Consider the following 57,671-nt stretch of genomic DNA (forward strand, 5'->3'; position numbering starts at 1 on the left):
CGGTCCTGCTGCGCATAGCCCCACAGACAGCGCTGCAGCCAGTCGGTGTTGTTGTAGGTGCTGATGATCAGGCTGGCGGCAGGCGTCGTCATGCCGGTGATTCTAAGCGAGCGCCTGCGCGGCAGCGGTGCTCAGCGCCCGCGGCGCAGCCGCGCGTAGAAGAAGCCGTCCATGCCGTCCTCGCCCGGCAGGCGCTGGTGGCCGGCACCGGTATCGCGGCCGAAGCCCGCGTCCAGCGGCTGCACCGCGAAGTCCGGATGCCGGGCCAGGAACGCCTCGACCTGCGCGGCATTCTCGCGCCGCAGGATCGAGCAGGTCGCGTACAGCAGCACGCCGCCGGGCGCGACCGTCGGTGCCAGTGCGTCGAGCAGGCGCGCCTGCAGCGCGACCAGCGCCTGGAGATCGGACGCGCGCCGGTGCAGCAGCACGTCGGGCTGGCGACGCACGACGCCGGTCGCCGAGCACGGCGCATCGAGTAGCACCGCATCGAACGGCGTGCCGTCCCACCAACGCCCCACCTCGAGCGCGTCGACCGTGCGCAGCGCGGCCTGCTCGCCCACGCCGAGCCGGGCAAAGGTCGCGGCGATCCGCGCCACGCGTGGTGCGGCGACATCGAGCGCGGTCAGCCGCAGCGCCGGATCGCGCTCCAGCAAGTGGGCACTCTTGCCGCCGGGCGCGGCGCAGGCGTCGAGCACGCGCGCCCCCGGGGCCGGCGCCAGCGCGGCGGCGACCTGCTGGGCCGAGCCGTCCTGCACTGAAAACAGCCCGTCGGTGAAGCCGGGCAATGCAGCCACGGCGAACGGCGCATCGACCCGCAGCGCATCCGGCAACCCCGGATACGCGACCGCCTCGACACCCGCCTCGGCGAGCACGGCAATGCAGGCCGCGGGCGTGCTGCGTCGGCGGTTGACCCGCAGCCAGGTCGGCGCCTGTGACGCACTGGCCGCAAGGATCGCCTCCCAGGCATCGGGCCAATCCTCGCGGACCTGCGTCAGCAGCCAGGCCGGCCAGCCATCGCCTGGCGCTGGCGGCGGAAGGCCATCGCGCTGGGCCCGGCGCAGTAGTGCATTGACGAGCCCGGCCTGGTGGCTGCGGCCCATCGCGCGCGCGGCCTCGACCGTCGCCGACAGCGCGGCGTGCGCCGGCAGGCCGAGCGGGTCGAGCTGAGCGAAGCCGACATGCAGCAGCGCGCGCAGCGACGCATCGCGACGCGGCAGCGGACGCGGGATCCACGCCGCCAGCGCACGGTCGTAGCGGGCGGCGCCGCGTAGCGCGCCGAAGCAGATCGCCTCGAGCAATGCGCGGTCACGCGGATCGGCGAGCGTCGGTAGCGCAGTGGCCAGCGCGGCCTTGAGCGAGGTGCCGTGGTGCGCGACCGCATCGAGCACCTGTGCGGCCTGCACGCGGACCGCGGCGCCGGGCACGCCCATTTCAGCCCTGCCCCGCCGGGGCGGCGACCAGCGCCTTGAGGTCCTGGCGGGCGTTGAGATAGTCGGCCGCGGCGACGACCTTGCCGCCAGCGCGCTGCAGCCGCAGCACGCGCAGCGCGCCGTCGCCGCAGGCGATGTCGAGCCCGTCGCGACCGGCCGCGAGCAAGGTGCCCGGCGCGCGGTCGTGGGCGAGCGGCAACGCCTGCGCCGCATGCACGCGCACGCGCTCACCGGCGAGTTCGGCCTCGGCGATCGGCCAGGGCTCGAACGCACGCACGGTGTCGGCCAGTGCGCGCGCCGGGCGCGTCCAGTCGAGTCGGGCCTCGGCCTTGTCGAGCTTGTGGGCGTAGGTCACCCCGGCCTCGGCCTGCACCTCGGGCACCGGACGGATGCCGGCCCGCAGCAGGCCAAGGCCGTCGGCGAGCACCTGCGCGCCGAGCTCGGCCAGACGGTCGTGCAAGCGGCCGCCGGTGTCGTCGGGCGCGATCGGCGTCGATTGCCGCAGCAGCACCGGTCCGGTGTCCAGCCCCTTGTCCATCTGCATCAGGCAGACGCCGGTCTGGGCGTCGCCGGCCTGGATCGCGCGCTGGATCGGCGCCGCGCCACGCCAGCGCGGCAGCAGCGAGGCGTGGACGTTCCAGCAGCCCAGGCGCGGGATGTCGAGCACCCCCTGCGGCAACAACAGTCCGTAGGCGACGACCACCATCAGGTCGGGTTCGAGCGCGCGCAGCGCATCGAGCACCTCGGCGCCGCGCAAGCGCTCGGGCTGGCGCACGATCAGCCCGCGGTCGAGGGCGGCCTGCTTGACCGGCGAGGCCGTCAGCGTGCGGCCGCGTCCGGCCGGCCGGTCGGGCTGGGTGTAGACGGCCACGACCTCGCGCCGCGCATCGGCAGCGAGCAGCGAGGGCACGGCGAAGTCCGGGGTGCCGGCGAAAACGATTCTCATGGGACGGATGGAGATCCGGAAAACGTGGAGTCGGGAGTCGGGAATCGCGGGGCCAAACCGGCGGGTTCGGAGGCACGGGCGACGGGTTCGGCGCTGCGCCTCCCCGTCCCGGCCACCTAGTCCCGGCCCTTGCGCAGCTTCTCGAGCTTCTTGAGCGCGCGGTCGCGCTTGAGCGGCGACAGGTAGTCGATAAACAGCTTGCCGTCGAGGTGGTCGATCTCGTGCTGCACACAGGTCGCCAGCAGGCCGTCCACGGTCAGCTCGAACGCCTTGCCGTGACGGTCGAAGGCCTCGACGACGATGCCGTCGGCGCGGGTCACATCGGCGAACACGCCCGGAATCGACAGACAACCCTCGGTATGCACGCGCAGGTCGGCCGACCGGTCGCGGATCGTCGGATTGACGAACACCAGCGGCTGGTCGTGCGTTTCGGTGACGTCGATGACCATGAAACGCTCGTAGGTGTCGACCTGGGTCGAGGCCAGCCCGATGCCCGGTGCCTCGTACATGGTCTGGAACATGTCATCGAGCAGGCGCTGGAACGCCGGGTCGGCGAAGCGCTCGGCGGGCACCGGCGCGGCGACCTTGCGCAGGCCGGTGTCGGGGTATTCGAGGATCGGGAGCAGGGCCATGGAGTGGACGGCGTAAGCGGCAGCGCGCAGGCGGAAGCCGGGCATTGTAACGCGGCGCGCAGTTGCTTCCGTTTCGTGATTTCAGGCTATATTGCGTCGCTGCAAGGGGAGAAACCCAAAGGGGAGCTGTAGATGGCCGGCACGCTCGAACGCCTTTCCCGAACGCTCCGCACGGTGTGTGCCGTCGCGCTGCTGACCGTGACCACGTATGCTGCGGCCCAGCAACTGCGCGGCGACCATCCCGACACCTACGTCGTGGTGCGTGGCGACACGCTGTGGGATATCGCGGGCCGCTTCCTCGACCGTCCTTGGCTGTGGCCGGAGATCTGGCAGGCCAATCCGCAGATCGCCAACCCGCATCTGATCTACCCGGGCGACGTCATCAGCCTGGCGTACCTCGACCGGGTCACCGCGACCGTGCGCCCGGGTCCGCGCACGACCGCGCAGGCGCCGATCGATGCGGTCTCGCTGTCGGACATCGAGCCGTTCCTGAAGAACCGCAGCATCGTCTTCAAGTTCGACCACCTGCCCTACGTGCTCGGCAGCGAAGGCACCCGGCTGCGCGGCAGCATCGACCGCGACATCTACGTCAAGGGCCTGGCGAACGCGCTGCCGGGCCAGCGCTACGCGGTGCAGCGACCGGCGACCGAGTTCTACGGCGCGCGGCGCGCGCGCGACCTCAACTACCGCGGCAAGCGCGTCGCCGGCGAAAGCCACCTGTGGCGGCAGACGCTGCCGCGCCTGCGCGGCCAGGATGCCTTCCTGGGCGTGGAGATGGTCCAACTGGGCGTGGGCACCGTGGTCTCCGGCCCCACCGAGGACACCGACACCACCACGATCGCGCTCGACGGCGGCGGCTTCGAGGCCCGCCCGGGCGACCGCGTGGTGCCGGTCGACCCGCAGCCCTACGACCTGCAGTTCTTCCCGCACGCGCCGGCCGCCGATGCGATCGCCGCCGACGTGCAGGTGCTCGCGGTCGCCGACACGCTGATCACCGGCGGCCCACGCGACGTGATCGCGATTTCGGCCGGCCGCGCATCGGGCATCGACAACGGCACGGTGTTCTCGATCTGGAACAGCGGCGACTACGTCGTCGACCGCGTGCGCCACCCCAACACCTCGCGCATCGACGCCGCCCCCGACCGGGGCTCGCGCCGCGACCGGCTGCCCGACGAGTACGCCGCACACGCGATGGTGTTCCGGACGTTCGACCATGTCAGCTACGCGCTGGTCATGGAAGGCACCAAGCCGGTCCAGATCGGCGACCGTCTCAAGCACCCCGACGCGACCCACTGACCCGCACTGCGGGGCCACGCGCCCCGCACCGTCGCGTGCGGGCATTTCCGACCCGCACGCGCGGGTTGCGCCGACGGCCGGCGCGCCCGGGCGGGCCTAGCCTGGGCGCATGCCCGACACTGCCCACACCGATGCCGACGCGCTGCTGCAGCTGATCCACGCGAGCGGCCCGCTGTCGCCCCGCCGCGCCCTGCTCGACCGCCACGGCGGGCCTGCCGCCGCACTCGCCGCCGGCGCCGACGCCTGGTGCGAAGCCGGCCTCACCCCGGCGCAATGCCGTGCGCTGCGCACGCCCGAGCCGGCATGGCGCCGCTCGCGCGCCTGGCTGCAAGCCGCCCCCAGGCGCCAGCTCGTGGGCTGGCACGACCCCGACTACCCGGCCCTGCTGCGGCGCGCGCCCGGTCCGCCACTGGCGCTGTTCGTCGACGGCGATCCCGCGCTGCTCTGGCATCCGGGTGTCGCCGTGGTCGGCAGCCGCGCGCCGACTGCGGCCGGCTTGGACACCGTCGCCGCGTTCGCCCGGCGGTTTGCCGCGCAGGGGCTGGCGGTGGTCAGCGGCCTGGCCGGCGGCATCGACGCCGCAGCCCACCTGGCCACGCTTGAGGCCGGTGGCGTCACGGTGGCGGTGCTCGGCAGCGGCATCGACGTGCCCTACCCGCGTTGTAACGCCGGCCTGCATGCGCGGATCGCCGCCGAAGGCGCGGTGGTCAGCGAGTACCCGCCCGGCACTCCGGCGCGCCGCGCCCAGTTCCCCAGCCGCAACCGCATTGTCGCCGGCCTCGCGCTTGGCACCCTGGTCGTCGAGGCGGCGTATCGCTCCGGCGCCCTGATCACCGCGCGCCTCGCTGGCGAGGCAGGCCGCGAGGTGTTCGCGATCCCCGGTTCGATCCGCAACCCCAAGGCCCGCGGCTGTCACCGCCTGCTGCGCGACGGGGCCATGCTGGTCGAATCGCCAGACGAGGTGGGCGCCGCGCTCGGCCCGGTCGCCGCAGATCTCGCCGCTGCCTTGCGCGGGCGCCTGGCCGCCCCCACCCAAGAGGCGACGGCGACACCTGCGCCCGCCGTCCCGAGCACCGACCCCGACTACAACCGCTTGTGGCAGGCCCTGGGGCACGACCCAAGCGGTATGGATGAACTGATCGCCCGCACCGGATTGACGGTCGCCCGTGCGTCGGCCATGCTCCTGGCCATGGAGCTGGATGGACGCCTCGACGTCGCGCACGGTCGCTATTGCCGAAAGTCCTGAATGACGCGCCCTTGGGCGCAGGCCGGGGAATATGAAAGAAAGCATCCTGGATGTCCTGCTCTATCTGTTCGAGCACTACTTCACCGAGGACGCGGACCTGGTCCGTGACCGCGACTCGCTGCAGAGCGGTCTGCTGCAGGCCGGATTCAGCCCGGCGGAGACCAGCAAGGCCTTCGACTGGCTCGACGCCCTGGCCGAGCAGCGCCCGGCCGTGTCGGAGGTCCGCGCGAACGGGCCCACCCGCGTGTACTCGGCGCCCGAGATCGACCGGCTGGACGTCGAAGGCCGCGGCTTTCTGATGTTTCTCGAGCAGCACGGCGTGCTCGACGCCGACCAGCGCGAGCTGGTGCTCGACCGCGTGATGGCGCTCGATCAGGACGAGCTCGACCTCGACGACCTGAAGTGGGTCGTGCTGATGGTGCTGTTCAATCAGCCCGGCAGCGAGGCGGCCTACGCCTGGATGGAAACCCAGATGTTCATCGACGAGCCCGAGCCGGTGCACTGACCCGGCTGGATGCCTGACGCCCCGCGATGACCCGATCCCGTTCCGCCGCCGCGCAACGGGGACGAATCGCGCTGCACGGGTTAGCATGCCGCCCACGACGCCCGCACGGCCGGCCGGCCAGGCCAACGGCCATCGCATTGCAGGGGGCTGGCTGTCCGCCGGGCCGAGCCACACCGGGTCCATGGGTGCCGGACATCCGGTGCACACCGCGCGTGTGCCGATGCCTCGCCTCCCGCAACGCGGTGTCGCCAATGGCCTGACGGCGACATGCTGCCGCCAGGCCGCCCGCGTGCGGGGCGGCAACGTCGTGCCCCTTCGTCCTGCCGCAGCTGCGGCATTGCTCCCAGCACAGGATCCGCCCCGATGACCGACTGGTTCTACGCCGACGCCACGCACGCCCGACGGGGGCCGGTCCCGGCCACCGAGCTGCTGCGCCTGTACCAGGCTCGCCAGATCCACGACAGGACCCTGGTCTGGCGCGACGGCCTGGCCGAATGGGTGCCCTTGGACGCGGTGCGCGGCGAGTTCGCCAGCGCGGCCTCCCCGTCTCCGGCGGCGTCGGAATGGACCCTCGAGGCGCTGGCGCCGACGCAAGCCGACGTCGACGGCGCGCCGGCGCCCGGCGATGCCTGGCGGCCGGTCACCGAAAGCGCCCATGCAGCCGCGATGCCACCGGCCGGCGCCTCTCCATACGCGCCGCCGACCGCCCCGGTGGCCCACACCGCTGCGGTCGTGCGCGGTGGCGCCGTGGTCTACATCGGCTTCTGGAAGCGGGTCGCGGCCTATCTGATCGACGGCCTGATCGTGGGCGTCATCGGCATGGTGATCAGTGTGATCGCCCTCGCCGTGCTCGGCGGCATCCTCGCGGTCGGCGGCTCGGACCCGGCCGGGAACATGGGCATCGTGCTGCTCCAGCTCCTGTCCAACCTGCTGCAGATCGCCCTCAGCGCGCTCTACTACGCCTGGTTCCACGCGTCGAGCATGATGGCCACACCCGGCAAGATGGCCGTGGGCATCAAGGTGGTCCGCCCCAACGGCGAGCGCATCTCGTTGCTGCGCGGCATCGGCCGCTATTTTTCGACCATCCTCAGCGCACTGATTCTGATGATCGGCTTTCTGATGATCGTCTTCACCGAGCGCAGGCAGGCGTTGCACGACCTCATCTGCGACACGGTGGTGGTCGACAAATGGGCCTTCACCGACCAGCCCGAGCTGCAGACCGATGGACTGGGAACGGTGGCGATCGTCGTGCTGGCGATCTTCGGCGCCCTGTTCGGACTGGGCGTGGTCGCGATCGTGGCCGCCCTCTTGTTCGCTTCGATGTGAACCCCGGCAGGGCTCATGCTTGACAGCCCTGCCCGCCCGTGATTCCACTATAAAAGCAACCGACCGCCCGGGGCCCTTCCCCGGGCGGCGGCGTCTTCACACCTTTCGGGGCGCCGGGCCAACGGCGCACCCACGGATGTCGCCCCCATGGCCAAACACCTCCTCATCGTCGAGTCGCCTGCCAAGGCCAAGACGATCAACAAGTACCTCGGCAACGACTTCCAGGTCCTGGCGTCCTATGGCCATGTGCGTGATCTGATTCCCAAAGAGGGCGCGGTCGACCCCGACCACGGCTTTGCGATGCGCTACGACCTGATCGAGAAGAACGAAAAGCACGTCGAGGCGATCGCCAAGGCCGCGCGCGGCGCACAGGACATCTTTCTGGCGACCGACCCGGACCGCGAGGGCGAGGCGATCAGTTGGCACATCGCCGAGATCCTCAAAGAGCGCGGGCTGCTCGAGGACCGGTCGCTGCAGCGCGTGGTGTTCACCGAGATCACGCCGCGGGCGATCAAGGAGGCCATGCAGAATCCGCGCTCGATCGCCGGTGACCTCGTCGATGCGCAGCAGGCGCGTCGCGCGCTCGACTATCTGGTCGGCTTCAACCTCTCACCGGTGCTGTGGCGCAAGGTGCAGCGCGGGCTGTCGGCCGGCCGCGTGCAGTCGCCGGCGCTGCGGCTGATCGTCGAGCGCGAGGAGGAGATCGAAGCCTTCATCGCACGCGAGTACTGGTCGATCGAGGCCGCATGCGCGCATCCCTCGCAGAGCTTCACCGCGCGGCTGGCCAAGCTCGACGGGCAGAAGTTCGAACAGTTCACGATCACCGACGGCGACACCGCCGAGGCTGCGCGCGCGCGCATCCAGGCCGCCGCGCAGGGCGCACTGCACGTCACCGACGTCGGCGCCAAGGAACGCAAACGCCGCCCGGCGCCGCCATTCACGACCTCGACGCTGCAACAGGAAGCCTCGCGCAAGCTCGGCTTCACCACGCGCAAGACCATGCAGATCGCGCAGAAGCTCTACGAGGGCGTGACGCTCGGCGACGAAGGCACGATCGGCCTGATCACCTACATGCGTACCGACTCGGTGAACCTGTCGCAGGACGCACTGGTCGACATCCGCGATGTGATCGCACGCGACTACGGCACCGCCTCCCTACCCGACCAGCCCAATACCTACCAGACCAAGTCCAAGAACGCACAGGAGGCCCACGAGGCGGTGCGCCCGACCTCGGCGCTGCGCACGCCCTCCCAGGTCGCGCGCTACCTGACCGACGACGAGCGCCGGCTCTACGAGCTGATCTGGAAGCGCGCCGTGGCCTCGCAGATGATTCCGGCCACGCTTAACACCGTGTCGGTCGACCTGGCCGCCGGCAGCGAGCACAGCTTCCGCGCCTCGGGTACGACGGTCGTGGTGCCAGGCTTTCTGGCGGTCTACGAAGAAGGCAAGGACACCAAGGGCAAGGACGATGACGACGAGGGCCGCAAGCTGCCGCAGATGAAGCCGGGCGACCGCGTGCCGCTCGACCGCATCCTCGCCGAGCAACACTTCACCCAGCCGCCGCCGCGCTTCACCGAAGCGGCGCTGGTCAAGGCGCTCGAGGAGTACGGCATCGGCCGGCCGTCGACCTACACCTCGATCATCCAGACCCTGCTGTTCCGCAAGTACGTCGAGATGGAAGGCCGCAGCTTCCGTCCCAGCGATGTCGGCCGCGCGGTGTCGAAATTCCTGTCCAGCCACTTCACCCGCTACGTGGACTACGACTTCACCGCCAAGCTCGAGGACGAACTCGATGCGGTCAGCCGCGGCGAGGAGGACTGGATTCCGCTGATGGAGAAGTTCTGGGGCCCGTTCAAGGAGCTGGTGGTCGAGAAGACCGAGTCGGTCGACCGCACCGAGGCCACCGGCGCGCGCGAACTGGGCACCGACCCCAAGACCGGCAAGCCGGTCAGCGTGCGGCTGGGGCGATTCGGGCCGTACGCCGCGATCGGCAGCACCGCCGAGGACGCCGAGGAGAAGCCCAAGTTCGCCTCGCTGCGCCCCGGCCAGAGCATGCACACGATCACGCTCGAGCAGGCACTCGAACTGTTCCTGATGCCGCGCATCCTCGGCGAGGACAAGGGCGAGCAGGTCAGCGTGGGCATCGGCCGCTTCGGCCCCTTCGCCAAGCGCGGCAGCACCTATGCCTCGCTGAAGAAGGAGGACGACCCGTACAAGATCGACCTGGCGCGTGCGGTGTTCCTGATCGAGGAGAAGGAGGAGATCGCGCGCAACCGGATCATCAAGTCCTTCGACGGCAGCGACATCCAGGTGCTCAACGGCCGCTTCGGGCCGTACATCAGCGACGGCAAGCTCAACGGCAAGATTCCCAAGGACCGCGAACCCGCGTCGCTGACATTCGAGGAAGTCACCCGCCTGCTCGAAGAAACCGGCAAGCCGGTGCGCAAGGGCTTCGGCGCGAAGAAGGCCGCCGCCAAGAAGGTCGCGACGAAGAAGGCCGCGCCCGACAAGGGCCCGGCCGCCAAGAAGGCCGCGACCAAGAAAGCGCCTGCGAAGAAAGCCGCCAAGAAGACTGCAAAAAAGGCGACCAAGAAGGTCGCCAAGCAGGCGGTCGCAGCGCCCGAGCCAGCAAAGTCGTTGCTGACGCCGGCCAAGGTCGCGCCGGGCAAGAAGCGCGTGGTCAAGGCCGCGTCCGACGACGCCGCGCCGTTCTGACCCGCGGTCGGCCTCGCGCATGTCCGCCATCGCGCGCCTGGACATCGCCGCCGCGGCCGCCGTGCTCGCGCGCGGCGGCGTGATCGCCTACCCCACCGAAGGCGTGTGGGGGCTGGGCTGCGACCCGTTCGACGCGGCCGCCGTCCAGCGCGTGCTCGAGATCAAGCGCCGGCCGGTCGACAAGGGCGTCATCCTGATCGCCGGCGCCACGACGCAGCTGGCAGGCATCGTCGACTGGTCTGCGCTCGAGACAAGTCGCCAGGATGCGGTGCACGCCGTCTGGCCGGGCCCGCACACCTGGATCGTGCCGGCGCTGCCCAGTGTTCCGGCCTGGCTGACCGGCGCCCATGCCGGCATCGCGGTGCGCGTCAGCGCCCATCCCGGCGTCGTCGCGCTGTGCGCCGCCTTCGGCGGGCCGCTGGTGTCGACCAGCGCCAACCTCTCGGGCGAACCGGCCGTACATGCAGCCACCGCGCTCGACCCGCGGTTGCTGGCGCAGATCGACGGCGTCGCCGCCGGGGAGACCGGCGGACGACGCGAACCGTCGACGATCCGCGACGCCGCCACCGGCCGCGTGCTCCGCGGCTGACGGCCGCCGCCAGGACCAGCGCAGGCCGGTGCTGGCGCTGCGTTGCGATGGTTGCATCGGAAACGTCTGAAGCGCCGCGAATGGCGTATTGCCGCACTGCACAAACTATGCTCTAGTCGGTGGCCCGACGTGGACGCGTTGCGAGACCCCCACACGCTCCGATCCCCACGCCGGCTCTGCTCCCCTGACCGGACGGCAATGACGACGATGCGGGAATCCCCGGTGCGCGGTCTGTACGACCCCGCTGACGAACGCGACGCCTGTGGCTTCGGCCTGATCTCCACGATCGGCGGCGAGGCCTCGCGCGAGATCGTGGACGGTGCGCTGCAGGCGCTGTCACGCATGGCGCATCGCGGCGGCATCGCCGCCGATGGCCTCTCGGGCGACGGCTGCGGCGTGTTGCTGGTCGGCGTCGAGGCCTTCGTGCGCACGCTCGCGGCCGAGAGTGGCTTCGTCGTCACCGGCCCTCGACTCGCGGCCGGCATGGTGTTCCTGCCGCACGACGCGACGGCGGCGGCGCAGTGCCGCGACACCCTGTCCGCGCAGCTGGCGGCGCTGAACGTGCGCACGCTCGGCTGGCGCGACGTCCCGCTCGACACCGCCGCGCTCGGCGCGCTGGCGCTGTCGTCGCTGCCGCACGTGGCGCAGGTGTTCGTCGAGGCCGATGGCGACGATGCGCCGGCATTCGAGCGCGCGCTGTACCTGGCGCGGCGTCGCGCCGAACAGGCGCTGCATGACGTCGCCGACTTCTACGTCGTCGGCCTGACCCCAGGGCTGCTCGGCTACAAGGGCATGGTGCTGCCGCGCCATCTCACCCAATTGTTCCCGGACCTGGCCCGGCCGGATCTGGCCGCGGTGACGGTGGTGTTCCACCAGCGCTTTTCGACCAACACACTGCCGCGCTGGCCGCTGGCGCATCCGTTCCGCCGGCTGGCGCATAACGGCGAGATCAACAGCATCGAAGGCAATCGGCGCTGGGCGCAGGCGCGCCGCGGGGTCTGGGCATCGCCATTGCTCGACATCGGCGAGTTCGACGCGCCGGTCACAATGCACGGCTCCGATTCCCAAACCCTCGACAACATGCTCGAGTGGCTGCTGCTCGGCGGCATGGACCTGCTGCAGGCGATGCGCATCCTGATGCCGCCGGCGACCCAGTCGCTGGAGTACAAGGACGCGGATCTGGCCGCGTTCTACGAGTACTACGCGATCAATTCCGAGCCGTGGGACGGCCCGGCCGGCGTGGTGATGTGCGACGGCCGGTACGCGGCCTGCACCCTCGACCGCAACGGCCTGCGCCCGGCGCGCTGGACGCTGTCGCACGACGGCATCTTCGTGATCGCCTCCGAGACCGGCGTGTGGGACGTCGCGCCCGAACGGGTCAAGGCCAAGGGCAAGCTCGGGCCCGGCGAGATGATCGCGATCGATCTGGCCGCCGGGATGTTGCTCGACAACGACGCGATCGACGCGGTCAACCGCGCGCGCGCGCCGTACAAGCAATGGCTCAAACGCGGCATGAGCTACCTGCACACCGAACTGATCGACCCGGCGCTGGCCGCAGAACCCTTCCCGGCCGACACCCTGCTGGCATTCCAGAAGCTGTTCCAGCTCACCCGCGAGGAACAGGAATCGGTGCTGCGGCCGCTGGCGCAGACCGAGCAGGAAGGCATCGGCTCGATGGGCGACGACGTGCCGATGGCCGCGATCAGCCAGCGCGTGCGCCCGCTCTACGACGGCTTCCGCCAGGCATTCGCACAGGTCACCAACCCGCCGATCGATCCGCTGCGCGAGGGCGGGGTCATGACTCTGTCGACGCAGATCGGACGCGAGGGCAACCTGTTTCTCGACCGCGCCGAGAATGTGCACCACGTGCTGCTGAACTCGCCGGTGCTCTCGCAGCGCAAGCTGCGGCAATTGCTCGCGCTGCCGCGCTTCGAACACGCCAACCGGCTGCTGCACCTGTACTTCGGGCAGGACGAAACACTCGAGGCCGCCCTGCACCGGCTATGCGCGGAGGCCGAGGCGGCGGTGCGCGAGGGCGTGGAGATTCTGCTGCTGAGCGATCGTTATCCCAAGCGCGGCACCGCGCCGGTGCACGCGCTGCTGGCGACCGGTGCAATCCACCTGCACCTGGTGCGCGTGGGCCTGCGCTGCGACGCCAATCTGCTGGTGGAAACCGGCACCGCGCGCGATCCCCATCATTTCGCCTGCCTGATCGGCTTCGGCGCGACCGCGGTCTATCCCTATCTCGCCTACCAGACCCTGCACGGGCTGGCGCGGCGCGGCGTGATTCCGACCCAGAGCGGCGACGAGATGCTGCAGTTGGGTCGCAGCTACCGCCGCGGCGTGCGCAAGGGCCTGCTGAAGATCCTGTCGAAGATGGGCATCGGCAGCATCGCCAGCTATCGCGGCGCGCAGCTGTTCGAGATCGTCGGGCTCGACGCCGATGTCGTCGCACTGTGCTTCGAAGGCACGCCGTCGCGCATCGGCGGCGCCGGCTTCGCGCGCCTGGAAGCCGATGCCTGGGCGCTCGCCGCGCAAGGCTGGGACGACACCGCGCTGCCCGAACCCGGCGGCCTGCTGCACTACGTGCACGGCGGCGAGTACCACCAGTTCAATCCCGACGTGGTACAGGCGCTGCAGCGCGCGGTCGCCACCGGCGCGCGCGAGGACTGGCGCCGCTACTCGGGCTTTGTCGACACCCGGCCGCCGGCCGCGCTGCGCGACCTGCTGCGCCCGCGCGCAGCGGACGCGCCGGTGCCACTCGACGAAGTCGAGCCGGTCTCGGCGATCGTGCGCCGGTTCGACTCGGCGGCGATGAGCCTGGGCGCACTGTCGCCCGAGGCGCACGAAGCGCTGGCGATCGCGATGAACCGGCTGGGCGGGCGCAGCAATTCCGGCGAGGGCGGCGAAGACCCGGCGCGCTACGGCAGCGAGCGGCGCAGCAAGATCAAGCAGATCGCCTCGGGCCGTTTCGGCGTGACGCCCGAATACCTGATCAACGCTGAGGTGCTGCAGATCAAGGTCGCGCAGGGCGCCAAGCCCGGCGAGGGCGGTCAGCTGCCGGGCAGCAAGGTCGACGCGCTGATCGCGCGCCTGCGTTACGCCAAGCCAGGCATCGGCCTGATCTCGCCGCCGCCGCATCACGACATCTACTCGATCGAGGACCTGGCGCAGCTGATCTTCGACCTGCGCCAGGTCAACCCGCAGGCGCTGATCTCGGTCAAGCTGGTCAGCCACGCAGGCGTGGGCACGATCGCTGCCGGCGTGGTCAAGGCCGGCGCCGACCTGATCACGATCTCCGGCCACGACGGCGGCACCGGCGCCAGCCCGCTGGGCTCGATCCGCTACGCCGGCGCGCCGTGGGAGCTGGGCCTGTCGGAGGCGCGCCAGGCGCTGCAGTTCAACGACATGCGCGACCGCGTGTTGCTGCAGACCGACGGTGGGCTCAAAACCGGGCTGGACGTGATCAAGGCCGCACTGCTGGGCGCCGACACGTTCGGCTTCGGCACCGCGCCGATGATCGCGCTGGGCTGCAAGTACCTGCGCATCTGCCACCTCAACAACTGCGCCACCGGCGTGGCGACGCAGGACCCGCGCCTGCGCGAGCAGCACTACAAGGGTCTGCCCGAGCGCGTGGAGGCGTTCTTCCGCAATGTCGCCGAGGACGTGCGCGAGCACCTGGCGGCGCTAGGCGCGCGCTCACTCGACGAGATCGTTGGCCGCACCGACCTGCTCGAGCAGCATCTACGCCGCACCCGCGACCACGTCGACATCGACCTGTCGATGCTGCTGCGCCGCGATCCCGACAAGCCGCTGGGCTATTGCGGCGCGCCGGCGCTGCAGGCGCCGCCCGACGGTCTGGCGGCCGCGCTGGAGGCGCGCGTGTCCAAGGCGATCGCACGCGGCGACGGTGGCAGCTACGACTTCGAGATCCGCAACACCGACCGCAGCATCGGCACGCGCCTGTCGGGCGCGATCGCGCGCGTGCACGGCAACACCGGCATGGCCGACCGGCCGATCACGCTGCGTCTGCGCGGCACCGCAGGCCAGAGCCTGGGCGCGTTCAATGCCGGCGGTCTGCATCTCGAGCTCGAGGGCGAAGCCAACGACTACGTCGGCAAGGGCATGGCCGGCGGCCGGATCGTATTGCGTCCGCCGGCCGGCAGCGCATTCGAGTCGCGGCTCACGCCGATCCTGGGCAATACCTGCCTGTACGGCGCGACCGGGGGCGAGCTGTATGCCGCGGGCCGCGCGGGCGAACGCTTCGGCGTGCGCAACTCCGGCGCGGTGGCGGTGATCGAAGGCGCCGGCGACCACTGTTGCGAGTACATGACCGGTGGCGCGGTCGCCGTCCTGGGGCGCATCGGCCTGAACTTCGGCGCCGGCTTCACCGGTGGCATCGCCTACGTGCTCGATCTCGACCGCGACTTCGTCGATCGCTACAACCACGAGCTGATCGACATCCTGCGCGTCACGCCCGAGGCCTTCGACAACTACCGCTCGCACCTGCGCGACATGATCGAGACCCACGCCCGGCTGACCGGCAGCGCCTGGAGCGCGCGGATCCTCGATGAGTTCCGCGACTTCGTCGGCAAGTTCTGGCTGGTCAAGCCCAAGGCCGCGAGCCTGGCGGCGCTGGCCGAGGACCTGAGGCGGGCGGCATGAGACCTATGCTGCGCATCCCCGTCTCCAAGCTCTGCTTCGCGCCTCGCGCAACGGAGTCCACGTCATGACCAAGCGCGATGTGTTCCGGTTCCTCAAGGAGCCGCGCGAGATGCCGGGCAAAGTGCCGCTGGCGCTGCGCACGGCCGGCGACTGGAACGAGCTCTACGGCGATTTCGGGCCGAGCGAGGCCGCGCACCAGGCCGATCGCTGCCTGGACTGCGGCAACCCGTACTGCGAAGCCAAGTGCCCGGTGCACAACTACATCCCCAACTGGCTGAAGCTGGTGCAGGAAGGCCGCGTGCACGAGGCCGCGGCGCTGTGCCACGAGACCAACCCGCTGCCGGAGATGTGCGGCCGCGTGTGTCCGCAGGACCGGCTGTGCGAGGGCGCGTGCACGCTCAACGACGGCTTCGGCGCGGTAACCATTGGCGCGGTCGAGAAGTACATCGTCGATACCGCATTCGCCCAAGGCTGGCGGCCGGACCTGTCGAAGGTCGTGGCCACCGGCCGGCGAGTCGCGGTGATCGGGGCCGGCCCCGCGGGGCTGGCCTGCGCGGACAGACTGGTGCGCGCGGGCATCGAGGCGGTGGTGTTCGACCGCTACGAGCAGATCGGTGGGCTGCTGCAGTTCGGCATCCCCAGCTTCAAACTCGACAAGTCGGTCATCGCCACCCGGCGCGCGGTGCTCGAAGGCATGGGCGTGACGTTCCGGCTCGGCGTCGAGATCGGACGGGACGTCGCACTCGACACGCTACTGGAAGACTTCGATGCGGTGTTCCTGGGCACCGGCGCCTATCGCTACACCGATGGCGGTCTGGCCGGCCAGGACCTGCCGGGCGTGCTGCCGGCGCTGCCGTTCCTGGTGCACAACGGCCGCCTGGTCACCGGCGGCGACACCTGGGGCCGGCCGATCGCCGGCTGGGAGGACACACTCACGCTGCCGAAACTGACCGGCAAGCGCGTAGTCGTGCTCGGCGGCGGCGACACCGGCATGGACTGCGTGCGGTCGGCGGTCCGTCTGGGCGCGGCCAGTGTCACCTGCGCCTACCGCCGCGACGAGGCCAACATGCCCGGTTCGGCGCGCGAGGTCGCCAACGCCCGCGAGGAAGGCGTGCGCTTTTTGTTCAACCGCCAGCCGCTGGCGATCGAAGCCGATGCGGACGGCAACGCAGCCGGGGTCCGCATGGTCGAGACCCGACTCGGCGATCCGGACGCGAACGGCCGCCGCGCCGCAGTCCCGATCGCAGGTAGCGAATCGACGCTGGCCGCGGACATCGTGATCATCGCCTTCGGCTTTTCGCCGGCCGTGCCGGCCTGGCTCGACCCGCATGGCGTCGCCGCGCAGGCACCGGGCAGCGGGCGCATCCGCGTCGGCGGCGAGCGCCGGTTGCCGTACCAGACCGCGCACGACCGGGTGTTCGCCGGCGGCGATGCGGTACGCGGCGCCGACCTGGTGGTCACCGCGGTCCAGGAAGGCCGCGACGCAGCGGCGAGCATCGCCCGCATGCTGCGCCGGCAGGCCGGCGACACGACGCGGGCCGCGCTCGACGCGATCTGAACAAACCCGACGCGCGGCGTGCGCGGGCGGTGGGCCGCAACGCAGAACGGGGCCCGAAGGCCCCGTTTCATTTTGCGTCGATGTGGCGTCGGCTCAGAACTTCAGCCCGACTTCCACCGTCAGCGTGCGCGGGAAGTAGAAGATCCCGCCATTGCGATTCACCGACACGTAGCCGGTGTCGAGCTGGCCGTCCTGGCCGAAATAGTCGCGGCCGCCATCGGGGCCACCGTAGACGTAGCTGTCATAGTTCTTGAAGTTGAACGCATTGAGCAGGTTCACGCGCGCGGTCAGCCGCGTGTCGCCGCCCAGCACGAACTCCTTGGTCGCCTGCAGATCCACGGTGCGATAGCTCCAGATGTCGCCGCCGACGAGGAACTTGCCGTTGCCCGGCGGCACGAAGCCGACGAGTTGGCAGGTCGAACCGTCCCAACCTTCGACGCCGTAGCAGGCCACTGTGTTGATCGGGTTGGCGGTCTCGAGCACCAGCTTGGCCCCGTAGGTCACGCCCCACGGCCCGTCGACCGAGGCCGAGGCGGTGAAGCGATGCTTGGGCTGATTGCTGGACTTCACGAACGGGAAGTACTGCAGCCGCGCCTTGTCGAAGTAGTCGAACTGGCTGTCGTTGTTGCGGCTGTTCTGGCGCGCCTGGGTGTGGGTGTAGGCGATGTTGGCGCCCCAGCCCGATTCCTTCGTGTACGGCTTATCGGCTGCGAGCAGGATCTGCGTGCTGCGCTGCTCGACGCCGTTGTCGCCCAGGATCACACCGCCGAAGCCCGGGGGCACGCGGTCCGACGCGCCCCACGGCGGGCTGCCGTCGGGGCTGAAGAACGCGCCGTCGGGATAGCGGTTGCCGAGCGTGTAGCCGAAGCCGTCGCGGGCGAGGATCCGCTGCACGGTGACGTCGGTCAGCCATTCGCCGACCTGGTTGCTCATGCCCAGGCTGAACTGGTCGCTATACGGCGTTTTGAGCCGGTTGTTGAGCATGAATGCCTCGGCGGCATCGCGCGAGCCGGTGATACCGGCGAGCACGTCCGCGCCACCGAGGTAGGCCGGGTCCCAGGCAACGCAGCGCGAACCGGTGATCGCTACGCACTCGCCGGTCGTCGGATCGGCGAACTCCAGGCGCACCGAGGAGATCGAGCCCTTGTGGCGCTCGAACGCGAGGTCGCGGAACAGGTTGCGGTCGTAGGACCGGCCGGCACCGCCGTGGATCACGTGACGCTCGTCGGCGCCCAGATCGTAGGAGAAGCCGAAGCGCGGTGCCCAGGCGTCCTTGAAGTTCTTGCGGTTGCTGCCGGTGCTGATGTAATCGAGCGGGTTGATCGCGTCGATGCCGCCGTTGATCCAGCGATCGACCCAGCGCTGGCCCGGGTTCTGCGGATCGGCGGCGTAGAGCGCGTCGACGAAGGCCTTCGGGGTGACGTGGTCAGTGTAGGCCGGCACGTCCTCGTAATCCCAGCGCACACCGAAGTTCAGCATCAGGTGCGGGTTCACCTGCCAGTCGTCCTGGATGTAGAAGCCGTACTGCTTGGCGGACGTTTCCACGCGCGGCGTCAGGCCCGGCGTCGCAAACGGCGCGATGAACTCCACGCGGTAGGGCTGCGCGGCGATCTGGCCGGTGGCCGGATCGAACTCCCACGAGAACTGCGGATTCAGCGGCTCGCCGTCGCTCGACTCCAGCTCGATGTCGCGATAGTTCACGCCCACCTTGACGGTGTGGTCGCCCTTTAACTCGAAGCTGTTGAAGGTCAGGTCGTTCTGCAATGACCAGCCCTTCTGGCGCTGCGACTGCAGACTGAAGCCGCTGGCCGGGCCGAGTTGCAGCAGCGTGGCCTCGGTCAGCGGCTCGCGGCGGTCGATCACCTTGTAGATGGCGCCGTTGCCGAACGAGACCGGGGTCTTGGAGTTCTGCGAATCCTGGGTGCTGACGATCAGCTCGTTGTAGAAGCGCTGGCCATAGTGCATCCACTTGAGGTTGACCCGCTTGTCCTCATTGATGCGCGCATCGCCATGCTCTGGCGTGCTGACGCCGCCAACGTTGCCGATCACGTCCTCGTCGCGGTACTGACCACTCAGTTCCAGGCGATCGTTGTCGCCGATGTCCCAGCTGAGCTTGGCGAAGTACAGGTCTTCCTCGAACGGCAGCGTGGTCGCACCGTAGTAGCTGCGCAGGTTCTCGGGCAGGCGCAGGTAGGCGTCCCCGGATGCGGCCTCGGGCTGCACCGAACGCGCGTAGACGTTCTCCTTGCCTTCGTAGGCGACGAAGAAGTGCATGCGGTCCTCGATGATCGGACCGCCGAACGCGAAGCCGTACTCCTTGACCTGCGAGTCGTCCTTGTCGGTCTCATCGGGTCGCTTGGCGCGCATACGCTCGTTGGTGTAGCGATAGAACATCTCGCCTTCGAACGTATTGGTGCCCGAGCGCGTGGCGGCAGTGATCGCCGCGCCGCTGACCTGGCCGTACTCGGCCTTGTAGTTGGAGGTGATGACCTTGTACTCGCCGATCGCGAGCTGCGGGAACGGGTTGCCCGGACTCTCGTTCTGACCGGCCACACCGCCCTGCTGGACGTAACTCTTCTGGCTGACGCCGTCGATGTAGAGATTCGACGAGCTGGTGTTGGTCGCGCCGGCGCGCAGCGTGGCGCGGCCCTGGGCGTCGATCTTGAACTGCATGCCCGGCACGGTGTCGGCGAACTCAAGGAAGTTGCGCGTGGCCTGCGGCAGCTGCTGGATCTGGCGCAGCGAGATCGTGTTGCCGACCTCGGACGTGCGCACGTCGCGCAGCAACGGCGCGGTCACGGTGACGCCGCCGATGTCGGTGACCGGACCGTCTGCGGGCACACCGTCGGCGGCCGCCTGGATGTCGAGCGTCGCGGTCGAGGCCACCGACAACGTCACCGTCTGCGGCGGACCGCCGGCGTCGACGCGATAGGTGCCCGGCGGCAGGCCGACCAGCGTGTAGGCGCCACTGGCATTGGTCTGCACGCGGCGCACCGCGCCGGTGGCGACGTTGGTCGCGGTCACCGTGGTGCCAGCTTCGGCCGAACGCACCTGGCCGCGGAGCGTGGCGCTGGTGGATTGGGCGAAGGCGGGCGCAGCAATCGCCAGACAGGCGGCCAGCGCACAGGCCAGCAGGGCGGGTTGGGGCACGCGGGGCGAACGGGTTGCGTTCATGACATCCCCTCCAGGGGGCTTTCTTTGGTGAGTGGAAGACGATCGGGACAATGTGGAACGCACAGCACAACGGCGCGTCCATGCGCGGGCACGCGCCGGTCCAGGGCCGGCGCCTGTCGGAACAGGACACAATCCGCGCCACGGCAGGCCGGCCGCCGGCGCGCGACGTGCGCTGCGCGCAGCAGCGGGTGTCGCGGACCTGCACCTGCCGGCGTGCCAGACGCCAAGGACATCGCGGGACAGAGCGATGCATCTTCGCAGTCGCTCCAGGCCGGACCGGTCTCCACCGATCGCACAGGCCGTGGCGCGCTGGGGCGCGTCGCGACGAACGCCGGGGACCGTAGCCTCGTCCGCGCAAAGCAGATGGAGGTCACGATCCGGCGCGCATCGTAATCCTGCGCTCGAACTGCGTCCATGGGTCGGCAACGCCGTGAATCGCAGCCGGTGCCTGGACATGGGCGAAGCGCGATCCGCGGATTGCGGCGACGTGCCCCTGCCCTGCGACCCGCTGTCGCGGCTGCCGTAGCGTCGGCGTGATCGTCTGCGCGATGTCGCAGGCCGCCAGGGCAGCAGCGAGCGGATCATCGATGCCGTCCGAGTGCCCGCCCCACCGGGTTTCGCCCGGCCGCCAGTCGTCGCATCATGGCGGCATGCGCCGCGTCCCGAGCTTCCTCGTTCTGACCGCATGCCTGATCGCCGCAGGGCCCCCGGCGGCGGCCCACGATGACGTCGTCGTGTACCGGTGCACCGATGCGCGCGGACAGGTTGCGCTGCGCGATTCGCCGTGTACCGACGGCCATCGCCAGGAGGTCCGCACCATGACCCGTCCGGTCGATGCCGCGCCCGCGCCGCGACCGCCGCGGCCGGCGCCTTCGACCGAACCGGCAGCCGCCGCGGCGCCGCCGCAGGTCGTGGTTGTCCGACCACCGCAACCGATGTACCGCTGCGTGCGTCCGGACGGCAGCACGTACACCAGCGATTCGTCGGCAGGCAATCCGCGCTGGGTGCCGCTGTGGACACTGGGGTACGCGCCCCCGCGGCGTGGCCCCTCGACCCGGATCGGCGTCGAGGCCGGTCACGGCGGCGGCCGGTTGGACGTGGACATCGATGCGGGCACGCGGCGAGGGTGGCGCGGTGGTGACGGCGGGGCCGGCACCTGGATCCGCGACGAGTGCAGCCCGTTGCCGCAGGCCGAAGTCTGCAGCCTGCTGGCCGAGCGCCGCGAAGAGATCCGGCGCCGGTTCTTCAACGCCCAGCCCAGCGAACGCGCGCGCCTGCGCGGTGAGGAGACCACGATCAACGCCCGCCTCGGCCAGGACTGCGACCGATGACGCGCGGCCTGCTCACGGCCGTGGCGCTACTGCTGTCGGCCGTGGCCGCCGACACGGCCGCCGCCGACACCGTCATCTACCGCTGCACCGATGCCGACGGCGCGGTGACGTTCCAGAATGGCCGTCCCTGCGCGCCCGGACAACAACAACAACGGCGCGTGGTCGAGATCGCGGCGCCCCTGCCCGCCTACATCCCGCCCGCACGCCCGGCACCGGCAGCGACGCCCCCACAGGCGCCGCGCACGCCCCCGGACGTCGCCGCCGAGCCGCCGGCCGTGCGCGCTCCGTTGCCACCGCTGTACGCCTGTCGCAGCTACGACGGCACCATCGACTGGCGCGAGGACGCCACCCCGCCCACGCGCTGCCGGCCGCTGCAGACCGTCGGTATCGGCGGCCTGCCGGGCCTCGGCGCCGGCCAGGCCTGCGAGCGGGTCGAGGACAGCTGCGAGGCGGTCGCCGCCGATGCGCTGTGTGACGCCTGGCAGGCCCGGCTGCACGAAGCGGAGTTCCGCTGGCGCTACGCCGACAGCGCGAGCAGCCCGGCGCTGCGGCAGGCCTTTGAGCGGATGCGTGCGACCTGGGACGGAAGCGCGTGCGCGGCGGACGCGCCCTGACGCCAGCGGCTCGCCTCCACCCTCAGAACCCGTAGCGCAGGAACCCGCCGTCGACGGCGATGCATTCACCGGTGATGTAGCCCGCCGCCGGCAGACACAGGAAGGCGACCGCCGCCGCCACTTCCTCCGGCTCGCCGATGCGCCCCATCGGCGTGCGCAGCAGCACTTCGTCGAGATAGTCGGGATCGGCCAGCGGCCCGGAGGTGCGTCGGGTGCGGATGTACCAGGGTGCCACCGCGTTGACGCGCACCCCATCCTCGGCCCATTCGGCCGCGAGATTGCGCGTCATCTGGTGCAGCGCCGCCTTGCTCATGCCGTAGACCACGCCGGTGCGCACGTGGGTGATGCCCGACACACTGCCGACATTGACCACGCTGGAGCTGGCGTGGCGGGTGAGCAGCGGATGCGCCAGACGGGTGAGTTCGAACGCACTGAACACGTTGATCTCGAAGATCTCGCGCCACTCGTCCTCGCCGTACTCGGTCGCCGCGCGCGGCACGTTGCCACCAGCATTGTTGACCAGGATGTTCAAGCCTTCGCCCTGGTCCTCGACCCAGTCGAGGATCTCGCCGCGCTGCTCCTCGTCGACGACATCGGCGATCAGCGCGCGGATGTCGGCCTGCGGGAGTTCCTCCAGCAACTCCTCGCGCGTGGCCTCGAGCGCGTCGCCGTTGCGGCCCACGATCAGCACCGTGGCACCGAATCCGGCCAGTTCGCGGGTGATCGCCCGTCCGATGCCGGCACTGCCGCCAGTCACCAGGGCAAGTTGGCCGTCCAGGCGCCAGCGCTGCGGATCCATCGACATGTCCTCGATTCGACTGCGCGTAGGATACCGTCGAGCCTGCCATCGGGGAGACCGCCACGATGCTGTCGTTCCATCGCACTATCGCGTTTGCGCGCCACGGCGTACGCCACCTCCGTTGGACGACCTGGGCGGCGGCACTGCTGCTCGCCCTCGCCGCCTGCACCCCGCCGCCGGACGCGCCCACCGAGAAACCCACCGAGCCACGCGCGGCCCCGACGCGTTGATGCGAGGGGCGCCCCCATCCCAGCCTTCCCCCGTTCTACGGGGGAAGGAGCGGTGCAGCACGGCGACTTGGTACGCCGCGATCTCACCGCCCCCGCACCTGAGGAGGTCGACGCCGGCCCCGCCGGCTTGGGGCGTGGCGGGGCGCGGCGATTGGGTGCGCCGCGATCTCACCGCCTCCGCCTGCGGGAGAGGTCGACGCGTCACGCGCGTCGGGTGGGGGCGCGCGCTTTCCCTCGCAATCCCTCAGCGTCGCACCGGCCGGTAGACGATGAAGATCACCAGGTCCTCGTCGCCGATCTGGTCGAGCGCGTGGCGGTCGCCGTCGCGGGTCAGGATCGCATCGCCCGGGCCGACCTCACGCACCGTGTCGCCGAGCACCAGCCGACCGCGCCCCGACAGCACGTAGTAGATCTCGTCCTTGTCGTTGACGTGATCGCCGATGGTCGCGCCCGGGTGCAGCGCGCGCTTGCGGAACACCAGGTCCAGGCCGGTGGCATCACTGAAGAACGGATAGGCCGTGGTGGTGCCGGCGCCTTCGTGCGGACCGGGCTGTTCGATCGCGATGTCGCGCTCTTGCACGACGACCGACGGCGACACCGATGCCGACGGCGGCGCAGGCAACGCGTTGCAGTCGGCCGCAGTGACAGGCTTGACCGGCGCGTCGGCATCGAGCTCGCGCCAGCCGGCAGCGACGAGGCAGGCGACCGCGTCGGCACCGGCCTCGCTGAAATGGGTGCCGTCGGCCTTGCCCTGCGCCGGCACGTGCATGAAGTAGGGCTTGGCGCCGTCTTCGCCGTGGGCACGGATCCAGTCGCTGGACGCGGCATCGAGATCGATCAGCGCCACGCCCTCGCGGGCCGCCAGCGCCTGCATCGCCAGCGTGTAGCGGCCATGCGTGTCGATCAGCGAACGGAAGTCGTAGAGCAGGCGCGCGACCGGGGTGATCAGGATCGGCGTGGCGCCCTGATCGCGTGCCGCGTCGATGTAGCGCTGGAGCAAGCGCGGGTAGTCGGTCGCCGGATCGGTGTAGCGCGTCGGGTCTTCGCGCTTGGCATCGTTGTGGCCGAACTGGATCAGCAGCACGTCGCCGGCGCCGAGCTCGCTGGCGATCGCATCCAGCCGGCCTTCGTCGATGAAGCTGCGGGTGCTGCGGCCCCCCATCGCGTGATTGCGCACCTCCCAGCCGTCGGCGATCCAGCGCGGCAGCGCCTGACCCCAACCGGCCTGCGGCGCCCGCTCGGGGCCGTAGGCCGCCGCGGTCGAATCGCCGGCGATGAAGATGCGATGCGGTGCGGGCGAGGCGGCGAACGCCGTGCCCACGGCCCCCAGGCACAGCAGCGACAACAGACGTTTCATCGTGGCGACGCTCCGCGTGGCATTCCGGATCGACCCGCAGGCCGCCGCATTCGGGCGGCGGCCTGCGTCGTACAGCGACCGGGGCTTACTGGCCCAGCACGCCCTTGACGTAGGCGACGATGGCCGCGTCCTGCGCGTTGTCGAAGAACGCCTTCTGGAAGCGCGCGCCGCCCACGGCCTGCTTGACCAGGTCCTGGTCGATCGCCTTCAGGCCCTCGACGAAGTCCTTCGACGCGCCCTGCTTGACCTGGGCCAGGATGCCGGCGTTGGTCATCTGCGACGCCTTGCGCTCGGCCGGGTAGCCCTGACCGCGCTCGCCGGCGAAGGCCTTCTCGAAGATGTAGCGGATGTTGATCTCCGCGCCCCAGCCGTAGCCCTTGGCGAACGGCAGCGCCAGCGCGTTGCCATTGTTGACCTGCGCGAACAGGAACGCGTCGGTCGGCTCGATGCAGTAGCCGCAGTAGACGCCGGGCCAGGCATTGAGCGACATCATCGCGCCCTGACCGGTGCCGCAGCCGGCGACGACGAAGTCGACCGCCTTGGCGTTGAGCAGCAGCGCGGCGCAGATCCCCAAATGGATGTAGGTCAGACGGTGGTCGTTGTCGCCGTCCATGCCGACGTTGAAGACGGTGTGGCCCTGCTCGCCGGCCACCGTCGTCAGTTGTTCCAGCACGACCGGGTTCTTCGCGGCCTGGCTGAATTCCTGCATCAAAGCGATCTTCATTGCGTGTCTCTCTTGCGTGTTCGAAGGGGAACGCGGGCCCACCGTAGTGACGACCCGCGGAAAAAAAGCGAAGCGGATCAGCGCGCCAGCCAGCCGCCGTCGACCGGGATCACCGCGCCGTTGACGTAGTCCGAGGCGCGGCTGGCCAAGAACACCGCGGCCCCGCCCAGGTCCGAGGGCTCGCCCCAGCGGCCGGCGGGAATGCGCTCGAGGATCGCCTGGTTGCGGGCCTGGTCGGCGCGCAGCTGCGCAGTGTTGTCGGTCGCCATGTAGCCGGGCGCGATGGCGTTGATGTTGATGTGCTTGCCGGCCCACTCGTTGGCCAGCAACCGGGTGATGCCGGCGATGCCGGACTTGCTGGCGGTGTAGGACGGCACGCGGATGCCACCCTGGAACGACAGCATCGAGGCGATGTTGATGATCTTGCCGCCGCCGTTGGCGATGAAGTGGCGGCCGGCGGCCTGTGACAGGAAGAACGCAGACTTGATATTGACGTTCATCACGTCGTCCCAGTCCTGCTCGCTGAAGTCGACCGCGTCGGCGCGGCGGATCAGTCCGGCATTGTTGACCAGCACGTCGAGGCGGCCCAGGCCGTCGAGCGTTTCGCGCACGATGCGGTCGACCGGCTCGATGCTGATCAGGTTCGCCTCGATGGCGACGAAGCGCCGGCCCAGGGCTTCGACCTTGGCCTGCGTTTCGCTCGGCGGCTGGATGCCGGCGGCGGCGATGTCGGCGCCGGCCTGCGCGAGCGCCAGTGCGATGCCCTGCCCCAGACCGGTGTTGGCGCCGGTGACCAGCGCGACCTTGCCTTCGAGGCTGAACGGATTCGTCATGGTGGAACTCTCCTGTGGAGCGATGGCGAAGATGCCGCGCGCAGCGCGGCGGGAACGTCACTTAAGCTGGCAGATGTCGAGCACGTGCATATCGGTGTAGTCGAGGTTCTCGCCGCCCATGGCCCAGATGAAGCAGTAGTTCGAGGTGCCGGCGCCCATGTGGATCGACCATGGCGGCGACACCACGGCCTCGCCGTCGGCCACCACGATGTGGCGCTGCGCGTGCGGTTCGCCCATGAAGTGGTAGACGCGGTCGTCGGCGCCCAGATCGAAGTAGAAATAGACCTCGCTGCGCCGGTCGTGCAGGTGCGGCGGCATCGTGTTCCAGACGCTGCCCGGCTTGAGGATCGTCAGGCCCAGCAGCAACTGCGAGGACGCGCACGTGGCCGGCACGATGTACTGGTAGATCGTGCGCTCGTTGCTGGTCGCAAGCGATCCGCGCTCGAGCGGCACCGCCTCGGCGATCGAGATCTTCTTGGTTTCGAAGCGCGCGTGCGCCGGCGTGGACGCCAGATAGAACTTCGCCGGCGTGGCCGCATCGTCGGACGCGAACACCACCTCGACGCTGCCCATCGGCACGTACAGGCCATCCTTGGGCGAGAGCGCGTACGCGCTGCCGTCGACGGTCACGGTGCCCGGCCCGGCGCCGACGTTGACCACGCCCAACTCGCGCCGTTCCAGGAACGGCCGACCCGCCGCGGATGCGGGTTCGGTCTGCACGGGCAGCGACAGCGGGTCGGAGACCGGCGACGCACCGCCGATCACGAAGCGCTCGTAATGCGTGTAGCTCAGGCGGATCGCATCGTCGGCGAACAGGCCATCGATCAGGTACAGATCGCGCAGCGCGTCGTTATCGATGCCCTGCATCACGCCCGGATGGGTCGCGTGGTAGGTCTTCTGGTACATGGCGGCTCCGAGCGGCGGAACGTCGGGAACGGGCATTCTAGGCCTTTCGGTAACCGGTGTCATACCGCGCCGCGGCAAAGCGCTTGGTCGCGTCTTTGCGGAGGGTGCACGCGCGGCGGTCGGTCCCGCCGGGCGTACGTGGCAAGGCGCATCGCGCCCGAGTGGTCGGCGGGTGCCACGACAACGCGGCACCCTCGGCCTGCAGCGAAACCGGCCGGCGCCTTCAGTCCGGCGGCTGGCAGGAGTCGCGGACCACCAGGTGCGGTCGGACGCTCGCCAACGGGCGTGGTGCGCCCTCGGATTGGAGCAGCATGGCCGCCGAGATCCGGCCGGTGTCGCGGGTGTCGCGGCGCACCGAGGTCAACGGCGGCCACAGCCGGGAAGCCAGCGGGCTGTCATCGTAGCCGACCACCGACAGCTGCCGGGGAATGCTGATGCCCGCGCGCATCGCCACGCGGTAGACGCCGGCAGCCATCTCGTCGTTGCCGCAGAAGATCGCTGTCGGCCGCTTCTTCGCGCCGAGCAGCTTCTCGGCCGCGGCCACGCCCGATTCGAACGTGTAGCCGGCCTCGACGATCCGGGACTTGGGCATCGCCACGCCGCGACGCTCGAGTGCGGAGACGAACCCGGTCGAACGCTCGATCGAGGAGCGGTAGTCGCGGGGACCTGTGATCATCGCGATGTCGCGATGTCCCAGCGACTGCAGATAGTCGGCGACTTCGGCCGCGCCGTCGTGGTCGTGGGTGACAACCATGCGCTCGGGCGCGTCCATCGACACCGCAGCGATGCGCACGTAGCGGCAGCCGGTCTCGGCCAGCATGTCGGCCAGCGCCTGGTCCTCGGACACGCGCGGCACCAGCATCACCCCGTGCAGCTTCTGCTGCTGCACGAACCGGCGCACGCCGTCGATGTAGTTCGGGCTGCGGCTGTCGCAGGGATGGACGACCAGTTCGTAGCCCGAGTCGCGCAGGGTGTCGAGCGCGCCGTACTGCATGTTGACGATGAACTGCGCGGTCGGATTGTCGTAGACCATGCCGATCAGGAACGAGCGGCGGAACGCCAGGCCGCGCGCCAGCGGATCGGGCACGTAGCCGACCTCGCGCATCAGCGCCTCGACTTTCTCGCGCGTGTCCTGCCGCACCAGCGGCGAGTGGTTAATGATGCGCGAGACGGTCTTCTTCGAGACCCCTGCCAGGCGGGCGATGTCGTTGATCGTGGCCGCGCGCGGCATCGTGCCGCCGCCCCGGATCGTCTTGTTCTCTGTGGGCATCCGTGGTCCCCCAGGGGCCGGTTGTCGTGCGGTTTCCATTCTAGCGGCAGTTGTGCGAGGCCGCCGTCCGCGCCCCGGCCGTATTCAGTCCAGGGCCCGGAAGCGGAAGTCGCGGAAATGGACCTGGCCCTGACCGGCAGCATAGAGCGCGGGCTTGAGCGCCAGGAAGCCGCCGGCGACGTTGTGGTGATAGCCCGAGACCTCCATCTGCACCGGATACTGCTCCCAGCTGCGGCCATCGGCGCTGGTGTGGATGGTGACGATGTGGCGGTCGTTGGTCACCCGCAGCCACAGCCGGCCGCCCTGGCCCGCCGGCAGCCCGCCGCTGGGACGCTCCAGTCCGTAGCGGTGCATCACCATCCGTTCGCCGTTACTGCCCACGCCCACATACAGCCGGTCGCTGTAGAACAGCAGCGCCCCGCCGATCGCGCCGGGCTCGATCTCCATTTCGACCTCGAACTGGTAGGCCTTGTCGCCGGCGATCAGCGTCAGCGGCGACGCATCGCGCGGCGTGCGGCCCTTGCCCTGCACGGTCAGCGTGCCGTCGCCGAAGCGCAACCGCGCGTACTCGTCGGGCGCCGGATCGAAGAACGCCCACTGGTGACCCAGGCGGCCGCTGCGGAAATCGTCCGACAGCGCCAGGCCATGCTCGCCGACCGAACTGCCGGCCGGCTTGGCCAAAGGCTGGCCCAGGTCGCCGCCGCGGGCCACGAACCAGCCGTCGTCGGTCCATTCGATCGGCTCAAGCAGTGCCTGTCGGCCGAGGGTCCAGTATCCGTTCTCGTAGCCGTGGTAGATCATCCACCAGCGATCATCGGTGCCCTCGACCACGGTCGCATGGCCGCGCGACCACCACGGCTCGCTGCGATCGACCGTGCGCACGATCGGGTTGTACGGCGAGTTCTCCCACGGTCCGTGGATCGAGCGAGAGCGCGCAGTGATCACCATATGCCCGGTCGGCGGACCGGCGGTGCCGCCGACCGCGGTGGTCATGTAGAACCAGTCGCCGCGCTTGTGGATCTTCGGGCCCTCCTGCGCGTAGGCCTCGACATCCCAGTCCGGCGGGTACTGCCAGCCGTCGTAGACGTGCCGCGGCTCGCCGACCACCGACAGGCCGTCGTCGGCCAGCTGCACGTAATCGCCGCCGCTCAGGAACAGGTAGCGCTTGCCGTCCTCGCCGACCGCATGTCCCGGATCGATATAGCGGCCCAGGCCGATCTCGACCGGCTCGCTCCACGGCCCACGGATGTCGTCGGCCCAGACCACGTAATTGCTGCGTTCCGCGCCCTCGGTGCCGCCGGTGCGGGCCGGGAAATAGATGTAGTAGCGGCCGTCGTGTTTGACGATGTCCGGCGCCCAGATCGAACCGACATTCTGCGTGATCGCATGGCCCAGCGGCTGCCAGTTGACCAGATCGCGCGAATGCCAGAGCGGCAGGCCGGGATAGGCGTCGAACGAGGACAGCGTGAGGTAATAGTCCTCGCCATCCTTGAGTACCGACGGGTCGGGCCGGTCGCCGGCGAACACCGGATTGAGGAACGTGCCGTCGCCCAGGTCCGCCTTGCGCTGGTGCTCGATGCCGCGCGCCCAGGCCTGGCTGGCGGGCGCGGTGGAGGGGATGGGCGGCGCGGCGGTGACGCTGGCGGCCAGCAACAGCCCGGCCACACAGACGGCGGCTAGCCGCGGGGAACGGCGCGAAGGCATGCGCATCTCCTTGAGAAAAGGGGCGAGGCGCCAACACGCCCGCGAAAAAAGATGACACCGATGGTCAACCGACCGTAGCAGAGCCATCGCGCGCACGCATTCCGCAATGCGGCAGAGCGCGCAGCGCGTGCTAGCGTGCACACCTCCCGCCGCTGCCCACACCTGCCATGCGACTCGGACTCGCCGCCAATCGACGCCACCATGCCGACCGCGACGCCGCCCTGTTCCGCTGGCTCAAGGCCAGTGGCGCGGGCATTCGCGAACTGGACATTGCGCTGCACATCGTCGGCCGCACCTTCGATGCGATCGCCGGTCACGGCGCGCTCGACGGTCACGCGCGCATGCAGCGGTATCCCTATGGTCGCGAAGGTGGCCTGATGAAGCTGGTCGCCGAAGTCGTCGGGCTGGGCGACGGCCGCACGCTCGACGGCGTGGTCTATCTGATCGACCCGGTGGACCCCTCGTCGATCTTCCCCGAGGCGGTCGCGCTCAAGCGTCAGTGCGTGATCCAGGGCAAGCCGTTCCTGTCGACCGTGGCCTCGGCGCGCGACTGGATCGAGAGCGAACGCCTCCATGCCGGCCTGCCGCCCGATCCCGGCGCCGACGACCTGCACGCATTCGAGACTCAGACTGTCGCGCTGATCGCCCACGACGCGATGAAGCCGCAGATGCTCGACTTCGCCGACCGCCATTTCGAACTGCTGTCGCGCTTTCGCACCCGTGTGGCCACCGGCACCACCGGCCAGCGCCTCAACGAACTGGCCTGGCGCCGCGGCTGGCCGGTCGGCGAGGCCTGGGCGCAGCGGTTCAACAGCGGCCCGCTCGGCGGCGACGCGCAGATCGCCGACCTGGTGCTCGACCGCCAGTGCCGGCGCGCGATCTTCTTCGAGGACCCGCACGTCGCACGCCAGCACGAGGCCGACATCCAGTTGCTCGAACGTGCGGTGACCACGGTCACCGACGACGTCGCCTGCCTGACCTCGCCGCAGGTCGCCGAGCGTTGGGCCCAGGCCGCCGAAAAACGCACACCCCCTTAACCGGGGTCAGAGACGAATTTTGACCGTCCGCCAACGCCAATGCGCGATGGCGGGCCCCATTGCGCGCCTTAACCGGCGCGCAGCACCGCCGGCAGCCACAGCGACAGGCTGGGGAACAGGGTCACGATCAACAGCACACCCAAGCCGGCGAACCAGAACGGCCAGATCGTGCGCATGCTCTGCCCGACGGTGATCTTGCCGATCGCCGTCCCGATGAACAGCACCGAGCCGACCGGCGGCGTGACCAGGCCCAGGCCGCCGGTGAGCACCAGCACCAGGCCGAAATGGATCGGGTCGATGCCGTAGGCGCGCGCTACCGGCAGGAAGATCGGCGTGCAGATCAGGATCAGCGGGGCCAGGTCCATGAACGTACCGAGCAACAGCAGCATCAGCACGATCATCAGCAGCACCGCCAGCTTGCTGTGCGCGAACGACTGCAGGAACTCCACCGCGGCACTGGGCACCTGGAGATAGGCCAGCAGCCAGCCGAACACCGACGCGGTCGCGATCACGAACAGGATCACGCCAGTGCTGCGCGCGGCATGGGTGATCGTTTCCACGAACTCGCGCACACGCAACTGGCGATACAGCACGATCGTCACCAGCAATGCGTAGACCACGGCAATCGCCGCACTCTCGACCGCGGTGAAGATGCCGGCGCGGATGCCGACGAAGATCAATGCGACCAGGCCCAGGCCCGGCAGCGCCGACACCGTGCGCAGCAGCACCGCACGCCAGCCGGGGAAGATCTCCACGCCGTAGCCGCGGCGCCGCGCGACCAGATAGCCGGTGATCATCAGCGCCAGCGTCATCAGCAGCGCCGGCACGATACCCGCCGCGAACAGGTCGGCGATCGACAGCCCGCCGCCCGCGGCGGCCGAGAACAGGATCAGGTTGTGCGAAGGCGGCACCAGCAACGCGACCAGCGCGGCGGTGATGCTGACGTTGACCGCGAAGTCCCGGTCGTAACCGCGCTTGACCATCTGCGGAATCATCGTGCCGCCGACCGCCGAGACGTCGGCGATCGCCGAGCCCGAGACGCCGCCGAAGAACAGCGACGAGAGGATCGACACCTGGCCCAGGCCGCCGCGCATGCGCCCGACCAGCGACGAAGCCAGTGCGATCAATCGCTCGGAGATGCCGCCGCGCATCATGATCTCGCCGGCGAAGATGAACAACGGAATGGCGATCAGCGAGGCCGAGCCGGTGCCGGCCGAGATCTGCTGCACGAGCACGATCGACGGCAGGTCCAGGTACACCAGCGTCGCCAGCGCGGCGGCGGCCAGCGCGAACGCGACCGGAACGCCGAGCACCAGCAATACGGCGAAGACGATGAACAGGATCGCGATCGCCATGTCAGTGGACCTCCTCTTCGACGCGCGGATGCAGCGCCAATGCGAAACGGTTGAGCGCGAAGATCACCATCAGCGCGCCGCCGATCGACAGCGGCAGGTAGTTGATGCTCTGCGGCATCGCCGCGCCGGCGGCCTTGATGTGCAGCCCATCGAGCAGCAGCAGCGCCCCCCACCAGGCGATGACCGCGCCGATCGCGACGATCACCAGCGGCACCAGCAGGTCGATGCCGCGCTTGACCGCCGGGCGCACGTGGTCGTGCAGCAGGTAGAAGCCGAAGTGCCGGTTGGTGTGCACGCCGGCGGCCGCGCCCAGACTCATCGCGGTGCTCAGCAGCAGCAACGTGACCGGCTCGGTCCAACTGGGCGAATCGTTGATCACATAGCGGGCAAACACCTGCCAGCCCTGCACGACGACCAGCCCGAACAGGGCGGTGGCGGCGATGGCGATGGCGAGTTGGGCGATCCGCTCGAGCAGGCGCCCGGCGGCGCCCAGCGGTGGGAGAGTCGAGGCTTCGGACATCGCGGGGTCCCCGTGTGTCAGGCGAAGTCGCGGATGCGACGGTAGAGGGTCTGGAGTTCGGGCTGGCGCAGGTAGCGCTCGCGCAGCGGCGCGGCCGCGGTGCGGAACGCGTCCATGTCGACCTCGTTGAACGCGATGCCGTAATCGCGGACGGCCTGGCGCGCGGTCTCCTCCGAGGCATCCCACAAGCGGCGCATCACCGGCACCGAGGCCCGCGCGGTGTCGATCAGCAGGTCGCGATCGCCCGGCGCCAGCGCGTCGAGCGAGCGACGCGAGATCAGCAGGATATCCGGCGCATAGGAGTGTTCGCTCTGCGACCAGAACCGCGCCGCCTCGAAGTGACGGCTAGAATGGAAGCTGCGCATGTTGTTCTCGGCGCCGTCGATCATGTGCGTCTCCATGCCCGAGAACGTGTCGCCGAGCGACATCGGCGTGGGATTGGCGCCAAGCAGCCGCATCAGGTCGATGAACATGTCCGACGAGGCCACGCGCAGCTTCAGGCCGTGAAGATCGGCGGGTGTGCGGATCGCGTGCCGCGTGTTGTAGAAGCAGCGTGCGCCGCTGTCATAGACCGCAAGCCCGACCAGGTCGCGGCTGCCGAAGCCGTCGAGCACGGTCTGCGCCACACCCGCATCGAGCGCATGGCGCAGGTGCGCGACCGAATCGAACGCGTACGGCAGGCACAGCGCGGTGGTCAGCGGAAAGGCATTGTTCAGCGCGCCGGCGTAGACGCGGGTCATGTCGATCGCGCCGAAACGCGCCATGTCGATCGCCTCGGCCTCGCGGCCCAGCTGACCGGAGTGGTACTGGCGCAGACGCACCCGGCCACCGGTCTCGCGCTCGAGTGTCTCGCCGATCCACTTCACCGCCTCGACGGTCGGATAGCCGGCGACGTGCACGTCGGTGGCGGTCAGCACGGTTGCGCCGTCGTCGGCACGCAAGCCCGCGGGCAGCAACGGCGCGGCGCACACCACGCCCATCCCGGCCAGAAAGCGCCGACGCGAGGTCATGCGACCGTCCCCGGCGCCTGGGGCGCGGCGGCCTCGACCTCGACGGTGATCGTGCCGTGGCCGTCGAAGATCACCTCGGCGCGCTGGCCGGGCGCGATCTCGTGGATACCGGTGGCATTGCCGGTCGCAATCAACTCGCCCTGGCGCAGCGGACGGCCGCGCCGCGCCGAGCGCGCCAGCGCGAACGCGAAGGCCGCGCGCAGACCGCCGGGCAGCGTGGTCGCACCGCCGCTGCCCACGACCTCGCCATCGATCCGGCTCTCGACGCGCAGGCGCGCCTCGTTCAGGCCACTCCAGTCGGCGATCTCGCCGCCGACGACCAGGCCGTTGTTGTTGCCGAAATCGGAGATCACCACGCGCGGGCCGAGCGCGTTGATGGTCGCCAGCGGGCTGCTGGCCACCTCCAGCCCGATGAACAACGTGGCCGGGTGCGCGGCGGCTTCGTCGGGCGTCCAGTCCAGCTTGTCGGCCGGCGCATCGGCATCGAGACGCAGCACGTATTCGGCCTCGATCGCACCGAAGCCACCGGCGAACACCGCGATGCGCGTGGCCTGCCCCGCCTGCTGCAGGTTGCGCCGGAAGATCGGGCCGAGCAGGCGGTCGTCGCCGGAGACGTCGCGCCGCTCGGCGGCGATGTAGCCGACCTTCCAGCCGACCACCGCATCGGGCCAGGCCGCGATCGCGGCGTCCTGCACGGCATAGGCGTCGACCAGCGTCTCGGGAATGGCCCCCGGGAAGTCGGGAAGCGCGGCGCCGTTGCGACGCGCGTGCCCAAAGGCGTCGACGATGCCCTGGGTCGGGTCCGCAGGATCGTCCTGCGCGGTCGGATGCGCGGTGCCGTTGTTCAAACTCGATCTCCTGACCTGGTCATTGCTGCGCCGCAGATCGCGGCCGCTGGGGATGTCTTGTATGGTAAACCGGTGTCATCTTCAATGTGCAGTGCGGCAAAACGCGTCGCACGCCATGCCCACCATCGGAATGTTCTCCATGCTGCGCAGGTCCATTCGCCCGCTGTGCTGTGTGCTGCTGATGCTCGCTGCCTCCGGCCTCGGTGCCGTCCAGGCCGCGCCCGTTGCCAGAGAGGAACGCATCGACCTGTGGCCGGCAGCCGCGGCGGCGGACGGCGGCGACCGGGTCATCGAGCGCAGTCGGGATCCGACGCGGCCGGACCGGATCGTCGAGGACGTGCGTACGCCCTATCTCGCGATGTACGCGCCGGCACGTCCCAATGGCCAGGCGCTGCTGGTCGTGCCCGGCGGCGGCTATGCGCGCGTGGTGCTCGACAAGGAGGGCACCGCCTTGATTCCCACCTTCGTCGACGCGGCGGGGATCACGCTGTTCGTGCTGCGCTACCGCCTGCCCGACCGGCGCCATGCTGAAGGGCCCGACGCCCCGCTTGCCGATGCCCAGCGCGCGTTGCGGATCATCCGAGCCCGCGCGCGCGACGACGGCATCGACCCGGCACGCATCGGGGTGATGGGGTTCTCGGCGGGCGGCCATGTCGCCGCCCGCCTGGCCACCCATCCAGCGCCGGCATACACGCCGGTCGACGCGATCGACCGGATCGACGGCCGCCCGGACTTCGCGTTGCTGATCTACCCAGTGATCTCGATGCGCGATGGACTCGCGCATGCCGGGTCGCGCGCCCGCCTGCTGGCCGCGAGCGACGCGCCGGCCGACCTCGCATTGACGCGCCTGTCGCCCGAGCGCCATGTCGACGCACACACGCCGCCGCTGTTCCTGCTGCACGCACAGGACGACCCTGCGGTGCCAGTCGGCAACGCCCTGGCGATGCACGCCGCGGCCCTCGCGGCCGGCGTGCCGGCGTCGCTGCACGTCTTTCCCACCGGCGGCCATGGCTTTGGCGTGCGCGACGCGCACGGGCCATTGGCGCGTTGGCCGCACCTCGCCCTCGACTGGATCGACAGCCTGCCCCCACGCCCATGACCGACACGCCGACCAATCCCCACCGCCGTCGCCTGCTCCAGGCCGGCGCCTTCGCCGGCGCCCTCGCCGCCCTGCCCGCTGCCTTCGCCGCCGCGCCCCGCACCAGCGTCGCGCGCGTGGCGGGCGGCCGCATCGGCGGCGCGATCGAGGACGGCGTACACGTCTTCCGCGGCGTGCGCTACGGCGCCGACACTGCACCGCGACGGTTCATGCCCGCCGCCGCCGCGCCGACCTGGCGCGGCGTGCACGACGCCCTGGCCTATGGCGCGTCCGCCCCGCAGCGCGGCGGCGAAGGCCCGGGCAGTGAGGACTGCCTGTTCCTCAACGTCTGGACACCCGGCCTGCGCGACGGTGCGCGCCGACCGATCCTGGTCTACATCCACGGCGGCGCGTTCTCGACCGGATCGGGCAGCGATCCGCTCTACGACGGCGGCGCGCTGTGCCGTCGCGGCGATGTCGTAGTCGTGACCTTGAACCATCGCTTGAACGCGTTCGGCTACCTGGCGCTGCGCGACCTCGGCGGCCCGGCGCTGGCGCAGTCGGGCAATGTCGGTCAGCTCGACCTGGTGCAGGCGCTGCAGTGGGTCGCGGCGCATGCCGACGCGTTCGGCGGCGACGCGGGCAATGTGACGCTGTTCGGCCAGTCGGGCGGCGGCGCGAAGATCGCCACACTGATGGCGATGCCATCCGCGCGCGGGCTGTTCCACCGCGCCTGGACGATGAGCGGGCAGCAGGTCACCGCGGCCGGGCCGCGCGCCGCCGACCAGCGCGCGCGCCTGTATCTGGACGCGCTGGGCGTGGCGCCCGCGGACGTCGAGCGCCTGCGTACGCTGCCGATGCAGGCGTTGCTCGACGCGCAGCGCGTACGCGACCCCTCGCGCGTGGAGGACAGCAGCCTGTACTTCGGCCCGGTCGTGGACACGGTGACGTTGCCGCGCCACCCGTTCTGGCCGGATGCGCCCCCGCAGTCGGCGCAGATCCCGATGGTGATCGGCAACACGCGTGACGAGACCCGCGCCTTCCTCGGCCACGATGCGGACAACTTCAGCCTGGACTGGGAGGCGTTGCCGGCCAAGCTGCGCACGCAGCAGTTCGTCGATCTCGACCCCGCGGTCGTGATCGCCGAGTACCGGCGGCTGTACCCGGAGTACACGCCGTCGGAGGTGTTCTTCGCCGCCACCACTGCTGGCCGCTCGTGGCGCGGCGCGGTCGAGGAACTGGAGGTGCGCGCCGCCCAGGGCCACAACACCTGGGCCTATCAACTCGACTGGTATCCGCACGGCGGCGAGCGGATGCGCGCGTTCCACACGCTCGACATCCCGCTGGTGTTCGGCACCACCGATCGTGCCGACAGCCGCACCGGCGACGATGCGCGCGCGCGCGACATGGCGGCGGCGATGCAGGGCGCCCTGCTCGCGTTCGCGCGTTCGGGAGACCCGAACCATGCCGGCCTGACGCACTGGGCGCCGTACAGCCTGGCGCGCCGCGAGACGATGGTCTTCGACACCCCCTCTCGGCTCGAGGACGACCCGCGCGGCGGCGAGCGCCGGCTCTATCGCCAGGCGCCGTTCGTGCAGCGCGGCACGCAATAGCCGGGTCGGGCGCCCGGCGCATGCCGGACGCGCCCAAGCGCCGCGCGTACCTCAGCGCACCGGCGCGACGTTGTTCAGGCGTGTGACTTCTTCGGCATCGCCGGGCAGCGTGATCCGCACCTGCGCGCCATCTGGCAAGCGGCCCGCCGGCTGCAGGCGCACGGTCGCGGTGCGCGGACGCAGGTCCCGCGGCGCCGCGAGCGGCGGCAGGTCCGCACGCGCGAGTTCGCGCCCGTCCGCAGTCTCGAGGATCGCCACGCCACCGGGCGCATCGGCATGGCCGAGACTGTGCACCGTCGCCTCGACCGCCCCGTCGACCACGCGCACATCGCCGCGGCCGATGCCGATGTCCGGGCGCGCGTTCACCGGCGTGCCGGCCTCGATGCGCTCGAACTCGAACACCTGGGTCTGGCCGGGCGCGAATGCCAGATCGACCGATGCACTCGATTCGAGCCGGACCTCGCGCGTCTGCGCGCGACCGTCGATGGTCTCGTTGCCGCTGCGGTCCACGCCGCTGACCATGCGCCAGCGCCCGGGGGCGACGTTCCAGCCGGTCATCGTCGCGTGCGCGGTGCGCGTGCCGGTGTTGTGCGCGATGACCTTGAAGCGTTCGCGCGAAGGCGCCGAGACCAGTAGCGCGACCGTTTCCGCCTGGGCGTCGTCGGCGAAGCGCCAGCTCACCGTGTGCCCGGGGTAGGTCGTATTGCGCTTGAGCGCCAGCCCGCCCAGCCGCGCGCGCTGCAGGAATTCGCTCGGCGCTTCGACCCGGTCCGACCACCAGTGGCCTTCGGTGTTCATGTATTCGCGCTGCGCCTTGGCTTGGATGCCGTCGGCATGCAGCGACTCGAGATAGCGCTTGTCGCCGGTCTGCTGCCAGGCGAACACGCTCTGCACGCCGGTCTCGCCGCTGTCGGCCGATTGCTGCAGACGCTGGCCCCAGTCCGCGCGCCGGTCGAGCGCATCGACATAGTTCTCCGCCAGGTTCGACAGACCGGTCGGGCCGCTGCGGTCCACCCGGTACTGCAGCGGGCGAAGGTACTTCGCATCGCCGGTCCAACGCCACGCCGCCCAGTACAGGTGCATGGTGTCGGCGCCGCCGGAGCCGTCGAACAGATCGCCGCCGCGCCGCTCGCCGGTCGCCCAGTGGATCTCGTTGGGGAGCTGCCAGACGCCTTGCTCGTCGGTGTAGGCATGGGCCAGATAGCCGTCGGCCAGTCCGGTGATCATCGCCCGGCTGGTCGGATCGGCATTGAACACGCCGAGCACGAAGGCCGGGTGCAGCACCGGGAACGAGTACGGCTTCTGCCACTGCCAGCGCGGTTCGCGGTAGACCTTGCGCCCGCCGAACCAGTTGCTCGAGAACAGCCGATGCCCCTGCGGGTTGCGCAGCACGATCTTCTCGTCGAGGTCGCGCACGGTCTCCATCAGCCGGGTCATCGTCAGCGGATCGCCCCAGTTGAGCAGGACCATCGCACTGTTGGTGTTGATACCCTCCTCGTAGGCATGCAGTTCGTCGGTCTCGATCGTCGACAGGCCGCCGGTGAACATGCCGTTGGTATAGGCCGCGTCGGCCAGCGCGGTCAGCGAGGCATTGAGCTTGTCGGGCAGCACGCCCATCAGCGCCAGGCCCGGCCACTGCTGCAGCAGATCGCTGTCGTCGGAGATGCCACCGCCGAAGTCGCCGAACGGCACCTGGCGCTCGTCGATCCACCATTCGACGAAGCGCCGGACCGCCTTGAGATCCTCGAGCTGGCGGAACGCCCACAGCGGCACACCGGCCGGTGGCTCGGGCTGCGCGAACGGCGGCCGGCCCTGGCTGTTGTAGCTCATGTAGTTCCAGTACAACCGGCCCAGCGCGTGGTCGGGATCGACCCGCAACAGATCGCTGATGTCGGCGTAGGCGCGTGCGTAGAGTCGCTGACGCTTGGAGGTGGTGTGCTCCTCGACCAGGAAGCCCCAGTTGTCGCGCACCTGGTTGAAGCGGTCGGCGACGTGCTCGACCAGCGCCTCGGCGCGCGGCTTGTAGACCATGCGGATCTGCGCCCCGTCGAGCGCGGCCGCGTCGAAGCCCGGCGCTGCCGAGGCGATGCTGATCCACAGGCTGTCGTCGCTGAGAATGCGATCGCGCAGGTCCAGCCACAGCGTGCGTGCCTGGCCCGGGCGCACCGAGACCGAGACATCGATCATGTCGCGCGCCGGCCAGATCGGGTCCTTGACGCGGATGTTGAGCGGGATCGCGCCGGCGCCGTCGACGGTATGCGTGGCCGGCAGGTCGAGCGCGGGCAGGTCGATCGCGATGCCGTCGAGCCCGTCGTACATGTTCTCCCAACTGTGCGCCCAGCTGCGGATCAGCGGCTGCGCGGCCGGCGCATCGCCGATGCCCGAGGGAATCAGCACATGCACCACCGGCTGCCGCGGCGCATCGGCCGACGCCGGCGCACGCTTGCGATACGCCGCCCGCCCGGGCAGCGCGATCACGGTGCTGCGTTCCTCCGGTGCGAACCGTCCCTCGATATAACCGCGAAGTTCGGCGAGATTGGTGTAGTCGACCTCGGCTCCGCTGCGCACGGTGTAGACCTGCCGGACCGAGGCCGCCGGCTCGTCGGCGGCCTCGACGCGATAGGCCCAGATCTCCTGGATCGGGGTTTCCTGCGCGACGTTCTCGAAGCGCAGATGGCCGCCGCGGCGCAGCGGAAAGTCGTCGACGCTGCGCACGATGCCCTGCGGCCGGTCGAACAGCGGCTGCAGCGTATCCGCATCGTCACCGGCCAAGACGCGGCCGTAGGCAGCGCCGCGAATCTCGACCCGGTTGACCGGCTCGTCGGGCAGGGTCAGATCCAGCGCGCGCCCCCCCTCGACGTAGGTATTCCAGTCCGGCAGCTGGAAGTAGTCGTTGCGCCCACGCAACCGCGAGCGGTTGTAGACGCCGGGCCAGGTGGTCTCGGCGATGCCGTCGGTGGCCTTCCACATCCACTGTTTGAGATCGCGTGTGTCGGCGAACTCGACCTTGCGGATCGACGTGGTCGGCGCGTCGAGCAGCGGCGGCGCCGCGCCATTCTGCCAGCCGTGGCGGAACAGCCAGGCGGCCTGGCGCTGTGCGGGCGCCACCGACGTCGTCGGCGCGGCAAACGCACGCACCGCCTGGACGCCGGCCGCATCGAGCATACGGTCGTGGATGCGGATGTCGTCGAAGTCGCTGCCGCGCAGGAAGTTGTAACGGCTCTGCACCTGATGCGGCGCGAGCACGCGCGCGGCCAGGCCGAACTGGTCGAGGCCGGCGTCATAGTCGAAACTCGCCTGGGCGTTCGCCGGCCGCTCCTCGCGCGCGACCTCGCGTCCGTCCACGTACAAGCGTACGCCGAGCGTCTCGTCCCAGCCGAAGGCGATGTGGGTCCAGGCGTCGGCCGCGGGCGGCGTGTCCATGCGGAACGACACCCGCGAACGTGCCAGGTTGGCATCGGTCACGAACGCATCGAAGCCGTGCCCGTTCCAGTCGATCCGGAGCCACGCCATGTCCCAGCTCGAATGGTCGGCATAGCCGACGCGGAAGATCACGAACGGCGCCTCGCCCAGCGGATCGCGCGCACGCCAGAAGAAGCTCAGGGTGCCGCGCTGCGCGTCGATGTTGCCCGGCGCATCCCACGACAGCACCCCATCGTCGTCCCAGGTGATCGCGCTGCCGCGCACGCCGTCTTCGACCAGACGCACCTTGTCCTGGAAGTTCGGCACCGGATCACCGGCAGCAACATCGGCCACCAGCCCGTGGTCGGCCGAGACATGGAACAGCAGCCGGGGCGCCTGCGCATGAGCGGCGGCAGACAGGCCCAACGCGCACGCGGCGGCCAGGATTCGGATCGACATCGGGTTCAAGCGGTTGCCTCCCTCGACAGATGCGCCGGCCGTAGCCGGCACGTATACGGATTGTCGGACGATGCCACGCCGGCCGCACGCGTTCGATACGCCAACGACGATGCGCCAGGCGTGTCGCCGCAGCCGACGCAGGGTGGGCTCAGAAGCGATACCGGGCACCGACGTAGTACTGCCGCCCGGTCACCGTGTAGCGGTCGGGCAGCATCAGATCCGAATCGACATAGCGCCGGTCGGCGGTGTCGAGCAGGTTGATCGCCTCGAACGTCAGACTGAGCTTGTCGTTGACGCGATAGGACATGTTGAAGTCGACGTTGCGCACGCTGTGCTTGCCGGTCACATCGGCCGTGGCGAGCTGGTTGCCGTCCAGGTCCCAGACGTTCTCGCGGCTGAGCACCTCGCCGATGTAACCGTCGCGGTAGCTGGTGGACGCGCGCGCACTGAAGCGGCCGTCGTCGTAGTACAGCGTGGCGTTGTACGAGTTGGGCGAGAGGTTGACCAGCTGGTTCTCGGTCACCTGGGTCACCACCGAGGCATTGCTGTTAGCCGCGGTGCTGAACACGTACTCGATGTCCGAATCGACGTGGGTGTAGTTCATCTGCACGCCGAAGTTGCGCCAGAACCCGGGCAGGAACGAAAACGGCTGCTGGTAGGTCAGCTCCCAGCCCTTCAGCGGGCCGCCCGGCGTGTTGTAGTAGCTCTGCACGTTGAAGATCGTCTCGGGCGTGAAGCCCGGCGGCAGCAGATCGAGGGCGTAGCCCAGGTCGGCCCACGTGCTCAACAGGCGGGTGCGCTGCACATAGCTGTCGATGTCCTTGTAGAACACCGCCGCCGACAGCAGTCCGCCCTCGGCGAAGTACCACTCGGCGCTGAGGTCGTAATTGGTCGAGCGGAACGGATCGAGCTTGGGATTGCCCAGGTTGATCGAGAACACCCGTCCATCGTCGAAGAAGTTCGTCGGCCCACCGCTGACACTGGGCGACATGTAGGTCAGGGTCGGCCGGGCCATGGTCTTGGCGGCGCCGAAGCGCAGCACGACGTTCTCGGCCACATCCCACGACAGGTTCAGCGACGGCAGCACGTCGGTGTAGCTGTGGCCGACGGTGGTGCCCACCAGTAGGCGCTCACCGGCATCGGCGGTCGCGCTGGCCACGCCGAAGAAGCGCTCGCAGTTCGCCTCGCCGCCGGTGGGGCACGGTGCCCAGCCCGACGCGTCGATCTGGGTCCGGACCACGCGCACACCGACATTGCCGCGCAGCGCACGCTCGAGCAGGTCGGTGTTGAAGTCGAGCTGGCCGTAGACCGCCATGCTGCGCTCGGTCACCTCGAAGTTGTTGTTCGAAGCACCGAAATGGCCGATGCCGGCCAGCCGATAGTCGCCGCCGGGTATGCCGTTGTCGGCATTGCTGTAGATGTCGAGCAGATCGGCGATGCGATCGAAATCCGGGATCAGCCACGAAGCCGGCATGCTGCCCGACAGGTTCTTGCCGAAGCCGTCAAGCGTGGTGCTCAGGTCGCCCAGCGTCACCCCGGCCGGCAGCGCCTGCGGCAAGCGACCGTAGCTGATATGGCGGTACTCCTGGCTGCGCATCTCGTAATCCTTCCACGCCAGTCCGGTGCGGAAGGTCAGGCTCGGCGTGAAGTCGACGGCCAGATCCACCTTGGCGCTGTCGAAAGCGTTCTTCACATAGCTTGGATTGAGCCGCACCTCGCTGATGTTGGCGCCGCGCGCGGTGCCGTTGCTGTTGACCGGTACCGAACCGTAACCCAGCCAGGACCAGGCATCGGCGCTGCTGGCGTCGAACGGGAACGTCATGCTCGGCATCCGCGGATCGCCGCGCATGTCCAGCACGAAGCCGTCGAGATTGGTGTTGTCGAAGCTGACCATCGAGAACACCGGCCGCGCGTAGTCGGACACCGAATGCCCGAGCGTGGCGTCCAGGCGGACGGCGTCGTTGAACCGGTGTTCGAGCTGCAGGCTGAACTGCTTGAACTCGGTCGATTCCTCGATCTGGCTCGACTCGGTGCGGAAATCGACATTATCGAACACGCCGTAGACCAGGCGATTGCGGTCGTCGACCTGGGCTTCGCGCACGATGATCTGGGTCTTGCCACCGAGATTGGCCGCGCGATGCAGGTTGGCGCCGAGCGAATCCTCGCGCTGGTCCTTATCGAGCTTGGAATACATCGCGTCGAAACTCAGCAGGGTGTCCTCGCTGATCCGGAACTGCAACGCGCCGGTCACGCCGAGGCGTTCGATCTCGTGCTTGGTGCGGATGTAACGCGGGTAGCGCGGGATCCAGGCGTTGGTCGCGGTCTCGTAGGCGTCGATGTTCGCCTGCGACCCTTCCGGCCGCGGCAAGCCGGTGCCGCAGTTGGCCGCGTCGATGCCCCAGGTGCCGTAGCCGTTGTTGCTACTCGGGTTGCCCAGTTCGCCCGACGTGGGGTTGCGCGGCGTCTGCGGATCGTAGCCCGCGGGCGAGCAGAAGCCGTAGGTGCCGTTGTTGTTGGCGTTGGACTGGTTGGAGTTGCGGTGGTTGCCATGCTCCCAGCGCACCGGGTTGTAGCCTTCCTCGTAGATCGAACGCTCGCTGTAGGACGCCGACAGCAACGCGCCGACCCGGCCATCGGCCCAGGTGTTGCTGATCAGGCCCGACACGCGTGGATCGCTTTCCTCCGATAGCTGGTTGTAGCCCAACTGGCCGCTGGCCGAGGCGCGGAAGCCGTCGAAATCGAAGGGGCGCGAACCGCGCAGGTCGACCGTCGAGCCCAGCGAGCCTTCATCCATCTGTGCCGACTGGGTTTTGTTGACCTTGACCTGGCTGAAGAGCTCGGAGGCGAAGGTGTTGAAGTCGAAGCCGCGCGAGCGGTTGACGCCAGCGCTGCCGCTGCCGGCAGTCGCCAGCGCTTCCAGACCATTGAGACGCACGCGCGTGAAGTCCGAGCCCAGGCCGCGCACGGAGATCCGCTGGCCCTCGCCGCCCTCGCGATCGATCGAGATGCCCGCCACGCGCTGCAGCGACTCGGCGAGGTTCTGGTCGGGGAACTTGCCGATGTCCTCGGCGAAGATCGCATCGACTTGCTCGATGCTGTAGCGCTTCTCGTCGAGCGACTTCTGCAGGCTTTCGCGATAGCCGGTGACCGTGACCGCGGCCATATCGGACACGTGTGCGGGACCTTCGGCGGCCTGCTGGGCAAAGGCCGGCGATGCCAGCGCGACGGCGACGCCGGCCGCGAGCATGGAAACCGGTAACTTCCGGCGATCGGTCGCGTGTTGCATGGTCGGCTCCTCCCCCTGTGTCGCGCATCGAGCGGTGACATCAGCACCGCGCCCCAGGAATGACACCGCTGGTCATTCGGGCCGAAACGGTAACAGCGGCGACATGCGCGGCGCATCTTGCAGCGCAACACGCGCGACATCGACGCGTGCATCGAACACGCGCAGGCACCGAGAGATTCCCGTCACGCGCCTGCATTGCGCTGGCCCGCGCACACAAAAACGGAGCGGCCCGAAGGCCGCCCCGTTTTGCCACACGCAGATCGATCAGAACTTGTAGCGCAGACCCAGCAAATACTGGCGACCAGTTTCGCTGTAGTCGAGCGGCAAGCGAGAGGCCGCACCGATCCAGGTTTCCGAAGGCTCGTTGGTGAGGTTGATCCCTTCCAGGCTCAGTTCGATTTGATCGCTGATCCGGTAGCGCAGCGACGCATCGATCGTCGTGGTCCCATTCTGTCCATGCACGTCATCGGTGAAGCCCGCCTCCTGGCCTGGTACCAGGATCAGGTAATCGTCGCGGTTCGTGGCCGACACGCGCCCCGAGAAGCTCTCGCCCTCGTAGAACAGCGTCGCGTTCCAAGACGTCTTCGACGAGCCGAGCAGGCGCTCGCGTAGCGAGGTCGCGCCGCTCGCCGTCACGTACTGGATGTCGGTGTCAACGTAGGTGTAGTTGAGCTGCACGCCGAAGTTGCGCCACGCACCGGGCAGGAAAGTAAAAGGCTGAACGTAGTTCGCCTCGAAGCCCTTGAGCGGGCCGCCAGGGGTGTTGAGCGGCACGCTGAAGACGAAGTCGTCGTTGACAGTCGCCCCCGTCCCTTCGAGCAGGCTGGCCGGCAGCCCGCTTGACGCGTAGCTGCGCACTTCCCGGAAGGGCTGGATGGTCGTCTTGAGATCCTTGTAGAACAAGCCCAGGCCGAGCATCGCGCCTTCGTTGAAGTACCATTCGAAGCCCAGATCGGCAGTATCGGCGCGAACTGGATCGAGCGTGGGATTGCCGCCGCTGACGGTACGCGCACCGCCGCTGACGTTGACCGTGACACCCGGCGTCAACGAACCCAGGCCCGGCCGCGACATCACGCGCGCAGCGCCGAAACGGATCAGGAAGTCCGGCGCGATTTCCGCGACAAGATTCATCGACGGCAGCGTATCGCTGTACTCGCGCGACACCGTCGAGGTGACCGGAGTGCCGCTGGCGGTCGCGATACCCGTCGAAGACTGCTTGGTGCGCACGTAGCGAACGCCGAAATTACCCGAGAACGGAATACTGCCCAGATCGGTCGAAAACTCGGCCTGCAGGTAGATGCCGCGATCCTGTTCCTCGACGCTGCGGCTGTTCACCGGACGATCGAGTAAGGCGAATGTGCCCTCGCCACTATAGATGTCGAAGTAGTCGGCGACGCGCTCATAGCTCGGGATCACCCAACTGCCGGGGCTGCCGGCGATTCCGCTCAAATTGCCCTGACTGGTCAACTCGGGCGGGACGATGAGGCTGCCATCAGCGAATGCGGGTACCGCGAGTTCCGAGCTCCGACGCTGCTCACGCGTCGAGAACGTATAGTCCTTGGCCTGTACGCCGCCTTTGAGCCGGAAGCCAGGGCTGATGTTCCAGTTGAAATCGACCTGCGCGGTGTCGAACTCGTTCTCGACGTACTGAGGCCGCAAACGAATTTCTGCCAGCGTCCAGCCGGTCGGATCGAGCGGGTCGATACCGTAGTTCAACACCGGCTTGTAGGGATCGCCCCGGTAGTCATAGCTATAGCCGTCGACGTTGTACTTGTCCATGATGATCGTGGTCTGGATCGGATTCTCGTGCACGGAGCTTGAGGTACCGATCTTTCCGGACAGGGTTAAGTCGTCGGTGACGATGAACTTGCCGTCCAGCGTCAACTGCTTGAAGACTGTGTTCCACTCATCGTGGCGATTCTCCGAGCGGATGTCGACATCGTCGAACAGACCGTAGACCAACGCGCCGTTGCCGTCGATCACACCGTCGCGGACGATGGTGTGCGGCTTGCCGGTCAACGGATTGGTCGCTGGGTTCGGAGTCGCATTGCCGCGACTGAACGAGATCGCCTCGATGTACTTCTCATCGCGAACCGCATCGATCTTGGAGTACAGGCCGTCGAGTGCGAACTCCATACGGTCGTTGGGTTTGAATTGCAGCGACGCCGTCACCCCGGTGCGCTTCTGGTCGTGCTCCATCAACGTGTAACGTGGGAAGCGCGGATGATAGACGTCGCTGCGGCACGCGTCCGGGAACGGCGAGGTGTTGGTCGGACTCGTCGACGTGGGACATCCGTTGAAGCCGCCATTGCTCGGCCCGTTGGCCCAGCGTCCCGTGCCACTGCCCTCTTCCAGCGTCTGTCGCTCGCTGTAGGCGGCCGACAGCAGTGCGCCAAAGCGACCGTCAGCCCAGGTATTGGCGATCAAACCGGCAACCCGCGGATCGGCTTTCGCCGCCATGTCGCTATAGCTCGCTTGGCCACTGGCGACGACGGTAAGCCCATCGTAGTCGAACGGGCGTGCGGTCCGCAGGTCGACCGTCGCGCCGAGTGAGCCCTCTTCCACGTCCGCCGACGCGGTCTTGCGCACGATCAGCTGCGAGAACAGGTCGGAAGCGAAGACGTTGAAGTCGAAGCCACGTCCGCGGTTGGAACCGCCACTCTGATCGGATCCACCGACGGTTGTCAGCGCCTCCATGCCGTTGATGCGCACGCGGGTGAAATCAGGGCCCAACCCGCGGACGGTGATCTGCCGGCCTTCTCCCGCGTCGCGCGCAATCACCACACCAGGAATGCGCTGCAGCGATTCGGCGAGATTGAGATCCGGGAACTTGCCGATGTCCTCGGCAACGATCGCATCGACCACGCCGGCCTCGCCGCGCTTGATGTCGAGTGCCTTTTCCACGCTCGCGCGATAGCCCACCACTCGCACCGTGTCGAGCTCGGCGGCCTGGTCGTCAGCAGCGGCGGGCTGCTGCGCGAGCACCGGGAAGGCGGCCGCCTGAAGCGCCAGCGCGATGCCGGCCGCCAGCAAGGTAACCGGTGTCTTTTTTGAATCGACCCACTGCCTCATACGTCCCCTCCCAGGGTGCCCGGTGCATGGTGTGGCGCGGCTTGACTGCATCGTCGCGCTTGCTAATGTGGTGACGGCGCCCGAAATGACACCGCGGGCCAAACGCTATCAGAACGCCGCCGGCGAAGCATGCTGCGGCGCGACAGACTCACCTTCCGGCCTGCGCGCGTCGCCGGCCCACCCCCACAGGTCATCGCTCATGGGCAAGCGCATCCTCTGTTTCGGCGAACTGCTGCTGCGCCTGGGCGCACCGGGGCGCGAACTCCTGCTGCAGAGCCGACAGTTGCAGGTCCACGTCGGCGGCGCGGAAGCCAATGTCGCGGTCTCACTCGCCCGGTTCGGACACGACAGCGCATTCGCAGGCACCGTCGCCGACAACGCGCTCGGCGAGGCGGCGCTCGGCGAGTTGCGCCGCCACGGCGTCGACGTGTCGCGCGTGCACCGCGTTCCCGGACGTATGGGGCTGTACTTCCTGGCGACCGGCGCCGGCCTGCGCCCCAGCGATGTCGTCTACGACCGGGCCGACTCGGCGTTCGCATGCGCCGCGGCCGAAAGCTACGCCTGGCCGTCGCTGCTGGACGGCATCGACTGTCTGCATGTGTCCGGCGTGACCGCCGCGGTCGGCCCGGCCAGTGCGCAGGCTGCCGCCGACGCGGTTCGCGCCGCGCGCGCGCATGGCGCGCTGGTGTCGTTCGACGGCAACTTCCGGCCGAAGTTGTGGGCGACGTGGAACGACCGGCCCGCGCCGCTGCTGCAGGCCCTGTTGGCCGAAGCGGACGTTGCATTCATCGACTATCGCGACGTCGACCTGATCCTGGGGCCGGAGGCTGGCGAGACGGCGCTGCCGAGCGCCGAGCGCACGATCGCCGCCGCCGCGCGCGCATTCGCGCGTTTCCCGCATCTGCAGCGGATCGCCTGCACCCAGCGCGACGTGCGCAGTGTGGACAGCCACTTGCTCGGCGCCTTGCTCGTGCACCGCGACGGCGCGATCCATCGGCTCGATCCACGACCGGTCGACGGCATCGTCGATCGCATCGGCGGCGGCGACGCCTTCGCCGCTGGCGTGCTGCACGGCGTGCTGTCGGGCATGGAGGACGCGCAGGCACTGGCATTTGGGCTGGGCGCGGCCCGCCTCAAACACAGCGTCCCTGGCGACTTCAACCTCGTCGGCGCGGACGATGTCGCCGCCCTCGTCGACAGCGGCCGCCTGGACGTTCGCCGCTAAAAGAAACAAAGAACCGGGGTCAGAGTGCATTTTTTCCTGCAAGGAAAATGCACTCTGACCCCGGTTTGGTATGACGCGGGAGGGCTAGAGCTCGCAGAAGCAGTAGGCGACGGCCTTGACCGGCTTTCCGGGCACGGGCGTCATCACGCTCTCGAGCAGGCGCAGATCCTGTTCTGCCCGCGGCGCGGCGCGCGACAGCAATCCGCGCGCCAAGTCGCTGTGACCGAACAGCAGGCTGCCGGCGCGGCCGCTGACCAGGCCGGTCAGGAAGCGCCCGAACGGCGTCGCGGTCTTCTCGATGTAACGCACGCGCCAGCGGTCGGTGCCGAGTTCGGCGAGTTCGGCCGCCTTGGCGATCGCGGTGCGCAGGCCGCCGAGTTCGTCGACCAGGCCGCGATCGAGCGCCTGGGTACCGCTCCACACGCGGCCGCGGGCGACGGTGTCGATCTCCTCGCTGCTGCGACCACGCGCATCGCCGACCTTGCCGATGAAGTTGCGATAGCCACGATCGATGATCGCCTGGATCGCCTGCCCGGCCTCGGGCTGCAGTTCGCGCGACAAATCGAAGGCGCCGGCGAAGCGGGTCGTGCCGACGCCGTCTGTGCGCACGCCGATCTTCTCGAGCGTGCGCGGGAACGTGGGCACCAGCGCGAAGATGCCGATCGACCCAGTGATCGTCGACGCATCGGCATAGATGCGGTCGGCGTTCATGCTGATCCAGTAGCCGCCGGATGCCGCGACATCGCCCATCGACACCACCACCGGCTTGCCCTCGGCCTTGAGCGCGTCGACTTCGCGGCGGATCTGCTCGGACGCGAACACTTCGCCGCCGCCCGAATCGACACGCAGCACGACGGCCTTGACGTGCTCGTCCTCGCGCGCCTCGCGCAGCAGCGCCGAGGTCGACTCGCCGCCGATCGTGCCCGGCGGCTGCTCGCCGCCGGTGATGCCGCCTTCGGCGACGACCACCGCGACCTGCGCGCGCCGGTCGGTCGCCCGCGGCTCGACGTGGGTCAGAAAGTCCCGCATCGCGATCTGGCGGAAGCCGCCGTCGGCATCGTCGTCGGCGACACCGCGCTCGACCAGCAGTTGCTCGACTTCCTCGAAGGTCTTCAGCCCGTCCACGTAACCGTGGTCGAGGGCGTAGCGCGCCAGGTCGCCCTGGGCGGCGGCGATGCCGGCCGGCAATGTGTCGATTTCAGCATTGACCACTTCGGGCGTGAGCCCACGCGCCTTGGCGATGTCGGCCACATGCCGCTGCCAGATGTCGTTCATCCAGTACAGGTCGGCTTCCTTCGACTCGGGCGAGGCGCCGTCGAGGATGAACGGCTCGGCCGCGGACTTGTACTCGCCGACCTTGAACAGATGCATGTCCACCGACAGCTTGTCGGCCAGCGCCTCGCGGTAGTACTGGCGATAGCCGCTCAGGCCTTCGAGGATCATGCCGCCCTCGGGATCGAGGTAGACCTCGTCGGCCTGCGCGGCGAGCAGGTACTGCTGCTGGCCGAAATACTCGCCGAACGCGACCACTTGCTTGCCGGCCGCACGCAACTCGGCCAGGGCATCGGCGATCTCACGCATCGACGCATAGCCCGAGAACGTCAGCCGGTCGGTCCGCAACAGCACACGCTCGATCCGATCGTCCTGCTTGGCCGCTTCGAGCGCGCGCAGCACGTCGCGCAGCTGCACCTCGCCGCTGCCGCCGCCACTACTTTCGGCCAGTGCGCGCGTCAGCGGATCGCTCCGATACTGCTCCACGAGCGCGCCTTCGGGCGCGATCACCAGCGTCGTGCGATCGAGCAGCGGCGCCTGCCGCGAGCCGCCGCCGACGATCGCCAGCAGCACCAGCAGCGCGAACAGGAACAACAGACCGAAGAACAGCAGGTTCAAGATCAGCCTGCGGATGAAGTTCATGCCGTCCCAGAGACCGACGATGAAGCGCGTCAACGGCGCGCGCGGGGGCTGAACAACGGTACTCATGCTCGATACGACTCCATTAGAAAAGGGCCCGGATCCGCTGCCTGTATCGGCGCTGCCACCCACGGTCCGGTCCACTGCGGCAGACTACCCGGCCGGCCGGCCGAATGCATGCGCCGGTGGTCACTGTGACAGCTGATCCGCCAACGGCGTCGTCACGCGCCGGCTGGTGCGCAGGAATCGGCCACCCAGCAGCAGGGCCGCCACCGACAGGCCGGCGATCAGTCCGATCCACATGCCCTTCGGCCCCCAGCCCAGGCCAAGGCCCAGGCCCGCGCCCAAGGTCATGCCCACGCCCCAATAGGCTGCTGCGGCCAGGAACATCGGCACCCGGGTGTCCTTGAGCCCGCGCAGCGCGCCGGCCGACAGCGCCTGGATGCCGTCGGGGAACTGGAACGCCGCAGCGTAGAGCAGCAGCGCGCCAGCCAGCGACGCGACTGCGGCATCCTGGGTATAGGCGCGGACCACGTGGTCGTGGCCCAGCAGCAGTGCGATGCCGGACAGGGTCTGGGTCGCCAGCACCAGTGCCAGCCCTGCGAATCCGGCGCGGCGCACGCCGGCGCTGCCGAGGCCGCGACCAATCGCGTTGCCCACGCGCACCGTCGTCGCCTCGGCCAGCCCGAACGGCACCATGAAGCACAGGGCGGCGACATTGATGGCGATCTGGTGCGCGGCGGCCTCGATCTCGCCAAGCCGGCCGATCAACAGCGCGGTCACCACGAACAGGCTGCCTTCCATCGTCACTGTGACCCCGATCGGCAGCCCGGTCCGCAACAACGGACCGATCGTCGACCAGCGCGGCGGATCGAACTGGGAGAACAGCGCATAGCAGGCGAAGCGCTTTGAGACCGCGAGATAGGTCGCAAAGCCCAGCGCCTGCAGCCACATCATGATCGCCGAGGCCAGGCCCAGGCCACCGGCGCCGCGTTCGGGAAACGGCCCCCAGCCGAACGCCAGTGCGTAGCCAGTCGGTACCAGCACCACCAGCCCGCCGAAGCCGAACAGCATCGTCGGCAGCGTCCAGTGGATGCCGTCGCTCAGATAACGCATGCAGAAGTACAGTGTCAGCGCCGGCACGCCCCAGCGGATGCCGTGCAGGAACGCGGTCGCGCCAGGCACGATGTCCGGCGCGATGCCGAGCGGCCCCAGCGCGTTGGCCAACAGCGTCAGCAAGACGAGCAGCAGCGCGCCCAGGCCTGCGGCCAGCCACAGGGCCTGCCGGAACAGCGGCCCGACCTCGGCATGGCGGCCTTCGCCGTCGAGCTGCGACACCGATGGCGGCACTGCCATCAAGGTGCCCATGGGCACCATCAGCGGCAGCCAGAAGATCGCCGTGCCGACCGCGACAGCGGCCAGCGTGTTGGTGCCGTGGTGGCCGGCGATGACCGAATCGACGAAGCCGATCAGGCCGGTGGCGACGTGGCCGGCGACCAGGGGCGCGGCAAGGAAGGCGGTACGGCGCACTTCGTGGCCGAAGCGCGGGAGGACGGGCGGGGAGGACATAGGACCGACTCTGGCGACTGCGGCCGCGCGTACGAAACCGATGCGTGCGCTGGCGCCGGGGCGCGCAAGCCCGCTATTTTACGGGTATCGCGCGGATCCCGGGGGAACGGCCATCGGCCGGCGGGCTGACGCGGAATCGCGGCGCGCGCCTCCCTGTCGTGCATATCGTCCGCCGCTACACAAACCGGTGCTTGCCATGTCCCATGCCGATGATCCGGCGCCCGCCGCCTGCGAGAACTGCGCGACCGCGCTGCAAGGCGCGTTCTGCCACCGCTGCGGCCAGTTCATCCACAGCCCCGTCCGCCACGCCAGCCATGCGATCGAGGAGGTGTTCGAGTCGTTCTGGCATCTCGATGGCCGCATCTTCCGGACCCTGCGCGACCTGCTGGTCCCGGGCCGCATCGCGACGCGCTACCTGGCCGGACAGCGCGTGCGCTATGTCGCGCCGATGCGGCTGTTCGTGATCCTCACGCTGCTGACGTTCTTCGTGGCCAAGTTCCTCGTCGACGGCGCGACGTTCGACATCGCAGCAGACAGTCTCGACCGCGAGACGCACGGACGCATTGCTGCGGCGACGACGGTCGCCGAGGTGGTCCAGGTCCGTGACGACGTGCTGGCCGACCTGGACGAGACCCGTCGCGTGACCGGCGCGATCCCCGGCGTCCGCCCGCAGCTCGACAGCGCCGAAGCGCTGCTCCGGCAACAGGCGCAGGCGCGCATTGATGCATTGAACGGGCGCGCGGGCGCGGGCGCTGCCCCCGCGGACAGCGCGGCCGAGGACGATGTTGGGGACCCCGGCACGACGCCTGTCGCCCGCAGGCCGGTACCGCCGACGATCGGCGGGCCGCTGGGCGAACGCATCGAACGCAACCTCGTGCGCATGCGCGACGACCCCGGTGCCTTCAGCCGTGCGCTGCTGGGGGCCGCGCCGACGACGCTGTTCATCCTGGTCCCGCTGTTCGCGCTGCTGCTCAAGCTGGCCTATCTGTTCCAGCGCCGGCTGTACCTCGAGCACGTCGTCATCGCGCTCTACAGCCACGCGGCGCTGATGCTCGGCCTGCTGCTGGTGTTCTGCTGCGCCCTCGCCAGCAGCTGGCTCGCACATGTCGGCTGGGCGGCACGTGCGCTGGGCTGGGCACAGACGCTGCTGCTGTGCGCGCTGCCGCTGTACCTGCTGGCGATGCAGAAACGCGTCTATGGCCAGTCGTGGCCCTGGACGCTGGTCAAGTTCGCGGCGATCGGCCAACTGTACGTCGTGCTGTTCATGAGCGTCGCGATTCCGATGGCTGGCTATGCGCTGTACGCGGCCTGAGTGCCGGGACGCTCAGGGCGACGCGCGAGCGCGCAACCAGGCGTCGCGTTCGGGCGCCGGCACCGCGAGCCACTGCCGCCGCAGGGCATCGCGATCCTGCGGCGGCGTGCGCTGGGCCAGCAACGCCAGATCGTCCAGCGCCTGGGGCGACGCCGCCCGCAATGCCGCGATCGCAGGCGCACGCTGGGCTTCGGGCATCGCCGCGAACAGGGGATGCAACCGTGGCCACATCGCCCCGAGGGTCGGGCCGAGCAACCACCCCCGGCGCAGGCCAAGGTCCACCTGCTCGAAGCGCACGCGCAGCGCTTGCTGCGCGTCTTCGGGCAAGCTGTCGAAGTAGGCGGCCGCCCGCTGCAGCCGTGCGCGCTCAGCGTCGGGCAGGTCGGCCGCCGCCTCGAATGCCAGGCGCCGGCGGGCGCGCTCGGCAGCGGGAAGCGCGGCCCAGGCTGCTTGCCGTGCCAATAGCGCCTCGCGCTCGGCGGCCGACATCGTGGCCAGCCGCGCGGCCCGCTCGGTCAACCGGGCCCGGTCGACGTCGGGAAGCCGGTCAAGCGGCAACGCCGGCGGCAACGCCGACACGCCGCCGGCCAGCAGCAGCAACGGCGCGCCCAGCAGACGCAACACGCGTTCACAGCTCCGCATCGCTGGTCTCCGGTTCGCCATCGTCGTCGGCCTGGACAGGCTGCAGATGCGTGTCCGCCGTGCTGTCCTGCGGAAGCTCGCGCTGCGCCGCCAACCAGGCGAAGAACGCCGGGTCCGCTTGCCAGGCAGCGCCCTCGTCCTGGGCCAGCAGCAGTTCGAAGTCCCGTTCGGTCAACAGCGCGGCCTGCGCGTCGTAGCGCGCCGCCGGGGCGCTGTCGGCCAGCGCCTCGATCCGGATCTCCTCCTCGGCCAGCCCACCGCGCCACGACCCGCTCCAAGTGGCGGCCAGCGCGAGCACCGTCGCCACGGCCACTGTGCCCATCGCCGACCACAACCAACCGGGGCGACGCCTCGAAGGCTGCGTTTCGAGCGGCGGCGCCTCGACCTCGCCGCGCGCCACCGGATGGCGCCGCAGCGTCGATGCGCGCCCGCGCAGCGCTGCCTCGCGCAGCGCGGCCAGCCGTGCCAGACGGTCGGGCGGCAGCGTCCGGATGCCGGACTGAACGTCCGCGGCCAGCGCGCGCCATGCCGCGACATCGGCATTGCCGTCTTCGCCTCGCGGCAAGGCCCGCTGCAAGCCGAGCCGATAGGTCGCCCGCGATACGCCGAGCACCGCAGCCGCCTCGTGTTCGGGCAGACCGGCCGCCAACCGCAACAGCACGACAACGCGCGGACCACTCGGCAGGCGGTCCAGCGCCGGCAATCCATCGCGCCCGCCCGCACGGGGCGCGCGCAACGCCGGCGCGGCCAGCAGCAAGGACCAGAAGCGACGCGGCCAGTCGGCGAACGGCACCGTGGTGGCGCCGCGCACGAACTCGGCCATCGTCGCGGCGACGGCCGCATCGCCGCTGTCCAGGTCGCCGCATTGCCACTGCGCGAACATCGCCGCGCGTCGCTCTACGCCACGCAGAAATGCGGCAGCGGCCGGTGGGTTGCCAGGAACGGACGACGGAGACGGACGCATCGGGAAGGACGGTTCGGGCCGGGCATCATAGCGGCCGCGCGGATGCAGGCGAATCTTGACAGGCGGGATTGCGCTTTCCACAGGCGCCGGATGCACGCCGATGTTGTGCACAGGACTCACGAACCTGTCATTTGACTGAAGTCAAGCGGCGTCCCGCGCTTGATGACCGAAATGTTTCACGGCCAAGCCATTGATTTGAAATAAGAAGTGAGATTTGGCACTTTTTTGTCCAACCGAACAGCCACCGCACTGAATCCCGGCTACGAGGGGGGTTCAATCCGTTCATGCACAGCCTTATCCACAGGCGGTGTGGATAAGCCGGATTTCTTTTCCAATCCGTCACTTGCAGCGAAAACGTGAATGTGTCCGCAACTTCGGCGCGCAAACGCCGCGACAGCGTTGCACGATCGCACTGACGCCGCGCGCCGCCGCCGCATCCCCGCAAGGTAACGTCGCGCGGCCGCCGGACCTGCCGTGGACATCGCGCAACGCCTAGACTGCGCCGGTGTCCGCCCCTGCCTGCCTCCCCACGGTGTTCCGCGTCGCGCTGCCCGTGCCGCTGCCGCGATTGTTCGACTATCGGCCACCGGTCGGTGGCGATCCCGCCACGCCCGCGCATGTCGGCCGACGCGTGCGGGTGCCGTTCGGCCCGCGCGAGCTCGTGGGTGTGGTGGCCGAGGTGGGGCCACCGGCGGGCGATGCCCCGCAACTGCGCGAGGCCTTCGCCCTGCTCGATGACGCGCCCCTGCTGGCGGGCGAGCTCGACGCATCGCTGCGCTGGCTCTCGCGTTACACCCACGCCCCGCTGGGCGAGGTGCTGGCCACCGCCCTGCCCGCGGCGCTGCGACGCGGCGACCCGCTGCCCGAGACTCATGCCTGGGCCTGGCACCTGACCGAGGCCGGCCAGACGGCGGCAGCGGGCCTGAAGCCGGGCGCCCGCCCGCGCCGATTGGCCGAGCTGCTGCAGGCCGCGCCGCGCGACGAGGACGCGCTGGACCTGCTGCTATCCGAATGGCGCAGCGCGGCCCGCACACTCGCGCAGCGGGGCCTGGTCGAGCGCATCGCCATCGCCGCGTCCAGCCTCGCACCGGCCCCGCAGGCCGGGCCCGCCCCGAACCCCGAGCAATGCGCCGCGATCGACGCGGTAACCGCCACCGATGGGTTCGCCGCGCTGCTGCTCGACGGCGTGACCGGCAGCGGCAAGACCGAGGTCTACCTGCAGGCCATCGCGCACTGCCTGGCACGCGGACGCCAGGCCTTGGTGCTGGTGCCCGAGATCGGCCTGACCCCGCAGACGCTGGCCCGCTTTCGCGCCCGCCTGGGCGTGCCGGTGCATGCGCTGCATTCGGGCCTGGGCGACAGCGAGCGCGCCCGGGTCTGGGCCGCCGCCTGGCGCGGCGAGGCGCGCGTGATCGTGGGCACCCGCTCGGCGGTATTCGTGCCTCTGCCCGAGGCTGGCCTGATCGTCGTGGACGAAGAGCACGACGGCAGTTACAAGCAGCAGGACGGCATCCGCTACCACGCCCGCGATTTCGCCCTGGTGCGCGGCAAGGCGCTCGGTGTGCCGGTGTTGCTGGGCAGCGCCACGCCGTCGCTCGAGTCGCTGCACAACGCCGTGGCCGGACGCTACCGGCACCTGCGACTGGCGCAACGCGCCGGCGGCGCGCGCCCGCCGACGGTCCGCGTGCTGGATGTCCGCAAGCGCCCGCTCGAAGCCGGCCTGTCGCCCGAACTGCTCGTCGCGATCCGCAGCGCGCTCGAGGCCGGCGGCCAGGTCCTGGTGTTCAAGAACCGCCGCGGCTACGCCCCGGTGCTGCTGTGCCACGACTGCGGCTGGAGCGCGCACTGCCCGCGCTGCAGCACCCCCGAACACGGCCATCCGATGACCGTGCACGCCGGCGGCCGCCGGCTGCAGTGTCACCATTGCGGCCACCGGCAGAGCGCACCGCCGGCCTGCCCCGACTGCGCCAGCCTGGGCCTGCAGCCGCAGGGCATCGGCACCGAACGGCTGGAGGAACTGTTGGCCGCGCGCTTTGCGGACGTGCCGGTGCTGCGCATCGACCGCGGCAGCACCCGGCGGCGCGATGCGCTCGAACGCTTGTTCGCCGAATTGGACACGCGCCCGGGCATCCTGATCGGCACGCAGATGCTCGCCAAGGGCCACGACCTGCCGAACCTGACCCTGGTCTGCGTGGTCGGGGTCGACGAAGGTCTGTTCTCGGCCGATTTCCGCGCCGGTGAGAAACTGGCGCAGTTGCTGATCCAGGTCGCCGGCCGTGCCGGCCGCGCAGACAAAGCTGGGCAGGTGCTGCTGCAGACCCACCACCCCGACCATGCGCTGTTACAGACACTGGTCCACGGCGGCTACCACGCCTTCGCCGCCGAAGAGCTCGACCAGCGCCAGGCGGCCGGCTTCCCGCCGTTCGTGCCCTTGGCGCTGCTGCGGGCCGAGTCGCCGCACGCGCAGCCGCCGATGGCCTTCCTGCAAGCGGCCCGCGCGTTGCTCGCCGCCCACATC

39 protein-coding genes and 1 pseudogene (2 of these 40 only partly in view) are annotated in these 57,671 nt (G+C 69.5%); 17 read left to right on the plus strand and 23 right to left on the minus strand.

The genetic code is table 11. The features are described from left to right. The 4 genes from MNO14_RS12895 to def form a co-directional block, all read right to left on the minus strand. Window positions 1-92: the beginning of a glycosyltransferase family 2 protein gene (locus tag MNO14_RS12895; RefSeq protein WP_241944121.1), read on the minus strand. The gene continues 742 nt to the left of window position 1, outside the view; the window shows 92 of its 834 coding nt (coding positions 1-92); it begins with the start codon at window positions 90-92; the stop codon falls past the left edge of the window. A gap of 39 nt (window positions 93-131) precedes the next feature. After that, entirely contained in the window at window positions 132-1,424 is a 1,293-nt protein-coding gene (rsmB, locus tag MNO14_RS12900; RefSeq protein ID WP_241944122.1) for a 16S rRNA (cytosine(967)-C(5))-methyltransferase RsmB, read from the minus strand. 7 nt (window positions 1,425-1,431) lie between these two features. Continuing rightward, window positions 1,432-2,376: a methionyl-tRNA formyltransferase gene (fmt, locus tag MNO14_RS12905; protein ID WP_241944123.1), complete on the minus strand. Its 945-nt coding sequence runs from the start codon at window positions 2,374-2,376 to the stop codon at window positions 1,432-1,434. 116 nt (window positions 2,377-2,492) lie between these two features. Beyond that, window positions 2,493-3,008, minus strand: coding sequence for a peptide deformylase (gene def, locus MNO14_RS12910; RefSeq protein WP_241944124.1), 516 nt, complete (start codon window positions 3,006-3,008; stop codon window positions 2,493-2,495). Window positions 3,009-3,140: 132 nt separating this feature from the next. Here def and MNO14_RS12915 point away from each other — a divergent pair, with 132 nt between their 5' ends. The 8 genes from MNO14_RS12915 to MNO14_RS12950 all read left to right on the plus strand — a co-directional run bounded on the left by MNO14_RS12915 (window position 3,141) and on the right by MNO14_RS12950 (window position 16,908). After that, window positions 3,141-4,304 (plus strand): LysM domain-containing protein, encoded by a 1,164-nt coding sequence (locus MNO14_RS12915; protein WP_241944125.1) that lies wholly within the window; start codon window positions 3,141-3,143, stop codon window positions 4,302-4,304. Between the two features lie 109 nt (window positions 4,305-4,413). Continuing rightward, a complete protein-coding gene (dprA, locus tag MNO14_RS12920; RefSeq protein ID WP_241944126.1) occupies window positions 4,414-5,550 on the plus strand; it encodes a DNA-processing protein DprA in 1,137 nt (378 codons plus the stop codon). A gap of 31 nt (window positions 5,551-5,581) precedes the next feature. Beyond that, the gene (locus MNO14_RS12925; protein WP_241944127.1) at window positions 5,582-6,055 is read left to right on the plus strand and encodes a DUF494 family protein; all 474 of its coding nucleotides are present in this window, start codon (window positions 5,582-5,584) and stop codon (window positions 6,053-6,055) included. Between the two features lie 363 nt (window positions 6,056-6,418). Beyond that, window positions 6,419-7,381 (plus strand): RDD family protein, encoded by a 963-nt coding sequence (locus MNO14_RS12930; RefSeq protein ID WP_241944128.1) that lies wholly within the window; start codon window positions 6,419-6,421, stop codon window positions 7,379-7,381. A 147-nt stretch (window positions 7,382-7,528) separates the two neighbouring features. Beyond that, on the plus strand, window positions 7,529-10,096 hold the full coding sequence (locus tag MNO14_RS12935) for a DNA topoisomerase I (RefSeq protein WP_241944129.1): 2,568 nt from the start codon (window positions 7,529-7,531) through the stop codon (window positions 10,094-10,096). 19 nt (window positions 10,097-10,115) lie between these two features. After that, complete coding sequence (locus tag MNO14_RS12940) at window positions 10,116-10,685, plus strand: Sua5/YciO/YrdC/YwlC family protein (protein WP_241944130.1); 570 nt, start codon at window positions 10,116-10,118, stop codon at window positions 10,683-10,685. A gap of 207 nt (window positions 10,686-10,892) precedes the next feature. Next, the gene (gltB, locus tag MNO14_RS12945) at window positions 10,893-15,350 is read left to right on the plus strand and encodes a glutamate synthase large subunit (protein WP_241944131.1); all 4,458 of its coding nucleotides are present in this window, start codon (window positions 10,893-10,895) and stop codon (window positions 15,348-15,350) included. 64 nt (window positions 15,351-15,414) lie between these two features. Then, window positions 15,415-16,908, plus strand: coding sequence for an FAD-dependent oxidoreductase (locus tag MNO14_RS12950; RefSeq protein WP_241944132.1), 1,494 nt, complete (start codon window positions 15,415-15,417; stop codon window positions 16,906-16,908). A 93-nt stretch (window positions 16,909-17,001) separates the two neighbouring features. Here the strand turns inward: MNO14_RS12950 and MNO14_RS12955 are convergent, their stop codons facing one another. Further along, complete coding sequence (locus MNO14_RS12955) at window positions 17,002-20,082, minus strand: TonB-dependent receptor (RefSeq protein ID WP_241944133.1); 3,081 nt, start codon at window positions 20,080-20,082, stop codon at window positions 17,002-17,004. 650 nt (window positions 20,083-20,732) lie between these two features. On the opposite strand from MNO14_RS12955, the pseudogene MNO14_RS16695 reads away from it, so the two are divergent. The 3 genes and pseudogenes from MNO14_RS16695 to MNO14_RS12965 all read left to right on the plus strand — a co-directional run. Continuing rightward, window positions 20,733-20,882 (plus strand): annotated as a pseudogene (locus tag MNO14_RS16695) (DUF4124 domain-containing protein); the annotation flags it as partial. Window positions 20,883-20,900: 18 nt separating this feature from the next. Continuing rightward, complete coding sequence (locus MNO14_RS12960; protein ID WP_241944134.1) at window positions 20,901-21,413, plus strand: hypothetical protein; 513 nt, start codon at window positions 20,901-20,903, stop codon at window positions 21,411-21,413. After that, window positions 21,410-22,027 carry a DUF4124 domain-containing protein gene (locus MNO14_RS12965; protein WP_241944135.1) on the plus strand — a complete coding sequence of 206 codons (618 nt, stop codon included), beginning with the start codon at window positions 21,410-21,412 and terminating at the stop codon, window positions 22,025-22,027. The genes MNO14_RS12960 and MNO14_RS12965 overlap by 4 nt, the downstream gene beginning before the upstream one ends. A gap of 22 nt (window positions 22,028-22,049) precedes the next feature. On the opposite strand, the gene MNO14_RS12970 is transcribed toward MNO14_RS12965, so the two are convergent. The 7 genes from MNO14_RS12970 to MNO14_RS13000 form a co-directional block, all read right to left on the minus strand. Then, complete coding sequence (locus tag MNO14_RS12970; protein WP_241946340.1) at window positions 22,050-22,826, minus strand: SDR family oxidoreductase; 777 nt, start codon at window positions 22,824-22,826, stop codon at window positions 22,050-22,052. A gap of 474 nt (window positions 22,827-23,300) precedes the next feature. Continuing rightward, window positions 23,301-24,413 carry a GDSL-type esterase/lipase family protein gene (locus MNO14_RS12975; RefSeq protein ID WP_241944136.1) on the minus strand — a complete coding sequence of 371 codons (1,113 nt, stop codon included), beginning with the start codon at window positions 24,411-24,413 and terminating at the stop codon, window positions 23,301-23,303. Between the two features lie 85 nt (window positions 24,414-24,498). Further along, window positions 24,499-25,137: an RpiB/LacA/LacB family sugar-phosphate isomerase gene (locus MNO14_RS12980; protein ID WP_241944137.1), complete on the minus strand. Its 639-nt coding sequence runs from the start codon at window positions 25,135-25,137 to the stop codon at window positions 24,499-24,501. A 77-nt stretch (window positions 25,138-25,214) separates the two neighbouring features. Continuing rightward, the gene (gene kduD / locus MNO14_RS12985; protein ID WP_241944138.1) at window positions 25,215-25,970 is read right to left on the minus strand and encodes a 2-dehydro-3-deoxy-D-gluconate 5-dehydrogenase KduD; all 756 of its coding nucleotides are present in this window, start codon (window positions 25,968-25,970) and stop codon (window positions 25,215-25,217) included. A 57-nt stretch (window positions 25,971-26,027) separates the two neighbouring features. Next, on the minus strand, window positions 26,028-26,876 hold the full coding sequence (kduI, locus tag MNO14_RS12990) for a 5-dehydro-4-deoxy-D-glucuronate isomerase (protein ID WP_241944139.1): 849 nt from the start codon (window positions 26,874-26,876) through the stop codon (window positions 26,028-26,030). Window positions 26,877-27,099: 223 nt separating this feature from the next. Continuing rightward, complete coding sequence (locus tag MNO14_RS12995) at window positions 27,100-28,146, minus strand: LacI family DNA-binding transcriptional regulator (RefSeq protein ID WP_241944140.1); 1,047 nt, start codon at window positions 28,144-28,146, stop codon at window positions 27,100-27,102. Window positions 28,147-28,230: 84 nt separating this feature from the next. After that, window positions 28,231-29,850, minus strand: a complete 1,620-nt coding sequence (locus MNO14_RS13000; protein WP_241944141.1) for a family 43 glycosylhydrolase — start codon at window positions 29,848-29,850, stop codon at window positions 28,231-28,233. Between the two features lie 167 nt (window positions 29,851-30,017). Between MNO14_RS13000 and MNO14_RS13005 the strand changes: the two genes are divergently transcribed. Continuing rightward, entirely contained in the window at window positions 30,018-30,887 is an 870-nt protein-coding gene (locus MNO14_RS13005; RefSeq protein ID WP_241944142.1) for a methylglyoxal synthase, read from the plus strand. A 68-nt stretch (window positions 30,888-30,955) separates the two neighbouring features. Here MNO14_RS13005 and MNO14_RS13010 read toward each other — a convergent pair whose 3' ends face one another. Genes MNO14_RS13010 through MNO14_RS13025 form a run of 4 tightly spaced genes read right to left on the minus strand, consistent with a single transcriptional unit; the run spans window position 30,956 to window position 34,560 of the window. Beyond that, on the minus strand, window positions 30,956-32,242 hold the full coding sequence (locus MNO14_RS13010; protein ID WP_241944143.1) for a TRAP transporter large permease: 1,287 nt from the start codon (window positions 32,240-32,242) through the stop codon (window positions 30,956-30,958). A 1-nt stretch (window position 32,243) separates the two neighbouring features. After that, entirely contained in the window at window positions 32,244-32,762 is a 519-nt protein-coding gene (locus MNO14_RS13015; protein ID WP_241944144.1) for a TRAP transporter small permease, read from the minus strand. Window positions 32,763-32,779: 17 nt separating this feature from the next. Beyond that, window positions 32,780-33,772, minus strand: a complete 993-nt coding sequence (locus tag MNO14_RS13020; protein WP_241944145.1) for a TRAP transporter substrate-binding protein — start codon at window positions 33,770-33,772, stop codon at window positions 32,780-32,782. After that, window positions 33,769-34,560 (minus strand): 2-keto-4-pentenoate hydratase, encoded by a 792-nt coding sequence (locus tag MNO14_RS13025; protein WP_241946341.1) that lies wholly within the window; start codon window positions 34,558-34,560, stop codon window positions 33,769-33,771. Before MNO14_RS13025 ends, MNO14_RS13020 begins: the two co-directional genes overlap by 4 nt. A 241-nt stretch (window positions 34,561-34,801) precedes the next feature. On the opposite strand from MNO14_RS13025, the gene MNO14_RS13030 reads away from it, so the two are divergent. Both MNO14_RS13030 and MNO14_RS13035 read left to right on the plus strand, forming a co-directional pair. Next, window positions 34,802-35,719: an alpha/beta hydrolase gene (locus tag MNO14_RS13030; protein WP_241946342.1), complete on the plus strand. Its 918-nt coding sequence runs from the start codon at window positions 34,802-34,804 to the stop codon at window positions 35,717-35,719. Then, window positions 35,716-37,311 (plus strand): carboxylesterase/lipase family protein, encoded by a 1,596-nt coding sequence (locus MNO14_RS13035; protein WP_241944146.1) that lies wholly within the window; start codon window positions 35,716-35,718, stop codon window positions 37,309-37,311. The genes MNO14_RS13030 and MNO14_RS13035 overlap by 4 nt, the downstream gene beginning before the upstream one ends. A 51-nt stretch (window positions 37,312-37,362) precedes the next feature. Here MNO14_RS13035 and MNO14_RS13040 read toward each other — a convergent pair whose 3' ends face one another. From MNO14_RS13040 to MNO14_RS13050, 3 genes are all read right to left on the minus strand, one after another. Beyond that, entirely contained in the window at window positions 37,363-41,172 is a 3,810-nt protein-coding gene (locus MNO14_RS13040; protein WP_241944147.1) for a LamG domain-containing protein, read from the minus strand. A gap of 148 nt (window positions 41,173-41,320) precedes the next feature. Next, window positions 41,321-44,458 carry a TonB-dependent receptor gene (locus tag MNO14_RS13045; RefSeq protein ID WP_241944148.1) on the minus strand — a complete coding sequence of 1,046 codons (3,138 nt, stop codon included), beginning with the start codon at window positions 44,456-44,458 and terminating at the stop codon, window positions 41,321-41,323. Between the two features lie 264 nt (window positions 44,459-44,722). Beyond that, entirely contained in the window at window positions 44,723-47,530 is a 2,808-nt protein-coding gene (locus MNO14_RS13050; RefSeq protein ID WP_241944149.1) for a TonB-dependent receptor, read from the minus strand. Between the two features lie 199 nt (window positions 47,531-47,729). On the opposite strand from MNO14_RS13050, the gene MNO14_RS13055 reads away from it, so the two are divergent. Beyond that, window positions 47,730-48,755 (plus strand): sugar kinase, encoded by a 1,026-nt coding sequence (locus tag MNO14_RS13055; protein ID WP_241944150.1) that lies wholly within the window; start codon window positions 47,730-47,732, stop codon window positions 48,753-48,755. An 84-nt stretch (window positions 48,756-48,839) separates the two neighbouring features. Here MNO14_RS13055 and sppA read toward each other — a convergent pair whose 3' ends face one another. Next, window positions 48,840-50,735, minus strand: coding sequence for a signal peptide peptidase SppA (gene sppA, locus MNO14_RS13060; RefSeq protein ID WP_241944151.1), 1,896 nt, complete (start codon window positions 50,733-50,735; stop codon window positions 48,840-48,842). A gap of 120 nt (window positions 50,736-50,855) precedes the next feature. Further along, entirely contained in the window at window positions 50,856-52,235 is a 1,380-nt protein-coding gene (locus MNO14_RS13065) for an MATE family efflux transporter (RefSeq protein ID WP_241944152.1), read from the minus strand. A 196-nt stretch (window positions 52,236-52,431) separates the two neighbouring features. On the opposite strand from MNO14_RS13065, the gene MNO14_RS13070 reads away from it, so the two are divergent. Then, window positions 52,432-53,547, plus strand: a complete 1,116-nt coding sequence (locus MNO14_RS13070; RefSeq protein WP_241944153.1) for a DUF3667 domain-containing protein — start codon at window positions 52,432-52,434, stop codon at window positions 53,545-53,547. Between the two features lie 12 nt (window positions 53,548-53,559). Here the strand turns inward: MNO14_RS13070 and MNO14_RS13075 are convergent, their stop codons facing one another. Then, a complete protein-coding gene (locus tag MNO14_RS13075; RefSeq protein WP_241944154.1) occupies window positions 53,560-54,189 on the minus strand; it encodes a DUF3106 domain-containing protein in 630 nt (209 codons plus the stop codon). After that, on the minus strand, window positions 54,176-55,072 hold the full coding sequence (locus MNO14_RS13080) for a sigma-70 region 4 domain-containing protein (protein ID WP_241944155.1): 897 nt from the start codon (window positions 55,070-55,072) through the stop codon (window positions 54,176-54,178). Before MNO14_RS13080 ends, MNO14_RS13075 begins: the two co-directional genes overlap by 14 nt. 586 nt (window positions 55,073-55,658) lie before the next feature. Between MNO14_RS13080 and MNO14_RS13085 the strand changes: the two genes are divergently transcribed. Then, a protein-coding gene (locus tag MNO14_RS13085) for a primosomal protein N' (protein WP_241944156.1) crosses the window boundary here: on the plus strand, window positions 55,659-57,671 show its 5' portion. Its footprint extends 222 nt past the window's final position; 2,013 of the gene's 2,235 nt are visible here — the first part of the coding sequence; the start codon lies at window positions 55,659-55,661; the stop codon falls past the right edge of the window.

Origin of the sequence: Luteimonas sp. S4-F44 (genome assembly GCF_022637415.1) — a bacterium.
Classification (GTDB): domain Bacteria; phylum Pseudomonadota; class Gammaproteobacteria; order Xanthomonadales; family Xanthomonadaceae; genus Luteimonas.

Coding starts and splice junctions, on each gene's coding strand:
- MNO14_RS13070 (WP_241944153.1), top strand. CDS start 52,432: ATGTCCCATGCCGATGATCCGGCGCCCGCCGCCTGCGAGAACTGCGCG.
- MNO14_RS13000 (WP_241944141.1), bottom strand. CDS start 29,850: ATGCCTTCGCGCCGTTCCCCGCGGCTAGCCGCCGTCTGTGTGGCCGGG.
- MNO14_RS13005 (WP_241944142.1), top strand. CDS start 30,018: ATGCGACTCGGACTCGCCGCCAATCGACGCCACCATGCCGACCGCGAC.
- MNO14_RS13050 (WP_241944149.1), bottom strand. CDS start 47,530: ATGAGGCAGTGGGTCGATTCAAAAAAGACACCGGTTACCTTGCTGGCG.
- sppA (WP_241944151.1), bottom strand. CDS start 50,735: ATGAGTACCGTTGTTCAGCCCCCGCGCGCGCCGTTGACGCGCTTCATC.
- MNO14_RS12940 (WP_241944130.1), top strand. CDS start 10,116: ATGTCCGCCATCGCGCGCCTGGACATCGCCGCCGCGGCCGCCGTGCTC.
- MNO14_RS13065 (WP_241944152.1), bottom strand. CDS start 52,235: ATGTCCTCCCCGCCCGTCCTCCCGCGCTTCGGCCACGAAGTGCGCCGT.
- def (WP_241944124.1), bottom strand. CDS start 3,008: ATGGCCCTGCTCCCGATCCTCGAATACCCCGACACCGGCCTGCGCAAG.
- MNO14_RS13010 (WP_241944143.1), bottom strand. CDS start 32,242: ATGGCGATCGCGATCCTGTTCATCGTCTTCGCCGTATTGCTGGTGCTC.
- MNO14_RS13020 (WP_241944145.1), bottom strand. CDS start 33,772: ATGACCTCGCGTCGGCGCTTTCTGGCCGGGATGGGCGTGGTGTGCGCC.
- MNO14_RS12955 (WP_241944133.1), bottom strand. CDS start 20,082: ATGAACGCAACCCGTTCGCCCCGCGTGCCCCAACCCGCCCTGCTGGCC.
- MNO14_RS13040 (WP_241944147.1), bottom strand. CDS start 41,172: ATGTCGATCCGAATCCTGGCCGCCGCGTGCGCGTTGGGCCTGTCTGCC.
- MNO14_RS13075 (WP_241944154.1), bottom strand. CDS start 54,189: ATGCGGAGCTGTGAACGCGTGTTGCGTCTGCTGGGCGCGCCGTTGCTG.
- MNO14_RS12935 (WP_241944129.1), top strand. CDS start 7,529: ATGGCCAAACACCTCCTCATCGTCGAGTCGCCTGCCAAGGCCAAGACG.
- MNO14_RS12995 (WP_241944140.1), bottom strand. CDS start 28,146: ATGCCCACAGAGAACAAGACGATCCGGGGCGGCGGCACGATGCCGCGC.
- MNO14_RS12975 (WP_241944136.1), bottom strand. CDS start 24,413: ATGAAACGTCTGTTGTCGCTGCTGTGCCTGGGGGCCGTGGGCACGGCG.
- MNO14_RS12960 (WP_241944134.1), top strand. CDS start 20,901: ATGACCCGTCCGGTCGATGCCGCGCCCGCGCCGCGACCGCCGCGGCCG.
- kduD (WP_241944138.1), bottom strand. CDS start 25,970: ATGACGAATCCGTTCAGCCTCGAAGGCAAGGTCGCGCTGGTCACCGGC.
- MNO14_RS12970 (WP_241946340.1), bottom strand. CDS start 22,826: ATGGATCCGCAGCGCTGGCGCCTGGACGGCCAACTTGCCCTGGTGACT.
- MNO14_RS13030 (WP_241946342.1), top strand. CDS start 34,802: ATGCTCGCTGCCTCCGGCCTCGGTGCCGTCCAGGCCGCGCCCGTTGCC.
- MNO14_RS13080 (WP_241944155.1), bottom strand. CDS start 55,072: ATGTTCGCGCAGTGGCAATGCGGCGACCTGGACAGCGGCGATGCGGCC.
- MNO14_RS12950 (WP_241944132.1), top strand. CDS start 15,415: ATGACCAAGCGCGATGTGTTCCGGTTCCTCAAGGAGCCGCGCGAGATG.
- fmt (WP_241944123.1), bottom strand. CDS start 2,376: ATGAGAATCGTTTTCGCCGGCACCCCGGACTTCGCCGTGCCCTCGCTG.
- MNO14_RS13055 (WP_241944150.1), top strand. CDS start 47,730: ATGGGCAAGCGCATCCTCTGTTTCGGCGAACTGCTGCTGCGCCTGGGC.
- MNO14_RS12925 (WP_241944127.1), top strand. CDS start 5,582: ATGAAAGAAAGCATCCTGGATGTCCTGCTCTATCTGTTCGAGCACTAC.
- MNO14_RS12965 (WP_241944135.1), top strand. CDS start 21,410: ATGACGCGCGGCCTGCTCACGGCCGTGGCGCTACTGCTGTCGGCCGTG.
- gltB (WP_241944131.1), top strand. CDS start 10,893: ATGCGGGAATCCCCGGTGCGCGGTCTGTACGACCCCGCTGACGAACGC.
- MNO14_RS13035 (WP_241944146.1), top strand. CDS start 35,716: ATGACCGACACGCCGACCAATCCCCACCGCCGTCGCCTGCTCCAGGCC.
- dprA (WP_241944126.1), top strand. CDS start 4,414: ATGCCCGACACTGCCCACACCGATGCCGACGCGCTGCTGCAGCTGATC.
- MNO14_RS12930 (WP_241944128.1), top strand. CDS start 6,419: ATGACCGACTGGTTCTACGCCGACGCCACGCACGCCCGACGGGGGCCG.
- MNO14_RS12980 (WP_241944137.1), bottom strand. CDS start 25,137: ATGAAGATCGCTTTGATGCAGGAATTCAGCCAGGCCGCGAAGAACCCG.
- MNO14_RS13015 (WP_241944144.1), bottom strand. CDS start 32,762: ATGTCCGAAGCCTCGACTCTCCCACCGCTGGGCGCCGCCGGGCGCCTG.
- kduI (WP_241944139.1), bottom strand. CDS start 26,876: ATGTACCAGAAGACCTACCACGCGACCCATCCGGGCGTGATGCAGGGC.
- MNO14_RS12915 (WP_241944125.1), top strand. CDS start 3,141: ATGGCCGGCACGCTCGAACGCCTTTCCCGAACGCTCCGCACGGTGTGT.
- MNO14_RS13045 (WP_241944148.1), bottom strand. CDS start 44,458: ATGCAACACGCGACCGATCGCCGGAAGTTACCGGTTTCCATGCTCGCG.